The organism is Olegusella sp. (genome assembly GCF_057238325.1).
The window spans coordinates 1-57,671 of sequence record NZ_DBHHGF010000011.1 but is presented as its reverse complement, the minus strand read 5'-3'; the positions used below and the strand labels follow the sequence as shown (position 1 = coordinate 57,671).

The window sequence follows — 57,671 nt, the reverse complement described above, 5'->3', positions numbered from 1 at the left end:
ACACCTAAAACAGGCGCTGCAATAGCAAGAGCATCCGAAAGTCGAGTGCGCGCTAAAGCAGGGTCAATTTCCTTGGGTGCAGCGTACTCAGACAATACCGCCCAAGGGCCCCCTCCCGTTCCACCATATTTGGCTTCATCAATGAGCACAGAAGGTTCAAAACGCTCAATAGCGACAGCATAATCCGGTAGGTCAGCATCATATACACGGTAGGCGCCTACATCCTCGCGACGTGCCCAACGGCGACGCAGTCGCCAAGCTTTTTCCAAGCGGCGGGCAAATTGCTCACTTGAGGGTAGTTCCACCATCACAGTCGAACCATTCTTGAGCGCAAGCGGCATACCTTGACGCGTGTCTTCTCCTAGCTCGTAGGCTACAAGCACTCCTTCATCTGCGCCAAGATAGATGCGTTCCTCCAGCGTGGGCTCTAAACCCAAAGTCACACCAAGGCTTTTGTCACGCCCAAGCACGGCAAGAGCTGAACCCGACGACAAAGCTGCTGCAACAGAACGTGCCTGTGTCAGCTCGCGCGATGTTTCAGCAAAGTCTGTAGCTCCACTTAGATCACAGCAAAGCAAAACATCAGCAGTTCCAAGCTGCGCAGCATCAAGCCCGTTCATACCAACGTCAATAAAGTTTGCTGTCGTACTGGCTTCGGCGGCCGCCTCCGCGCGTTCATCAGCTTCGTCAAGCAAAGCAAACCACGCTGCTTCATCATGTCTAAGCCATGACTCAAAGCCCCAACGATGCCGTAACAAATTGGGTGCTCTGTCATCGCGCTCTGCTTGTGCCTCCGCAAGCAGAGTCACTGCCCCCGCCCCTAGTGCCAACAAAGTTGGTGTTTGGTGCCTACGCAGGCGATACCAACCGCCTGCTGCCAAAAGTACTGCCGCATAGTCGGGACGCAAAGATTCACGCAGACTGGATTCGCGCCGCCCATCGCGGTGGAAAAGTGGCTCTCCCGCCAGCTCAATACCTATTACTGCTCGCTCACGCGAAAGACGAACCATCACTGTCAAATCTGCTTGACTGGGATCTGTGGCCAATCGCACGCCACGCATCTCTGCCATACGGTCGGCAATAGCATCCTTGGTACGCAGGGCAGTAAAACGAGTATTACGTAGCTCAGAATTAGTGCCATGCGCATCAACCGAAATGGTTGCTGTACGTGGTAGCTCTTCTTCCCAAGCAATCTGTGATACACCCTCGTAAAGCTCATCAGCATTACGAGCACCTACACGCGCCAAAATCGCAACCACGCGGGAGGCAAGGCGCGACCATAGGCAGACACGATAAGCATCTGCCAGTTTGCCTTCAAAGCCAACCTGTCCATGCAGGGGGCGCACACGAGGTGTACCCAAAGCCCGCAGTTCATCAGCGAGAAGGCTTTCAAATCCTGCAGGACAGCTGGCAAAAAACTCCATTATTTCCTCCGGCGTGATTGCGTAGGTCAACACGCGTCTTTAATGCTTACGGTAAAAGGCTGCAAGATCGGCATCCATTGCCTCAAGCGTAGGAACATCCACATAGGCCATATGACCACAGCCATAGCGATGGAATTCTACGCGTTGCTTGATTTCATCAGAGAGGAACTGTGCAGAGAGATCATGGACAACATTCCAATAGGTTGTCGCTGCATCGTATCGACCACCAAGCACGCACATCTTGATAGTGGGATCGCGGCGCAAAGCACAGGCGATATCGATGGCAACGTTGGGAGCACCGACTTTTTCACCCGTACCAGGAGCCTCGTGCTCCCAATCCCATTTCATGCCAACACGCTCATAGTTGTTGTCAAGATAACGAGCGGGACTACGATAGCCCAAGCTATCACGTAGGAAGGTACGGAAGGCATTGTTCCAGACAGCATTAACCGCATCGTCAGCAGCATCCTCACCTGCAATCCAATCAGGAGTTTGCTGATAGCTTGGCGCATCAGATACAAAACGCATATCGAGACGGCCACAAACTTTGCCCTCGTCCGCCAAGATGTGCCTACGGAAATCCTCCAGCGATACACGTAGATGGCAGGAGACGATGTAGTCAGCAGACAGACCAATGAGCTCGGACATCTGCTCGGCCACCTTGCGTTCACGCTCCTTGCCTAGGCGGTCGCCAACAAGCAAAGCGGGGGCATAAACCTCGTCAGAAAAGCTCATTGCCTTGTCAAACCAGCTGTCTACATCAATATCTTTGCCTACACGGCCAAAGAACTGTGCTGTTGCAGCAAATGTTGGCAGCATGCCCAAGTAATACAGATCCTCGCCAGGTAGGGTCTGTACCCAATCCCAAATTGCAGACAGCATGGTCACACCAGTCAACTTGACGCCACGCTCGCCCAAAAGACGCATCAATACCGCATTGCGGACAGTGCCGTAGGACTCACCCAACAAATACAATGGACTTGCCCAGCGACCCTCACGCTCTAGCCAATCAGTAATAGCACGGCAAAAAGCATCAGCATCCCCATCAACACCAAAGAGCGACTTGGGTTCTGCATCTGCAGCAACTGGTGAAAAACCCGTACCCGGTGCGTCAAAAAAGACAAGGTCAGAATATTTCAACAGGGTATGAGGATTGTCAGTCACAGGAGCAGATGAATATAGGTGGTCAGTACCTGAGGTCTCTACGCGCAACGGACCAAAGCCACCAAAGTTGATAGGCACAGATGCACAACCAGGACCGCCGTTAAAAAGGAAGGTCACCGGACGCGTGGGATCAGATTTACCCTCAGCATCAACTGCAACATACGCAAGATGAAACATCTGAGCCGTCAGGCGACCCGTATCATCACGCACGTCGGCGTGGCCTGCCGTGGCGATGTAATCGATAGTTTCCCCCTCACCCTTCCAGCTAAGGTGCTGGGATACAGCCTCAGGTACAGGCACAGTTCCCGAACCCTGAGCCACCCAAAAGTCACTCTTTTTTGCGGGGGTTGCGGCAGGCGTAGCCACCAGCTTTCCCTCAGTTTCTTCTGCCATATTGGCCTCCTTAAAATCGCGCTGAAGCGCATCTCTTGTCGACAAACACTATAGAGCAGACAAGCAAAACTCGACCTGCCATCCGCACTTCTTCTCTGCATCTACGGGTCTCAACTTGCCCCGCCCCTACAAAAAGATAAAATTATAGATTCAGTGTGCGCTAACACTCGCTTCACACATAGTTTAAATACAGCATGTTGCTTGATGTCTGCGCAGGTAGATACGTTGTTTGGAGCGTCATGAGCATAGCTAATATGCCTGTTGAGGGACCTTCAAAGACCCCTTTGGGATCCGTCAAAGACTTTTCTCGCAAAAAAAGTCACACACATAAGGCGGCACGTGGAAATGCGGGCATTCCGTTTTCTATGGGTATGGTGTTAGTAACCTTAGGCGTTGTCTACGGCGACATCGGCACGAGTCCCATGTACACCATGAAGGCAATCATGGAGGGTAACGGCGGACTCAAAACCATGAGTAGTGATGTGGTTTTGGGTGCTTTGTCTCTACTGATTTGGACCATCACCTTAATTACAACGGTGAAATACGTCCTTATTGCCATGAAAGCAGACAACCACAACGAGGGCGGTATTTTTGCTCTCTACAGTCTCGTGAGGCGCTGTAGCAAGTGGCTGCTCTTCCCTGCTATGGTAGGTGGAGCAGCACTGTTGGCAGATGGCATCCTCACTCCTGCCGTCACCGTAACCACAGCTATTGAGGGTCTGCGCACCATTGAGGCAGTCTACAACATCATTGGTGATAATCAACATATTGTTATTGGTATCACCATTACCATTCTCTGCGCACTTTTTATGATTCAACGCGCAGGTACCTCTACCATCGGCAAAGCCTTTGGTCCAGTCATGACTCTATGGTTTGGCTTTTTGGCAGCCATCGGTTTGATGAATATCATTACTACAGGAAATTGGGATGTGTTGCGTGCACTCAATCCTATGCGAGGTGTCATCTTCCTTTTCTCAGATATCAATGCAGCAGGTCTCATGGTGCTGGGCAATGTCTTCCTCTGCACCACTGGTGCCGAGGCACTGTATTCCGATATGGGCCACGTTGGTAAGTCAAACATCTATGCAAGCTGGCCCTTTGTAAAGCTCTGCTTGATTCTCAACTATCTAGGTCAGGGCGCCTTTATTTTGGCAAACAGAGGTAACACTGGTTTGTATGGCATTGAGCAGCTCAATCCCTTCTTCGAGATGGTACCCGAAAACCTCCGCGTATTTGCCGTCATTCTTTCAACCTTGGCTGCTATCATCGCTTCTCAAGCACTCATTACTGGCTCTTTCTCCATCGTTAGTGAGGCTATTCACCTCAACCTCATGCCCCACCTCAAGATCACCTATCCTTCCAATACCAAAGGCCAGCTCTACATTCCTTTGGTCAACACCATCATCTGGATTGGCTGCATCTTTGTTGTTTTGCTCTTTAGGACATCCAGTCATATGGAAGCCGCATACGGTCTAGCAATTACAGCAACTATGCTTATGACCACCGTTTTGCTTTTTGTCTACCTCCATACCATTCGCCACAAGCCACTTATTGCCTATGTGTTTCTTGCTTTCTTTATTGCACTTGAGGCTATGTTCTTTGTCTCTAGCCTGACAAAATTCCTGCATGGCGGCTACTTCACGGTACTAATGGCAGCGGCGATTTTCTTTGTCATGTATGTATGGCGCCGCGGCACCGCTATCGAACGCACGCAGACGGTCTATTTGCCAGTCAACAAGTACATCGACCAGCTCCGTGACCTTAGTCACGACGAAAGCTATTCTCTTACAGCAGACAATCTGGTGTTCCTTACTAACGATTCCAGCCCCGATAAGCTCGATCGAGACATTCTCTATTCAATTTTGGACAAGCAGCCCAAGCGCGCCCGCGCGTACTACTTCCTTAACGTGAAGGTTACTGACGAGCCCCGCACGCTTTCGTACTCAGTTAACAATTTTGGCACCGATTTTGTCTTTAAGGTACAGCTACGTCTGGGCTTCCGTGTTAATCAGCGCGTTAACCAGTACCTTTATCAGATTGTCTCTGAGCTCGTGGAGTCTGGTCAGTTGGCTCCGCAACCACACCGCTACTCTATCTACCGCAATGCCAGCAGTATTGGTGACTTTCGTTTTTGCATGCTGCGCAAGGAGATTTCACCTGAATCCGAGATCTCAGGTGGCAACGCTGGCATCTTGACGGTAAAGTACGCTATCCGCCGTTTCTGCGGCTCCCCCGCCCGTTGGTATGGTCTGGAAAACTCTTCCAATATCATCGAATACGTGCCGCTGTTTGCCAAGGCAAAGCACACACACAAGCTTACCCGCGAGCCTTACAAGCGCACCACCAAGCGTGGCAATACCGCATCTTCTATGCCAGTTGTTGCTATCCCTGAAGTCAAAGTTGAGGAAGAAGAAAGCGATGTCTTTAGCGACGAGCTGCGCAAAGCTCGCGAGGAAGCAACGCAAGCCGCAGCTACCACCCTTATCGGTGGTGATACCGCAAGCTTCCAACCACTTGTAATTGACGAAGACACCGAAGATGATGCTCTGCTTGCCGATGGCGAACTAGGCCGCGAAGAAGACATCGACTAAACGCACATATACATGCGTACGCTGCGTACGTGCCGTTTTGCCGCCTGCATATGTAAGGTAAGCCACCCTTTCATATGCAGACGGCATTCTTTCTGCGCAGGAGGTTTGCTTCTTCTCGGCAAACATCAGTCCATCATACGGACAACGCAATCCTTATTACCTGCAGGCGGTTCAAAACCGTCTCCATCCTCCCGCAAACGGTTCATACCGCCCCCACCCACAAACGGTTCAAAAGCGTCGCTCTGCTTCCCCAAAGCGCTGCTCAATTTTTTGCTGAGGGTGCTTTATGAACCCGTTGTCTTCCATTTAATACAAACGGTTCAAAACCGTACCAAACGGCTCGAGAAACCCCAGATAAAAATTTCCGCAAGGGCGCATATTGAACCCGATGCGGATAAAAGGGTGCATTGTGAACCGTCTGCAGGGAAAGCGTGGTTGGAAAGGCACTTCTTGAACCCGTTGTATAGCATTCCTCACAGGCGGTTCAAAAGCGTACCAAGTGCGCGAGAAAAGGCCAGGTAAAAATTGGCGCGAGGGTGCTTATTGAACCCGATGCGGAGAAACTGCAACTAGGGTTACAGCGAAATCTGCAACGAAACTACAAGACCTGCTGGAAGGTTAGCGCTCAGCAAGGGGCACATAGACTTGGTTGGTCATATAGGAGTTATAAGCAGGACGAATAATACGAGCAGCACCATACATTTCTTCCATGCGATGTGACGCCCATCCAGCCAGGCGCGCAAGCGCAAAAATAGGCGTATAGAGCTCTTCAGGTACACCAAGCATCGAATAGACGAAGCCCGAATACAGGTCAATGTTGGCACAGATCGCCTTGTCTGTACCACGAACTTCTTTCATGAGTTCAGGCCCAATGCGTTCGATGGATTCGATGAGACCCAGTCGTCCATCATCACCCTTTTTGTGAGCAAGTTTTTCAGCATATGCACGCACAACCTCAGCGCGAGGATCGGTCTTGGAATAAACCGCATGCCCCAAGCCATAAATCAAGCCGCTACCATCAAAGGCCTCACCTTTGAGAATGCGTGTAAGATAGCTTGCCAGCTCGTCCTCGTCATCCCAATGATTCACGTTTTGGGCAATGTCATCAATCATGCGCGACACCTGCGCATTTGCACCGCCATGTTTGGGACCTTTAAGCGAACCGAGTGCGCCAGCATAGGCAGAGTAGGCATCTGTTGCCGAAGATGACAATACACGGCAAGTAAAGGTTGAGTTGTTACCGCCACCATGTTCGGCGTGTAGCATAAGCATAACGTCGAGCATACGTGCTTCATCAACACTAAAGCCCTCATCGCCACGAAGAATATCAAGGACCGTTTCAGCCATGGAGTAATCTTCACGTGCAGGCGGCACCAATAGCTGGCGATTTTCCTCGGATGCACGATATGCCTCGGAGGCAACCGCCGCCACACGCGGCCAGCGACCAAGCAATGACACTGCCACGTCAATCTCGTGTTCGGGCGAGGTATCATCAGGTATTGGGTCAAAGGCATACAGCATGAGCGTTGCACGCTGCAGCACGTTCATAATGGAATGGCTGTAAGTCGCTCGTGGAAAGCTACGTAAAAAACCATCTGGCAGCTGGCGTCTCATACCGATGCGAGCCTTGAAATCAGCTAACTCATCGGCGGAGGGCAGAGCGCCAGAAAGCAACAGGTATGCAATCTCTTCATAGCCAAAACGATCTTCATCAGTTGCGCCATGTACTAAATCAGCGATATCGTAGCCGCGCAGGGTCAGACGTCCTTCATCAGGCACCACCCAGCCATCAACTTTGTTGTATCCATGTACATTAGAAATTGTGGTCAAGCCCACCAAAACGCCTGAACCATCAGAATTGCGCAAGCCACGTTTGACATCGTAGCGCTGATAAAGCTTTGCAGGCACCTTATCGACTTTATCCATGCCATGATAAAGCTGATCGGCAACACCTGTGGTACCCATCACTTCAGATGGCATAGGGTACGGGTCGCGCATATGCTCAAACGCTGAGGTGCCCGCCTCAGTCAGACGACGCCGTACCGACTCACCCAAAGGTGTATCAAGACCACCACCTGCCTCAATGCGCTTTACACGCTTTAAGCGACGAGTAATTTCACGCATATCTTGGTCAGCACGCTCATCAGCAGGCATGCTGTGAGCGCTCTGCTTGTCATGAATTTTATTGATAGCTGTGTTGTTCTTTTTTTCTGCTTCATTTGCGGCCATACTGGTCCCCTCGCCTACAGCCGATACATATAACGAAAGACATCCTCACGCTGCAGCATGATCTGCACACCGAGCTGCTCTTGGAGCTCGGCTAGGCGAGATTGGAGATCGGCAAAGTCACTCTCCCCTGCACTTAAATCCACCAACATGGTCATTGTAAAAATGCCCTGAAGAATGGTCTGGGAAATATCCAAGATATTGGCATCTGCTTGCGCCAAAACTGCAGAAACTGCCGCAACAATGCCAGGACGGTCTGAACCCAAAACGCTCACCACCGCACGGTTTATCTGCTCACCCATCTGTGAAGCCATAGCCCATCCTCCTCAAGTGTGCTGCGATATCGCACGCTCTGTGTATATCACGTTCAAGCTATCCTATTTTAGCGGCTCCCACGTTCTGCTCATATATGGCTACCTATACTGTTTTTGAAGCGAAACTCTTTTTGCTTTTAACTGGCACAAGCTGCACGTTTATAACATGCATTACAAGTGAAGGGGAGTCTATATGAACGATTTTGAGTGGATGTCACCTACAAAGTTTATCTTTGGACACAATGCTGAGAAAAAAGTGGGTGCATGGGCAGCTGACGAAGGGTACCAAAAAGCTCTTGTACTATATGGCAAAGGTCATGTTGTACGTTCTGGTTTGCTAGATACCGTATTAACCTCACTTGACGAAGCAAGTATTGCTCATGTCGAGCTGGGCGGTGTGCGTCCCAACCCTGAAGTTAATCTCGTGCGCCAAGCGGTTGAGCTTGCACGTAGTGAGCAGGTCGACTTTGTGCTCGCCGTGGGTGGAGGCTCCGTGATTGACACTGCCAAAGCTTGCGCCATAACTGCCCCCAATGATTGGGACGTATGGGAGTATTTTGCTCATGGCAATCCCTTACCCAAAGTTAAGGCATTAGCTGTGGCAAATGTACTAACCATTCCCGCTGCGGGCTCTGAGGCCTCAAACTCCTGCGTCATTTCTAATGATGAGCTGGACATCAAAAAAGGAATCAACAGCGATATTATCCGCTGCAAAGCAGCCTTTATGAACCCTGAGCTCACGCTGAGCCTGCCTGCTTATCAAACTTTTGCAGGTGTCACTGATATGATGATTCATATCATTGAGCGTGCATTTTCTGCCTCTGGTGACGTACCTGTAACTGATGGTATCGCTTTTTCTCTGCTGCGTACCATCCGTTCGGCAGCTCTTGTGGTGCTACGCGATCCTAACAACTACGACGCGCGCGCTAGCCTGATGTGGGCATCAACATTGGCTCATAATGGCCTGTGCGGTAATGGCCGCGCTGAAGATTGGTCATCTCATGGCATGGAGCACGTCTTGTCCGCTGTAAAGACCGAAGTTACCCATGGTGCCGGCCTTGCCGTTATTGTTCCTGCTTGGCTACGTCATTGTTACAAGCAAAACCCTACACGCATAGCACGTTTAGGTGCAGAGGTCTTTGGTGTTGCTCAGACTGGCTCCCTCGAAACCGATGCTCTAGCCGCAATTGATGCTCTACAGGATTTTTTCTGCACGATTGGCATGCCTCGCTATCTTGATGAGTTTGGTTTTGTTCCTGCAGATGTAGATCAGCTGGTAGAAGGTCTACGCGCTACTAAAGGCGATCATTTAGGTTCGTTCAAACGAATGAATATGGATGATGTACGCGCTATTTATAGTGCTGCTTTTGCAACTCAAGGCTAGCGGGCCTGTCGCTGTCAACCACACATTCAGCTAAGCAAATAGCCGCGAGCCCTCAGCAGAGTCGCGGCTATTTTTTATAACAAGCTGTCTGGCGCAAAGACATTAGCGTAGCTCACCAACTCTTTTTGACTCGCGTCATCTACGAAGTAACGCAGAGTCTTCAGCTGCTAGTTGTCTTCTGGATTTTCTCCTTCAGAAGCCACAAAGAGCATGGTGACATCCTCTGGCGTCTTGTCCAAAGCAACCGAAAGCTCGGTAAGCGAACGCTTGCGCGCTTTTTTGAGAATGCGCTCATAGGCTACGGGCGGTTTTTTGCCAGCTGCTTTGAGATCCTCAATACGCTGACGGAAAGTTTTGACAATACGCACGGAATCGCGGCAATCCCCATAGCGAATCTCATCGGTAAAGTACTGTTCTTCAAGGGCATTACTGCGCTCTTTATGGGACTCAGGCGCCATCGTAGGATAATCATCGATAATCTCGACAGCCTCATCATGGCTCAAGATAGGCCGCAAAGTATCTTCGCGCGCAATTGGAAAACTAATACGCATAGGATTTCGCTGACCAACAGGAGTCAGCATATAAGAGCTCATTGGCTCATCGACAATCCCTTTGATCTGGCAGACACCTTGACCAGGATGAACGATGAACTCTCCAACCTCAAACATGTATAAACCCCCACCTCAACTGCCAATACTGTTATCAATACTAGCACGCCAAGGCAGAAAAATAATATTTTTTGAGTTTTGCTCTTACAAAAAGCATCAATTTACGCTATTTTATTACGTTTACTCTTTTTCATAGATTTGAGTTACCCAAGAAACAAGCTTGTCTTCAGCATTACCCTCACGTTCAGCCAGCTCAAATCCTGCCCCCCATACAGGCGTAAAAGCTACATCTTTAATGCCCTTATAAGCCTTAAGCGCCAGCGCCAAGTTGACTTCATCAGCAAAGGAAGTCGTATTCGAGAAGAGACCCGCGTTGATACGCCAATAAGGCGCCACCTTGGCACTGCCATTACTCTTGGAATTATCCGCGATGAAGTGCAAAGGACTCATCATCTGGACGCGACTTGCAACATCTAACTCAAAGCTGTCGGTTTTGCTGAGATCTTCTTTCCAATCAAAAGCATAATTAGCATCCCAGTCTTTGAGCTTGCTATAGCTATCCTGATGGGCAGCAATTTGCTCAGCCATAATCTGGTCAAAGTGCAGCGAAGTTTCTTCACCTACACCAAAGAGCTGATTGATAGTCGAAGAACGGTCGCAGGCATCAAAGGCACCCACATTATGCTGTGCTGGCCGACAAGCCTCCACAAAGTCCCAGAGATTGGTTACATTCGCCCGTTGTGCCATACCGCTATAAACCAGCCAACGTGTCTTACCAGTAAGGGATCCAACGTAACTCTCGATAGAATCATAGACCGTCGACTGTACAGTTCTTACACCGCTTGGAGTGTTGGTATTTTTATCGGTAGAATTCGCATCACTCGCTGCATCACTTGCTGCTGTAACACTTGCATAGTTACTCTTTGCCAAGGTCGGATCACCAGGAAAAAGCGGAGTATTTTGATCTGTCGGTGTATAGGTATAGGGAAAAGCCGTGGCCGAGAAGAACTTACTTGCTGCAGCTTCTACCAAACCCAACAGGTAGTCGTAATAATTACCCGAGATGAGCGAACCGTCTTCGGCGGCATCCAAACTGAGTGGCTTACCTTCTTCATCAAGCAAACCTAGCTTATTGACATATTTACCATAAGCAGTGGCAAGATCTGCCGAAAGCGCTCCGCCAAAGCTTCCCTCTGCACGAGCACCCTCATCTGAGAACTGACCCATCATCCACTCGTAAGATGCATCGGCAGAATCAAGCGCTGTGACAGGACACCATGCACCAACACCTTGGATGGCGTCAGAAACAGTCTTGCCCTCTTCCCCATCATGCATTGCGGCACCAATTTGCTTGAGGTAAGGCTCAAACTCAGGAGAATCACCCGAGCTACCAAGGCAAGCAGCAATGCCACCGCCACCGCCAAAACCAAAAGCAAAAATTCGATTTGTGTTACCTGGCAAAAGGTCTTTGTTGTAGCGCAAATAACGTATTGCTGCTTTGAGATCGACCACTGGCCATGGGGCACCACCTGCAATAAGCTCAGAAGTATTGCTTTCTGCCGTTGCTGAACGACCACGGAAACCAGCATAAACGTAAATAAGACCTGCCGAGAGATAGCGTGTAAGACCTGTATAAGAAAAGCCCGTCGGACATGCTTGAGCCTCAAAACGTGCAGAGTTGAGCGGCATCATAATGGGTGCAGTAGCTGCGGTAAAAGAAGCAATCTTTGCATCAGGCACGAGTGTGCACTCGTAGCTCCCATTAAGGCGCTTCTTACCTTCAAAGTATGGACCAGGTACAAAAATCGCAAGAGACTCATAGGCTTCGGTTGCAGGATGCAAACAATAAGGCACACCAAGCTGGTAATAGCAATCAAAAGTTGTGTCGTAGTTCCACGCACCCATATCAAGCTTGAGGGCTGCAAACTCTTTGAGATCGATTTCGGTTTCAGCAGAACCTTGAGGAGTCTTTGAGCTATTTTGCTGGCCCTCATCCTTATTGATAAACCAAGAAAAATTAGGCTGGGCGCAGGCACCGAGACCTGCCATAGTTGCAGCCGACGCCACTCCGAGGAATGTCCTTCTGCTTACACCCATTATTGCCTCCCAAAAGCGAAACTTACCGAATTGCGTATTTGACACCTTGTAGTTTGCACAATTTTGCGTCCTAATTCGTCTATTGTAGACGGAGAATGAGTTTTCACGAGAGACCTACATGGCGTGTAAGGAGCTGCCCATGCTGAAGTGGTTCAAACGCGCGAATGAAAAGCAACAAAAAGAAGTCGAAGAGGCCGTGGAGGCTGCCAATTTGGGTGCGGCAAACTCAGACATAAGCGAACAAGCAGATCTTGAAGACGCTGACACAGCAAAGCTACGACGCGTACATTTTGTTTTTCGTGGACAAGTGCAAGGGGTTGGCTTTCGCTGGAACGCACGTAACTGTGCTAACGATTTGGGGCTGCTCGGTTGGGTACGCAACGAATGGGATGGCTCGGTCACGATGGAACTACAGGGCGACTCCGAGCGCATCGCGCGCTTCTTTACGCTCTTTAACCAGCAGTATCGCCATTTTCAAATCGATTATGTTATAGACGAAAAGGAAGATATCCCTCTTCGTAATGATGAAAGCGAATTTAAAGTAATTTTTAGCTAGAGATGGCTAGATAGCGAGGCGCGATGCCTACAGCCCTAATCATCAATCTCAAGCTTTTCGATAACTGGCTGGTCATCCTTGGCAATAGAACCGTTACTATCTGTAGGTTTTGCTTGTTTGCAAATCTCGTCGACAACATCCATGCCGTCAGTAACATGGCCAAAGGCAGCATACTGCCCATCAAGAGATTCCTGATAACTCTGCATGATAAAGAATTGCGATGAGGCAGAATTGTAGTCTTGGGCGCGCGCCATCGCGATAGTACCTCGAGTTAACAGGAGCTTGTTGTCAACCCCATTAGCACTAAACTCTCCTTTGATTGTACGGTCGGAACCGCCGGTCCCGTTAGCCTTGGGGTCGCCGCCCTGCATCATAAAATCCTCGATAATGCGATGGAACGTAAGACCGTTGTAGAAGCCATCCTTTGCCAAGCGACAGAAATTACTAACGGTGATAGGTGCAGAATCTGCATCTAAAACAAGCTTGATTGTTCCGTAATCCTTGATGATAAGCGTGGCATGATGGGTCCCATGACCAAATTCATCATCAGGAGCAACCGCCGTAATAGTGCTTGCATTTTTGTCTTGAGCAGTACCTGCGAGAGGATCTGTTTTTGTTTGGGTTGAGGCAGTAGAGCCTACCTCAGTGCGGGATCCAGAGCCACTGGACGTGACGGCTGAGTCTTGAGAGGAGCAGGCGGTTAGTGCCGCTATGGAAACGAAACTGCCAGCGGTCAGACTTGCCAAAAATGTCCTTCTTGAAAGAGTGAACTTCTCTAGGGAACTTCTTGGGTTGGTTTTGTTATTCAGCATACAAAAAGCTCCTCTTATTTGAGTTAAGGCAAAGCAAAACTAGTTAAGCTACAGCCTAATCCTACTCTTCTAGAAACCACTCTAAATGGCCGCAATTCTGGCACACAAGCACAGTTGCCGATACATTTGCCCAATCAAGACCAAAAAATGTAGCCGCTGCAGTATTAAGCTGTGCTGTGCGTTTATCGAATTTGTCACGACCGCAGTGCGAACAGACTACGTGCTTGCCCGCCACCTCATAATAAGGGGTATTACCAATTCCGCGCTCACCGCTAAACGCCTCATAAACTCCCATCACAACCCCCTATGGCTAAGACTGTTACAACTGCTATTGCTGGTGATGCCAAAATTCAACAAGTACGCTCAGATCTGCTTGACTGCATTATAAGGGCATCGGGAACATAGATAAGGGCATCGAGGGTATAGAGTTCCTATACTGTCGAGTGGTAATAGGATTTGATGCTATTGGAGCTGATGTCGCATGGGATCGACACTCACTCGTTTGTGGGAGCATATAGAGGCTGCTGACAAAAAGCGTATTGAGACACAGCTGCGCGTACCAGATGTCGAAACAAGCACAGCTATTGCCTATCTCAACGATGGTAATCCCTTGCATGTATTAAGTATTTCTCGCCCTAAGGGCACAACAGGACAGATAGCACTACCTGTAATTGTTGACATTCATGGTGGCGGTCATATGTATGGCGACCTGCTGGTTAATCGCAATTACTGCGAGTACCTAGCATCACAAGGCTTTGCAGTAGTCAATATTTGCTATCGCCTGCTGCCTGAAGTTGATTTAGCGGGCATGATCCAAGATTTGTGGGCAGCTTTTGAATGGCTGGCACAACATGCCTCAGAGGAGTTATTGGATTTGCAGCATTGTTTTATTACAGGAGATTCTGCTGGGGCTCATTTGAGCATGTTGGCATTATGTATTGGAAACAAAGCAGAACTGCAGCAGATATACGGCACGACTGCACTGCCGCTAAGCTTTAAGGCGCTCGCGGTAAGTTGTCCTGTGACAAATCTGATGCCCTATTATGCACCAGGTGTATTTGGCACCCATGCTGATGCAGAAATGCGACAAATGTTTTTAGGCAAGCAGGGCGAGAGAGCTCCTTGGGCCCATTACATGAGCATAAACGAGGTATTGCCGGGCGTTACGTTACCACCCGTACTGGTAATAGGTTCAGCAGGCGACAATCTGAAATTTCAAACACAAGCCTTGCTTGAACTGCTGAAAAAGAATGACAGCCAGTATGAGACACTTATCTGGGATAAAAAATCTGACAAAGTATTAGGGCACGTCTTTAACATCGGCTTTTGGGATCAAAAAGAAAGCCTTGAGACCAATGACGCTATGCTTGAATTCTTTCTTACTTATGACGCGGAGTATCGTCCGTGTGTGATCAACCCTGCCGACCCTGATGCGCCGTCATGCCACGCTATAGGCGTACAATGAGCTTTACTACTCCTGATAGATGGAGAGCGTGATGAGAGTAGTAAAAATGTACTTCCGCAAAGTAACAAATAGTGTCATATATGCCGTTTATGGTGAATTTGAGTCATTACAGCATTTTACTAATGGGCAAGATGACGTGATGGTTCATATTAGCAGTATGAAGAGGTTTGGCGTCGGTACGTCCGGTCAAGCCCATGAAAGCCGCCATAGTGCGGCTTTCTATGTTTAAAAGGATAAAACACAATGGATAAGCCTTTTAAATCTATAGAAGAGCAACTAACAATTCTCTCAAAGCGCGGTATCGCTATTGATAATTCCGCTGAAGCTGTGCTTAAGCGCGAAGGTTATTACTCAGTGGTAAACGGCTATAAAGATTTATTTATTGACAAAGCTGCTTCTGCAAATGCAAAGGATGATAGATACGTTGTTGGCACTACTTTTAATAATATCTATAGACTCTTTTTGTTTGACCGAGACCTTCGCTTAACGATGTTTCGCTACTTCTCCGAAGCGGAAGCAACCTTAAAAACTACGTGCTCTTATAAATTCTCTGAGAAACATCAAGATGAGCATGAGGCATATTTAAACCCTCACAACTACAGAGCAGATAGGTAATATGTTAAAAGAGTTGAAGGACTTATTGATGACTTCAAAAAAATATTGCACAAGTACCCATATGAAAACTACTCTTTCAAGCGTGACTATATCCAGCATTATGTGCGCGACCATGATGAAGTCCCATTTTGGGTTTTAACTAACTTTCTCATGCTGGGTCAGATATTCAAATTCTATGATTTCCAGCCTGAATCAATGAGAAATGCTATCGCGGCAAACTTTTCTAGCCTTTATAACGAGTCACACATAGACACTAAGAAAATAAGCCCTAGACGATTACGCCTCGCATATGATCACATCAAGGATTTCAGAAATATCTGCGCACACGATGAGCGACTATATTGCGCAAGAGTATCGCCATCAAAAAGTGTCAAATTTGCCGATATGCTTAACGACCTTGAGCTAGTTTTAAGTCGTGATGAATTTGCAAAAGCTCAAAATGACATTCTCAACCTAATCTCTGAGCTTATGAAAGACATTGGACAAAGTAGAACTACAAATGTTTTGAAATCAATGGGAATTCAAAACATTAGTTCAACGCTGATGCCCTCGTAAACGCTCGATACCGCTCTACCTCGCACAAATTAGGCTCTCCCGCCTATCCACCAAGATTTCGGGAGAGCCTACAAGCCACCTAACAACTCAGAAAAGAAGGCTTATGACGTCATCTTACACCTTATTAAAAACATATCGCACAGCTACGCTTTTAGCTTGCTCCAAAATGTTTTGTCACTTTTCTGTCACTCCGTGTCACTTCGGCACGAAAAAAAGGCCAGAGCCGAAGCTCTGACCTTGTGTTTCTGGTGGCGGGGAAGGGAATCGAACCCCTGACACGGGGATTTTCAGTCCCCTGCTCTACCAACTGAGCTACCCAGCCAAAACGCCTGCGTTTGCAAGCTTGTATATCTTAACAAAGGACATGTCTCTGTCAACTCTTTATTCTGATGAAACCCCAATTTTTTGAAAATAATCAGCACACTTTTGGTTTCTTGGAATGCATTTTTTGGGCAAGTAGATAATTTCCACAGAGCGAAATCATCTCTCCAAAAGGAATAAGTGCGCTGCCTTCCAAAGCTTTTCCCTGGTAAAGTATGGGATTTGTAGCTCCTAAATCTCTTACTACCATGCCATTTTCATCAGGAAGCAACTCAGTATGCGATCGCGATACTGCCCGGGAATGCAAAACCACATCATTATGTGGCGATCTTCCAATCCGCAGACCCTGCTTGGGTAAGGGAATATGAGCTTCTAGCTCGGGAGTTTTTATCCAAAGACAAACCTCGCTGGTATTTGCCTCACTTGTAACAAGAGGCTGACAAGTCTCTTCTTTCAGACGCTCCTCTAAAGGCAGCTGGTTGGTCATATCAGGTCCTTCTTGTTCAGCAAACTTATACATGCATTCAAAACAGGTATCCATATCCGCAAACAGGATTTGTCCACAACAAGGACAAGTTTTAGTGCTGCCAGCCATTGTGGAATTGCTATCGCCTTGTATGGATTTAAGTGGGATGGGTGGGATTTTTTCTAGCTCACCTCTCCCAAAAACTCGTAGGTCAGCCATATACGGTCTCCCCCTCTCGCTTTTCTTCTTGCATTAACCAAACTCTCTGACCTTGCCGGAGCCATGTCCGCCTACTTGCAGGACGCTCCATCACAGCCCAGCTGCCAAATTTGCTGCGAATATCCCCTGGCTTTACGTTTTGACAAACACGCAATACATGGCCATCACGATCTATGAAGGCAAGGTCGAGCGGATACTTCATGCCAAAGGTGTGAACCGAGCTACAACGCATGAGTGCGACGGCAGGACTATGCTTGCCTGAACGTAATAAGCCCAAAGCTTTATCACGGAAAGTCTCAAGCATTCTGACTGGTAAGCCCTCAATTTCTATCGCATCTGAATGAGGAGAGCTCAACACCTTTAGCTGAGCCATCATTTACATCACCACTCCTCCCCGATATCTATCAACCACCAATGTGCGGGTATGCTCCAAGCTGATAGGCGCACTGTAAGCAACGCCCGCAATTACAAACGAACATGGCCAAGGCTTGTACCTAAGCGTGCAAACAAAACGAGTAAGTAAAGGAGAAATCGGAAAACCAATCCCAGCACCATTTTTTGAGTCACCTCCATACACAGGCTCTGCATGTACTTCAATCGAGCAACTGCGCATATCAAGAGCAGCTTTGATAGTCTGCTCAACTTCATTTACTGCCGCAGCCTTTGTCTCGCCTTTTGGAGAAACTCCTTGGGAAACCACGGCATCTGCTGCTATACGGTCAAATGCAGAGCAAGCACTCACAAATCGCATCAGATTAAATACTGTCAGCGCAACAACAATTACTACAGGCACTAGGACAGCAAGTTCTACCGTCATTTGTCCAGAACAGCTACGAAACTTCTGACATTTGCCAGAAATACGCCACAGCGACAACAAGCTCCTAAAACTAGAGCGACACAAAACCATAGTTAGCCACCTCCAAGATACTTGGAGACATCTATAGTTAAGGGAATCTTGACACCTGTACCAGGTATTTCAATCTCAGCAACAGTAAAGATAGGCCCACCCAGCTGACTCGCCACCTCTCTTGCAAGCACTTGCGCAGCAGCATCTCCACTATTAGGAAGTTTCTGCACAATTTCACGCACTATACCGAACTGCTCTCGTCCATCTCCTGCTTTGTCAAGTACTTCTTGACTATGTACCAGTACAGGTTTTCGAGCTCTCATATCGGCAGGCTCAAAACCAGCAGATTTCACCGTACTTGAAATCATCTTTTTTATAGACTGAGCCACTTTTTCACCCATGAGCCAGCCTGCATCATTCAAAAATCCATCTACATGAGATTGCGCAGCCTCAAAAGCAGAGCCGTAATCTACCAGCAATTTTCCCCAAAGTGCCAAAGCCGACTGAGCAATACCCGCAACTCCAAAACCAGCCTGAGACTCAATACCTGAAAGCAACTGGGATAAAACAGTACTTCCTCCACTGCTATCCTCTGGTGCCAAAGTTGCCGCCGAAATCGCAGCACCTGCAGGCAATTTTGCTCCAGGAGAGAACGCACCTGTTAGCTCCGCCGGCGTCACGCTACCCGCATCGCGCATGACCACCGCAACACAACCCCAAGCGCCTGCTGGCACAAAATCGGGTCTTTCAACTGCAAGAATATCCATAGCCTTCTGAAAAAGGTCATCACTTTCTTCTGATATTCCTTCAAGTTCTTTTTCTGCAGCTATCTCGTCATTCTTTGCTCCAAGATAATCACGCGATGCCTCCACGACAATACGCCAATAATGCTCATATCCGTTGTTAATATTTGTTGATGCGCTGGCAGCGCTTGCCTGTGCCTGCACATTCATGCCACATTTAGGGCAGCAGCGTACAGCGCCTGAATCGATATCAGCCAAAGAAGCGGTGCCAGAATATGAGCCTGTTGCTCCAAGACAAGCGAGGGAACTATGCAGCGTGCGTCCTTCTTCCTCATCTGTGCAAGGCCAAATTGAATCGGTATACAGGCTAGTCGCCCGCACCATTGCCGCTGTATGTGGAAGCTCGGGAAGCTGCATTTCAACGTAGTCGGACTTCTCTATACATTTTGCTTTTTCCATCTCGCGGGCAGCAAACCTATAAAACTGCTTTCGCGCAGCACTGCGAGTCAGTTCCTCTGCCGATGACCCATGAGGATGTTCTGAAGCAGCGCGCGTGCGATAGTAATTGAGGGAACGAATCCTCGCGTAATCAAAGCGCCACTCTTTAAAACTTGCGTAGTTTGGATTATGTGCACCAGACAACCCCGCAAGCGTCTGAGCACGGCTTCTCATGCAATGTGGGTTATCTACACAGTCCGCTCGCCAAGCTTTTTCCTTTGCAGCATCGGCTCGCTCCATTGCATCTTTTTTACGCTCAGAAGCATCTTGGAGTTTCTTGGCATTATGCTCCAATTCTTCTCCGGAAAGACCATCATCAAGAAAGGAATAATCCGTCTCTGAAGTTAGGGGAAATGGAATTGCGGTACCCACATACCTTAGCTGCTGCGTACTGTTTGCCGAGGTACATGATGCTGCATTTGCCATCACAAGAGCTGGCAGGGCCTTTTCAAGTTTCTGTAAACCCGTAGCAGCGCTTTTTGCAAAATTCCGTCTTAAGTCAAGGATCGAACGACCGACATTGATAGTCTCAATAGCAGCTGCATGCGTAATGGGAAGAGCGGACAGTATTAGTCCCGTCCCAATAGTTGCCAAACCTGCAAGTCCCATGGAAAGTACGATGGCATCACTAACCTGAGCTACTGTCGTAAAGCCTGACACTGCATTTGCACCAGCAAGTGCAGTAGCATCTGCTACTTCTTGAACTTCTGATGCGCGTGAAGTTGACCAAGCGGCTGAAGCAGCACCGAACACTAACACCAAACTTACAAGCAGGGTGACCGCCATCGCCACAGTAGTGTAACCGCCTTCATCATGGATAAAGATTGACAGCGGTGAATAGCCCGTGGAAGGCGGAACACACTGCGAAGCGTTTTGCTTGATATTCTTATTACTGTTGATATCAACTGAATGCATATCTATAGCCACTGGTACTTTATCGGCTTTACTTCCAAACACTAACCCAATCCGCATACGCACCTCCCAACCATTCTGGTCGCATCCGTTCGGTCATATCCACATGCAGTACCAAGCCCGTGCCATCGCGCTCATAAAACACCGAGGCAAGACCTCCAAATAAAGGAAGTGGACGAGCGTGACCCGTTATAGAAACGCGAACAAATCCTCCTTTCCCATCGCTTGTTTTAATGTGCCAATCGCCCTGTCCGCCCACATGAAAGGGAGACACTTCTGGCACTGCAGCCAATCTTCTTAGGCCAAAGTCCTTGCAGGCAGAAAGGTCCGAGTCATTCCGGGCGGTCAAGACAGCACGAGCTGTTTCTGCAGCAGCACCTCGCATCAGCATCTGCGTATAGAGCAGGCAAGCAGGTTGTACGAGTAGGGCAATCAATACCAATACACTCGGTATCAGCACAGCTGCCTCTATGGTTGATTGACCCAGACTCGCCCTGTAGCTGCAGTTATGCAAGCTACTAGAAAAGGACGAGGTCATTGACCTCATTAAGGGTATTCCCTGCGCCAAAGAGATGCGATGCCGCCGTTGTCGCCAGCTTGAGCAAATGCCCATCCCTACCCGCATGCCACACTGCGGCAAGGCCCACCACCAAGGACAAAAAAGCAAACAGTACCAAGGCATACTCAAGGGTCGATTGGCCTTGGCATATACGAGCTGCTTTGTGTTGTTCGAGATTCCCACTACTCCTCCCTCCCTGACACATCTATCATCTCCTCCTTCCAAGCATCAGGATCCATCCGTGTTATCTTCAACTTGCTATGCTTTCCCTCGGCGGAAACTATGCAAACATCCACCCAACGATCCCCTTGCACCACACAACCCCAAACGCGACCAAACAAATCAAGATAGTCAGCCGTCACAAGTACACAGTCATTTCTTTTTTTGTAAGCCTGCATCAACAACTGAGCCTCCTGAGCCATAGGAAGCCCAGAGGTTTGCTGCATACAAGCAGAGCCTTGCTTTCGTGGAGTAGCTGCAAGTGATACAAGCAGTTGATCGAGTCCTTCTTCCAAACCTGCTATATCAGTATGGGGAGTCGCTTCCACCTGCTGAGAGGAATCATCAGACTTGGCATCTAGGCGTTTGTTTACATCCATAGTGTGCCGAGCATCTTGAGCTGACGGTTCACCGCCCTGCTTGTCCACTATTTTTGGAGCAGGAAATGCAAGCAAATCCACTACAAGAAAAAATGCCATCGCCGCAAGTACAAGAACTACACGCCACGCTCTGCTTGTTTGCATTTTTCTACAAACCATTAATACCATCGGCAATAGCTGACCATAGCTCCTGTACCTTGCCACGGAAGGCAATAATGGCAAGAATTGCAATAACTACCAACACGCCAACCAAAATCGCGTACTCAGTAGTACCCTGGCCTTTCTCATTTGCCAAAGTTTTTGTAATCCAGCAATGTAAAGCGTTCGTCTTTGCATAAATCCTGCCATCCATAAACTGTCCTTTCGTCCGTATTCTCACATCCTTTATGGATGCAAATGAACTATCCCAGAGTTACAGCTGATCCCAGCAAAGGTCCCAAAATTGCCAATAGCATGGCAGGTACAATGAGTGTTCCTAAAGGAATAAGCATCTTTACCGGCACTTTTTCAATTTGCTCTTCTACTTGAGAACGTTGCTCATCGCGAATTGCTTGTGATTGCTGCTCAAGCACCGCTGCAAGTGGAGAACCAAAAGCAAGTGCTTGAGAAACTGCATCTGAAAAGCGCTTCAATGCACCAAGCTCCAACTCGGCCGCTAATTCACTCAATGCTTCATCACGAGTCGAAATACCCATACGCCAAGAATCCATTGCATGGCGAAAGGCACTTGAAAGCTCCGTGGTGCTCCGATTGCAATACAGCTCAAGAGAAGCATCAAACGAGAGGCCTGCAGAAAGTCCCAAAGTCAAAATATCCAGCATTTCAGGAAGACTCCGCAAGCCTTCTGAACGCCGCGTAGCCAAGTGCGATTGGCGACGCACTTCCGCAACGAGTGGCAAATGTTTTTCTAGGCGTTGGCCCAACTGAATGAAAAAACTGTGAGACGACAGTTCCTCTACATCCTCGTGGGGCGAGCCTAATACCCAAACTCCAGCCAAATTGCTTATGCCCGTTGCACCAATAAGCGCAAGTGTTGCTACATCCATATCAAATCACCCCTTTCATCAAGCGCCGTACAATAAAGAGCGCCAATCCGTCCATAAGCAATGCAACAATCACGCTTCCTGCTCCTGCTGGCGTGCCAAGTCCCGCTTGAAAATCTGGAGAGAGCAAAGAAAGCAAAGCAACCATGACGAGTGGAAGGAGACAAACAATCCTCACCGAAAGCCGAACCTGTGCTGTTTTAACTGCCAAAAGGCGTTCAAGCTCACCTTGCTTTTCTGCAAGTTCTGCAGATGTTTGCAAAAGGCTGCGCAAAGGACTGCCTGTGCGTTGAGATACGAGTAAAGCAGTAATTACTAGGCCCATACGAGGAACTACTAGTTCGTCTTCTAGCAGACAGAGCGCTTCTTGTACTGAATCACCGCAGCGTAGACGCATGGCAACGCGCGAAAAGGCTTCAGCTGTAGGCCCCTGCCCATGAGAACCCACGTAATCGATTGCTTGCGCAAGCGTCTCACCAGATGATAAAGCCAATGCGAGGGCTCGCAATGCATCAGGCATTTCTTTAGCGAGTTGTATCTCACGCTTGCGCCTGCAGGCCGCATCCCAAATTGGTAGCGCCACCATCAGGGCAAATACAGGAACACACATACCTACAGGTGAGCAAGAAAATAACAGACATATGAGAGCTGCAATACTATCTGCCAACAGTAATGCAGCACAGGCTTGCTCTCTGCTGAGCAAAGGTTTCAGTTGCGAGAGCTGATGTGCAAGCACATCAGAAGCCGCTTGCCATGCCTGCAACTTAAGGAGCATGCGTATAGGTCCAACTCGAGAACAAATGTCACAGACATGAACAAAGTGGCGCCAGACAACTCGCAAACGAATGCTTACGGGAGCAAGGAGGGACGCATTGCCACGATCTATGAGTACAAAGCTGGCAATCCACGTAAGAATGCCACAGCTTGCACAAAGAGCTATGCCAGCATATGCCGCCATCGTGCCACCTCCTCTTCATTAATCACACCCTCCTCAATACCCCGTGCGATAAAGTCTGGTTCTCGCTTGAGAGTCCAAGTATCAGATGCCACATCATAGGAAACGCACTCATCTAACTGAACGCCTCCTGTAGAGCTGCGACCAACTTCAGACATTGCAGTAATGCGGCGCTGGCCTGAGGGAAGGCGTCTGCCCATCACAATGAAATCGAGGGCACTCGTGATTTGCTCTTCAATGATGTCAGCAGGCAAATCCATGCCAAACCGTGCCATCAATACCAAGCGCAGTACTGCTTCCTCAGCTGTACCTGCATGCAGCGTGGTTAGTGAACCATCATGGCCAGTATTCATGGCCTGCAACATATCAATTGCTTCACCACCGCGGACCTCACCAACAACAATCCGATCTGGTCTCATACGCAAGGAGTTCTTTACTAAATCTCGAATGGTAATAGCGCCAGAACCTTCAATAGATGCATCACGCGCTTCCAGGCGCACAACATCTGGATGAGCCTCAAATCTCAACTCGGCAGAGTCCTCGATAGTCACAATTCGCTCGCCGATACCAATCTCACAAGAAAGTGCATTGAGCAGTGTGGTCTTGCCCGAACCTGTACCCCCTGCCACAGCAATATCTTGTCGCAGACGAACCGCCCAGCTCAGCAACTTGGCATACCATTTGGGCAATGAGCCAAGACGCACCAGCTCTGCCAAAGAAGTAATGCGATTAGAAAACTTTCTAATGGTCATAGAGGGGCCATCAATTGCAATAGGAGCAGCTACTGCATTAACACGATCACCATTGGCAAGTCGGGCATTAACTATGGGACTCGCACGATCTAGGCGACGACCTAAAGGCGCCAATATGCGATCAATCACCACCATGACCTGCTCTGCCGAATCAAAAGCAAGCTCAGATGGATAGATTTGCCCTTCTTTTTCAAAGAAAAGCGCTTGGGGACCATTAACCATTACTTCAGTTACGCGCTCATCATCAAGCAGACTCTGCAGGGGACCCAATCCGCAAATCTCATCAAGAACCTGCGTGATGAGCAGCTCGTGTTCCTCGGCAGAAAGCCCCAGATAAAGCTGGCCATGTAGGAGACTCTGACAACATACGCGCAACTCAGATCGAGCTAAGGTCATGTCAGCACCGCCCACCAACTGGGACATAGTCTCAAGCCCCAAACGATCGACCACATCCCGCTTGAGCTGCCAACGCAGCTTGCCTAGACGTTCTCGTCGCGCTTTATCCTCTACCGTCTCGCCTTGCTGACAACAGGTAAGTTTTTCTTGTTCCAAAACTCTCTCGAGAACGCTCATGAGCCCACCTTCTTTCGAAAGAGCCTAAAGGGTCGACGAGAAGTTTGTGGATCAATAACGGACTCCTGAGCTGCGGGAATATCGGGAAGCCTGCCTGCCTCGCTTAGTATTTGGGCAAGCAAGTAGGCAGCCGAACGCACAAAATCAGAGTCAAGTTTCGCAAGCTCCTGGGCTTTTCCTGCAGCAAGTAGCTCTGCCACCTCAGGACCGCCCTCAAGCACCCGTACGGCCCGTGCGGTTTCTAGTCCCACCTCAGCGCGACCTGCCATAAGGTCGAACTTCGTTCTACGATCACCCCGATTGGCCACACGCACAATACGTGTGCGAGCAACGCCCAGTCGCACCGCCAACGCCGAGGTTCGTGCCAGCGAACCAAAACCGCCTGCATATTCATCGTGTACCAGCAGCAAGCGATCACAGAGTTGGAACGCTTGAGCCACTGCATCGGTACAGGTAGATGATGTATCCACAAGTACCACATCATAGGCAGAGGCTGCAGTCAGCAATAATTTTTCAACCAAAGGAGAGATGCTCTCAGCCGACTCAGGACGCGCACATGGCCCCCAAAGGCGGATATTTTCTGCTGCTTGAATACTCGCCTTCTCAAGCAAATCTTTATTACTCTTAGCACCAATTCCAACTTCAGATTCACCGCGAACATGACGAGCCGCACCAAACATACCGAGCTTCAAGGTCTCCATAGCTGCCAGGCGCGGCAAACCAAAAAGCGAGAAAAGATTGCCACAGGCAAGGTCAAGATCAAAAAGTGCAACTTTCATACCCCAAGAAGCAGCAATAAGCGCAGTCATTGCTGCAAGTGCAGTCTTTCCCACACCCCCGCGTCCAGACCCAAATACAAAAATTGGCGCTGCTTCACCTGGATTTTCTATACGTTCAGTCTCCGCAAGCCCCGTCTGCGGTGCAACAACGGAGGACTGGTCTTCCTCATGTGAGTTTGTATGTTTAGCGGTTGTAGTCACACCGCAAGACGGCAGTTGAGTGGGAAAATCGCTGGATTCCCGTAGTTTTTCTTCCTCAGATTGCTCTGTACACTCTTCTTCAGACCACCTAGTATGTTCTTTCTCGAATTGCTCTGCGTGTTCTTCCCTGGGCTGCTCCACATGTTTTGTCGCAGGTTGCCCAGCATATTTTTCTTCAGATCGCTCTGTACACATGAGTTTCTCTAGATCAATAACTCTGTCTACCTTTGCTTGCTCTGCATGCGAAAGCAAGGACTGAGATGGATTCTTCGCCACTAAAACTACGCAACGAGCATAGCCATCATGTGCCAATGCAGCCGCCAGATTAAGATCCGAAATTCCCTCATCGCAGGCGCCCACAATTGCCGAGTACTTGTGTATTTTTTCCTCACAAAGCAAAGACCTCAGTCGCCAAGCGCTGGGAACAAAGATAAGTTTTGCGTTGGTATCAATAGACTGAGCTGCAAGTTTGAGTTCATCGCGAGCTTTGAGAGCACAGTAAGCAAACCAGATGTTTTCACTCATGGGTATCATCCTTTTGATTGGGAGAAACGGCGCTTTCGTTGACTGGAGTTGCTGTTAGTGACGCAGCATCCTCAGCGGCCTGAGCTTTTTCCTCAGGTTCTTCTTGCTCGCTAAGTTCAGGAGCCGTTGGCGCACTCGCCTTACCAGCAACGTCAGCAGCAGGAATAACCAAACGTAAATCCCCTGCTGCACTTGCTGCAAGGACTGCTGATACCCCATCGGGTGGTACCGCCAGTGTCACTTGTGCTCCACTCAAACTGACATTTGCACTCGGCTGCGAAAGCACCTGCATGCCTTTTGCAATGAGCGACGTTCCATCTTTTGACACTTGATATGCCTCAAGACTTGCGCCTTGGCTAAGATTACGAGGGATACCAAGTTTGTCTGTAATGGGAAGAGTCAACGCTACGTGACCCGCAGGTACATCTGCCATCGCTTCATTTGCGCGGAAATTCAACTTGGTAAGAGGTACGCCCTTAGCTGCAGGGACACTGATCTCCTTACCCAATGTCTCATCCAAGCTTACCAACGCACCATCGGGCGCCAAATCTGCCAACCAATCGCGCGTCGTAACGTTTGCCTGTGTAACGATATCGCCCGGCTCGAGATCTTCGCTCGTAACCACAAGCGTGACAACCTCCCCTCCATAGCGAGCAATGGCCTCCGAGCGCACACGTTCTGCTTCGCCACGCACATGGTCAGCATAAAGAGCACAAAGCATCATGCTCAAAACAGAGCAGGCTAAAGCGAAAATAAGGCGAAAACGCTTTGACATTCTCATCCTTCCCAGTCAGCGCAAGGGCGTTATCAGCGCAAGAGCGTCGGTTTCTTATGCGCTTCTATTTTTGACTGAGAAAGTGCCTGCTTGAACTGGGTATTTCTATTTGGGTTGTCCAAAACTGCATGGCAGCTGGCACTAAACTGACAAAGTTTTCTTCATCGCCAGCTCGCATGCCTTAAAACTTATTTATGAAAACAGCGGTCAAATCACCATGAGCCTGCCTCAACTTATAACAAAATTTTTGCAAAAGATGTATTGGTTTCCTTATGCTGCGGCTTTGCGAAAAAGCAAAACATCGCGATACCATTCGCCCTTCACGAACCCTCCAAAAGGCAGCCATGGGCAAGTTTATGGCAAGCTGTAATCCCAAAGTACGCAAACCACACAGAGAAATTTCGCCAAGCTTTAGGCAGTCTAACTGCAGTTATCGTCCAAGCTAAATCCAAGATGCGTTTGTTACGGTATCGCTTTATCCCCAAGCAAGGAGGCCGACAAATGCACCATATACTGACTCATCAAAGCGCCCGGGACTATTACCGTCTTGCAGCTGCGGCCCTACTTCCCTTGCCATACAATTCAACGGCATCATATTGCAAAGATTTAGCAGCTCTGCTCTCCCGTACTCACTTCAAGACCGCCGTTCTGCTTCGCCATGCTCTGCTTCCCATATCAAAAGAAGCGGCCCAGAATGCAAAGTCCACACCCTGTGAAGAACTGATTTACAAAGCCATACAAGATGAACTCGACTATGAGCTAGAAAAGCCATTGCAATTTTTAGTGCGCCCTAAAAAACGCTGCCATAAGTCTCATGCCTATTTTTATCGAAGCTGCAATTGGGAGCTTCCCCAGGGCAGCCTCTACAAACTTAGCGCCAACGAATCTATCGTCTCTCCTGAATTACTGTTTCTCCAAATGGCAGCTCAGCTGGTTGAACTCCACCTTGTTGTGGCGTTTGGCTGTGAACTTGCCGGTCGCTATGCTTTGCTTCCAAAAGGATTGGTTTCAATAGCAAAGCAAACACAAAATACCAGTTCAACTACTATGAAATCAACGAAACCTTCGCACTTTGACGGTTATGTTGAATGCGCTGGACGCACTACCGCCAGCAAACTTAGTGAATACATTCATCAAGTAGAATCTGCAAACTCGCACATCACCATTCCAGGGCTAAGTATCGCCAAACGGGCACTGCGCTATATAAAAGACGGCAGCAGATCTCCGATGGAAACGTACTGTTCGATTCAGCTTCGTCTGCCCAGAGCATCCGGTGGTTTTGGCGCAAGCAATGCAAAATTCAACGTTCGAATAAATATCGACTTGAGTTGGCAATACATATTGAAAAAGCCATATCTCGTGGTAGATGCTCTATTTCGTGCGCGCAATGCTCGCACTCAAAGAAAGTGTCGGGATAGCGTCATTGAGTTCAATGGGCGCCGCTGGCATGGAGCGCGCCCACAGATGAACGAAGACAATCTTCGTAGACACGCTCTCGAGAACGCTGGATACGACGTGAGATTCATTACAGGTCGAGATTTTTACGATTTTCGTGCATGGAACATGATTGGGGAATCCATTTGTCATGCAACTGGCATCTTTCTTCGTCCTGCTTCGCAAAAGATGATGAATAAGCGCCGACAAGTTCATCGGGATTTTTGTAACGATGAGTGCCTGAGATAAGGGTCAAATTATCTCAGACCCGCATTACTAAAAATAATTAGCCCCGAGGAGGTATTTTTGTTCGCATCCCCACCAAAAACGCTTCCTCGGGGCTAAAAATTTGAACTATCTGGGGACGGAGGACTCTGTGGGGTGGCAGACCGTGCGGGATGGATGGCTGTGCCGCGGGAAGGACTCTGTGGGATGGCAGGCCGTGTGGGATGGCAGACCGTGTGGGACGGAGGGCCGTGCAAAGAGAAAACTATAGGGTGACGTCGGGGTCGAGGCTAGATAAGCTGGTGCGCATTTCAGCAGCAAGAGAAAGATAGGCCGACAGAGCCTCTTCACTAAATTCCCCATCGGACAAAGCATCTTGTACGGCACAGCCAGGCTCATGGGTATGCGTACAATCCCTAAACCGACAACCCATAGCTGCCCGCGCGATTGCAGGAAAGACCAGCGCAAGACCACGCTCATGCCCCACCAAAGGCAAAGACCTCAAACCTGGTTCGTCTACGATAATGCCTCCACTAGGAAGCAAAACCATACGGCGCGCAACCGTCGTATGGCGTCCCGCATCATCCCGCGACCGCACAGCGCCCGTCTCGAGAGACTCACGTCCCAGCAAAGTATTAAGCAACGACGATTTGCCCGCACCAGACTCACCCAGCACAATAGCAACCGTACCAGCAGGTACCAATGCCCTCACAGCATCAACACCCCAGCCAGCCTTTGAAGACGTCAAAGCCAAAGGAACATCAACGCCCAACACCGCTTTTACCGTCGCCTCAGCCGCAGCTAATTCATCTGTCCCCACGCGATCGACTTTGGTGAGAATCACGGCGACCCTAGCACCACAGTCACGCGCCACAACAGCAGGACGAGCAACACGATCGGCAGTAACCGCTCGCTCTCCCATCGCAAGAGCAATCAACACAACATCAACGTTGGCCGCAAGGGTTTGTTTTTCTCCGCGAGATTTACCACGCCAACGGGCAATATCACTTTCGCGAGGCAATACTGCCTCAATCACACCCATTTCGTGCTGCTCAGGCACACGCAAAACCACCCAATCGCCCACAGCAACGCGCGTTGAAGCCGAGAGTTCTGCTCCTATATGTCCCGCCAATTTCACAGCAGCGAGCTTGTGGCTCCCCGCCTTGGAAAGTCCCACTGAAAACTCGGCGCGTATCAAACCGCCTTTCCACGCAATTGCGGGAAAACCGCGATCCAAACGTACTACACAGCCCAAATACAACTCGCACTCAGCAACTTCATCCGCCTCGCTCATAGCAACTACAGCGGCTGCAAAAGCCTCTTGCTGCGCCATGCTCAGATGCAATGCCTCAAAATCTGGCACATCAGCGAGAGAGGAAAGCGCTGGCAGGGCCTCTACAACCCCACCAGCGCTCATTTCTTTTGTGCGACGCCGCGAAACGCCTACACGAGACTGAGACTTTTTTGAAAGTCGACGAGTCACCTTACTCCTCGCTCTTACCAAGCTTACGCATGACAAGCTTGTAAATCTCCACGATAGGAATGATAAGCAGAGCCAAGCCCAAAGACATTAGATAGTGTGTCATATCAAGCTCAGCAAAGCCAAAGATCGTGGCAAGCGGAGTCTCAATTACCACCCAAGTCAGCAACAGCGCAACAGCAAAGGCACCCCATGCCCAAGCATTTTGCGTAGGCAAACCAAAGATAGAATTGCGACGACTGCGCATGTTGAAGGAGTGGAACATCTCGACCATCGACAGAGTCAAAAACGCCATGGTCATACCCATAACACCATTTTTGTCACTAGCAACTGCGTCAGCCAGAGGCACACCAGCAGCCTGAATACCAATGAAGTAAGCCGCCAAAGTTAAGCAGGAAATTGCCACACCTTGGAAAAGGGTATCGACGCCCATTCCGTTAGCAAAGATACCATCTTGGCTCTTGCGGGGACGACGACGCATAATATCCGGCTCAGCCGCCTCCATGCACATGGCAAGTGCAGGTAAGGAGTCAGTAATGAGATTGATCCACAGCAGATGCGTCGGCTCAAGGATAGTAAAGCCAATCAGCGACGCAATAAAGACAACTACAACTTCAGCGAGATTAGAGGAAAGCAAAAACTGAATCGCCTTGCGGATGTTGTCATAGATACGGCGGCCTTCTTCGATAGCGCCAATGATAGTGGCGAAGTTGTCGTCAGCCAGCACCATATCGGCTACGCCCTTGGTAACGTCAGTACCCGTGATACCCATACCAACGCCGATATCAGAACGCTTGATAGAGGGGGCATCGTTAACGCCGTCGCCAGTCATAGCAACAACCATGCCCTTCTTCTTCCAGGTATCAACAATACGAGTCTTGTGCTCGGGCTGAACACGCGCGTAGACGCCAATATCCTCAATGCGCTTGTCAAATTCCTCGTCGGACAGGCGATCGAGCTCTGCGCCTGTAATAGCCTCATCGCGCCCCATTACGATGCCAAGCTCTTTGGCAATAGCAACAGCGGTATCGATGTGGTCACCGGTAATCATCACCACTCGCATACCAGCACCATGGGCTTCTTCAATTGCAGCTTTAACCTCAGGACGAACTGGGTCAATCATGCCGCAAAGACCAATAAAGGTCATATCGTGCTCAAGGTCAGCCGCAGCATAACTCGCAGGCTCAGTCTTGCCATAGTTAACGCGCGCTGCTGCCATAACACGCAAAGCGTCGTCAGCCATGAGCTTGTTCTGCTCCATGATGGTGGCACGCCACTCATCGGTCATCGGCACGACACCGTCTTTGGTCTGCATCTTTGTGCAGCGAGCAAGCACAACGTCGGGACCACCCTTGGTGTGCTGGATATAATCACCATCAGGTGAAAGATTGACCACAGACATCATCTTGCGACCAGAGTCAAAGGGTGCCTCGCCCGCACGAGGGTTCGCATAGTCAAGGTCGTCGGACAAAAATCCCAATTTGGCAGCATCTGCAACAAGAGCTGCTTCGGTTGGCTCACCAATAGCCTTCTCTGCAGCAACATCCCACTTTGCATCCGAGCAGAGCGCCATGCAGCGCACAAGGCGGTCAAGGTTTTCAGAGTAATGACGCACGACCGTCATCTTGTTTTGGGTCAGGGTACCTGTCTTATCGGAGCAAATCACCTGCGTGCAGCCCAAAGTTTCAACAGCGTTCATCTTGCGAACGATGGCATTGCGACGGCTCATCTTGGTAACACCAATGGAAAGAGCAATAGTCACAACCGCAACGAGACCCTCAGGAATAGCGGCAACTGCCAATGAAACAGCAACCATAAAGGTATTCAAAACCTCAGGTACATTTGAGAAGAATGCAAGGCCACCGTGCTGGATAACACCCACCAAAAAGACCACAGCACAAATGCCCACAACAAGCTTGGTAAGAATACCCGAAAGCTCGTTAAGCTTGACTTGCAGGGGCGTGAGTTCATCTTTTGCCTGTGCAATAGCATCGGCAATTTTACCCATCTCGGTCTGCATGCCAGTCGCTACCACTACAGCACGACCGCGACCATATACCACCGTCGAGCCCATGTAGCACATGTTTTTACGATCGCCCAGAGGCACATCGTCATTGCCTGCAGGAAGCCCAAGCACTTCGGCAATCTTGTTGGCAGGTACCGACTCGCCCGTCAGCGCCGACTCTTCGATCTTGAGAGAAGCGCTCTCCAAAATACGACAGTCAGCAGGCACTGCATCGCCCGCCTCAAGCACAACAATATCGCCTGGAACTAGATCGGCTGATGCTACAACAATCTGTCTGCCATCACGGATGACTTTGGACTGAGCAGCGCTCATCTCCTGCAGTGCTGCAAGGGCATTTTCGGCCTGATACTCCTGTACCACACCCAACACAGAGTTGAGAACGACTACAAACATGATGATAAAGACATCAGCAAAGTCCGCTTCGCCCTGAGCCATGCCCGTAGCTGCAGAAATAATAGCAGCAATGATAAGCATAATGACCATGGGGTCGGCCATCATCGAGAAGAAACGCTTCCACAGCGGGTCCTTCTCTGCTTCCTTAAGCTTGTTTTGGCCAATTTTTTCAAGACGAGCTGCAGCTTCAGTTGCGGCAAGGCCCACCTCTTCGGACGAAGCCTGCTTTTGCAGCACCTCGCGCGAACTCTCTAGGTACTCTTTCACGTGTCCCTCCTGGCTATCTTGGCTGCTCAAAGCAGCCCCTCTCCTCGCTTGGCGCTAGGTGCCCGATAATAATTCCCCAGGAGGAGCAAGGGCTCACCTGCAATTACGCCGAAGCGCTTATAACAACCTCAGTATTTTATCCTACTCATCCCAAAATTCATCGAGCAAAATCTTGAAGCAAATCTTTTTGACAGCTGCAGGTATGGCGCCTGGTACGGTCAATGTTGGCATATGAGGCTCGCCTGCAACAAAGAGAGCAAAGCGCCCATGAGCAAGCGTGCCATCAATCACATCAGCTCCCTCTGCAGCATCTGCCAGCTGAAAATCGTCCTGCTCGTTAAACTCAGCTATTCGTATCACTGGACCAGGCGTGACCTTAAAGCACTCCTCGCCCTCCAAATCGACCTGCAAATCCATATAGCGGCGGTGCCATTCATAGTGTGCATCTTGGGCATAACGCGTCGTTGCGCTCATCACGTTGGCAAATACACGCTTCCCATCAATTTCATTAGTTCCTAGAGGCAGCTCGTGCATATCATGTGAGTCAAGCCAGTCAATCAGCACATCCAAACCCTTGTACAAACCGCGATAACGATTGAGTTTGCTCAGTCCGTCGTAAATCATGGCTCTCCTCATCTCCACACGCCGCCTACTGAAGCAGAACTAATTTGTCGTGCAATTCCTAGGATAGACCTCCCTTGGGCTGCTCATACGCTAGAATTAGAGTAAGTCCGAGCAGGTTGTGCAAAAGTCCAGGACCGACCTGGATATGCGCGCACGTCTTTTAAGAAAGGACGCTACACCATGAGGATTCTTTTTTACGGTACCGCTAGCTACGACCAAGAGTCATTCGAGAAGGAAATCGCTGATTTCCCCGATGTCAAGATTGACTACACCGAGACCAACTTGACACCTATGACCGCAGCTCTTGCCCGCGGTTATGATGCTGTCTGCGCTTTCGTCAACGCTGACATCTCGGCTATGACCCTTGAGATTCTCAAGGGCTTTGGCATCGGTTTGGTACTCATGCGGTGTGCAGGTTTTGACGCCGTCAACGTTCCTATGGCAACCGAGCTCGGTATCAAGGTTACCCGCGTTCCTGCTTACTCCCCCGAGGCCATTGCCGAGCACGCTATGGCACTAGGCCAGGCAGCCAACCGTCGTATCCACAAGGGTTATATCCGCGTCCGCGAAAACGACTTTGCCCTTGATGGTCTGGTTGGCGAGACTTTGCATGGCAAGACCGCGGGCATTGTTGGCACTGGTCGCATCGGTGCTGCTCTTTGCCGCATCTGCAAGGGCTATGGCATGACCGTCTTGGGTTCTGACCTCTATCCCAACCAAGCGCTCGTTGACGAAGAGCATGTTGTTGATGAGTATGTCGACTACGACGAGCTGTATCGTCGCTCTGATTTCATCAGTCTCCATGCCTTCCTTAACAAGGATAGCTACCATCTCATCGACGATGAGGCCATAGACAAGATGAAGCCTGGCGTCATCTTTGTTAATACTGGTCGTGGCGCATTGGTAGACACCCAGGCGCTCATCCGCGGCATCATCTCTGGCAAGATTGGCGCTGCTGGCCTGGACGTTTACGAAGAAGAAAATGCCAACGTCTATCAAAATCGTTCTGGCGAGGTTGTCGACTCCGTTACTGCACGTCTGTGCTCTTTCCCCAACGTTGTTATGACCTCTCATCAGGCATTCTTCACTCGCGAGGCGCTCTCTCAGATTGCCCGTGTCACCTTGGAGAACGCTCAGCACTACGCTCACGAAGAAGAGTTCATCCCCCGCAGCGTTGTTTGCTAAATAATTGATATGTGTAAGCCCTGTGCGGGCGCGTGAAGCCTTTGTGCCTTTGCGCGCCCGCGCTCTTAGGCGGGTATCATATGCCGTCGTCTTTGTGAAGGAAGATAAACCATGCTATAGCATTAGTTCAGCATGGCAGTAGGTTTTATGATAGGAGTTCGATGAATAAGCGCACCAAAATCGTTTGCACCATGGGTCCTGCTACCGAAAGCGACGATGTTCTTCGCCAGCTCATTGTGGGCGGCATGAACGTTGCTCGCTTTAACTTCAGCCATGGTAGCCATGAATATCACCGCAAGAATATTGAGCGTGTTCGCAATATTTCCCGTGAGCTGGGTCTACCTGTTGCCATCATGCTTGACACCAAGGGTCCCGAGGTTCGCACAGGCGAGCTCGAGGGTCATCAGAAAGTCACGCTCCAAACAGGCGGCAAAGTTATCGTAACTACCGATACCAGCGTCCCTGGCAATGCCGAACGCTTCTCCCTTGACTACAAAGAACTTCCCAACGAGGTCACCAAGGGTTCCATCATTTTGGTAGATGATGGTCTGATTGGCCTTGAGGTTGACCACGCTGAGGGCAACGAGATTTTCTGCGATATCGTTAATGGTGGTGAACTAGGCGAAAAGAAGGGTGTCAACGTCCCTAATGTCGAGATTGGTTTGCCTTCGGTTACCGAGCAGGATCGTGCCGACATCATGTTTGGTTGCGAGTTGGGTATTGACGCAATCGCTGCTTCCTTTATCCGTAACGCCGAAGCAGTACGCGAGATTCGCAAGATTTGTGCCGATGCTGGTAACTTTGGCGTTCTCATTCTTCCCAAGATTGAGAGTTCACTGGGCGTCAAGAACTTTGACGAAATTTTGGCAGTATCCGACGGCATTATGGTTGCCCGTGGCGACTTAGGTGTTGAGGTACCTTCCGAACAGGTACCCCACATCCAAAAGCAGATCATCCACAAGTGCAATGCTGCTTACAAGCCTGTTATCACGGCCACTCAGATGCTTGACTCAATGATTCGCAATCCTCGTCCGACTCGCGCCGAGGTTACCGACGTTGCAAATGCTATTTACGACGGCACCGACTGCGTTATGCTATCTGGCGAGACCGCAGCAGGTAAATACCCCGTCGAGGCAGTCAAGACCATGGCAAACATCTGTGTGGAGACCGAGCGTTACTTGCCCGAGCGTCCTGACTTTACGGAGCGTGGAGGTGTCCGTAATGTCAACTCTGCCATCGGTCACTCCTGCGTTCAGATTGCCGACCAGGTAGATGCCAAGTGTATCATCTGCCCAACTCACTCTGGTCGTACTGCTCGCCTAATTTCTACGTTCCGTCCCCATCTGCCCATTTATGCCATGTCCCCCATTGCCCAGACAGCACGTCGTTGCTGCTTTATGTGGGGTGTTGAGTCCTTCCGCACAACCGAACAGGGGTCTTTATCTGCAACCCTATACAACGCGTTGCAAGTTGCAAAGGCTCATGGGGCGGTTGATTCCAACGATATTGTTGTTATCACTGCAGGCGATGCCCAGACTTCACCTCGCCAAGGCGACTACACCACCTCAACCAACATGGCTATGGTAGCTCAGGTTCAGTAAGCAAAAATTCCCGCGGAAAGGACGCGGGAAGAGGAAGATAGTTCAAGTTTCGACCAATTTCCGTAGATATTTCCGTAGATGGTTCATTCTTCGACTTTTTGAAAAATCTGACCTGCAGTTTTGTAGTCGTTAACCCCGAAGTTTGAACCATCTACGAATCAAGCAGAACTAGCGCTCGCAAAGCCAATAGTGACACGAGAAGGCCTCAACCTCGCTACCACCACCAAAATCGTGTTCCTCACCTGTAATGAGATCGGTCGCAAGACCGCAACCCGCATCAAAATGCAAAGTTACTGGCGCATCAGAAGCGTTAATCGCCACAATGACCCTCTCGCCTTCCGCTGCGCGCTGAAAAACCAATTGCTGAGGCTGGCAAAGCAGTTCATGATAGTCACCCATGGTCAAAGCTACACTACCTTCGGACTTGGTACGAGCCGCAATAAGAGAAGCAATCCAGTCAGTAAGCTCATTCCACTCAGGATGCGCATAAGCAGGACGCAACTCATGGTCTCCAGGCAGCTGATCTGCTTCATAACCCCACTCACTTGCATAATAGAGGTCGGGCACACCACACATGCCGTACAACAGCCCGTAAATAGGACGCAGTTGGCGTTTGTCGGTAAGTTTGGTAGCAATACGAGGTACGTCGTGGTTATCCACAAAGGTCAGCAGATGCTTGCCTGTATACAAATCCCAAGGCTTGTCACCACTCTGACGCTCAAGAGCATAGGCAATCTCGTGCATATTGGCAGAATTAAAGCTCGACCACAGACCCTTATATGCCTCATAGTTATAGACAGAGTCACACGCACGATCGTTCATCCAGCAATTGTAGTCGCCAAACATGACCTCACCAATCAGCGGGAACTTCTTGCCACGCTTTTCGCTAAGTTCATCAGCAACTTGACGCAAATATCCCAAGAAACCCGCATCTAGACAAAACGCAACATCTAGACGCACGCCATCTACATCAAACTCGCTTTCCCAACCACGCACCACATTGGCAATATATTCATTGAGCTCAAAATTGACATGATTGAGTTTTACTAGGTAATTGACGCCGTTCCAGTCCTCGTAAGAAAAGCCATCGTCATAAACGTTGTTGCCCATCCAATTGATGCAAAACCAACCAGCATAAGGACTGTCCTGCTTGTTTTTAAGCACATCTTGGAAAGCCCAAAAACCGCGACCAACATGATTGAACACACCATCAAAAATAACCGAAATCCCCGCCTCATGAAAAGCAGCAACAAGCTTTTTGAGGTCCTCATTAGTGCCTAAACGTGCATCAACTTTGGTGTAATCGCGCGTATCATAACCGTGCATATCACTCTCAAAGAGCGGATTAAGCATTACAGAATCACAGCCCAAACGCTGAATGTGCTCGATCCAACCATCATCAATAATATTGAGCAGTCGGTGACCATCGGTAGCATGTGTACCCACCTCCACCTGGCCTTCGGAGCTGCCGTCATTGCGCCAAGGTGCGCCACAAAGACCTAGTGGGTAAATCTGGTACATCGCAGATGTCTCATACCAACTCATTGTTTTCTCCACTTCTTATCACAAGTAATACTTGCGAAATTTACTCACCTACCACACCACGCGCACGTCGTGTTTCGTTGGAAATTACACAACGGTTAGCGGGCAGCCATACGCTTCCCCATTCAAAGGGCGTTCCATCTTCTAAAAAGACCAACTGATCGAGGTCGAGCACCGGTGCATGCTCATCGCAATCCAGCCAAGCACCACGAGTCTTGCCGGCCGTACGGGCACTGTAGACCATCTCGGACCTACCAACACTTTTGCCGCTTAGACGTTCTACCACAGCAAATAGCGGTTCCTTATCCAAATCCACCTTGTCGAGGCCAGGGCAGGCAGAAAGCGACAGGTGACTCTCGATCAACATCACCGCGCGTTTGCGCACATAACGCACGCGCACTAGATAGAGATATTCCTCACCTACTTCCAACTGCAAATGTTCCGCACATGCAATGTTAGGTTTCTCAACGCGCCGCAACACAACCTTTGTCTCGTAATCAATACCTTGAGCACTCATTGACTCACCAAAAGAAAGTAAGCGATTGGAAGAAGGACGCGCCATAATAGGCTGGGTCACAAAAGTGCCCCGACCCTGCTGTTGCACCAGTAGCCCCTCATCTACCAGCTGCCGAATACCTTTTTGGACAGTCCCGCGAGAAAGTTGCAGCATGTTCATAAGCTCATGCTCAGAAGGAATAGGCTTATTAACGCCCCACTCCTTGGAATAAATTCGTTCGCGCACGTAGTCGGAAACCTGCACATACAAGAGCTTGCCGTCCGACCGGTCAAACTTCGGCATGCCGTTCTCGCCTCGCTCTAATCTAGGTATTGCAACGCTTTACATCATATCGTGAGCAACACCACCTTGCTTCCACACCTTGCTATGTTTTTATTAACTTTTGCTGTAAGACCTTACGTAGCTGAAAATTACCCATGCAACGCTCCTATAATTGACACACGTGTCGTGTGCACACACGTATTCATAAGGTCAACGAAAGGACCTCCATGGGTGGCTTTTTTGGAGCGGTTTCGCACAAAGACGTTGCGCTCGACGTTTATTTTGGTGTCGATTACCACTCCCACCTTGGTACCAGGCGCGCCGGCATGGTACTGCACGACCCTAGCACGGGTTTTCAACGCAAGATGCACTCTATCGAAAACAGCCCCTTCCGCACAAAGTTTGAGCGCGACCTACAAACCCTCCATGGTCCCTCAGGGATTGGCTGTATCTCAGACAACGATCCTCAACCGCTTATTGTTCGCTCAAGACTAGGGACTTATGCCCTTACCACTGTAGGCTGCATCAACAATACAGCTGAGCTGGTAGATGCCTACATTGCACAAGGTGCTCAGCTCGCTGTTCAAAGCCCTGGTCGCGTCAATAGCACCGAACTTATTGCGGCTCTCATCAATCAAAAAGAGGATTTTGTCGAAGGTATCAAGTACGCCCAGAGCAAGATTGACGGCTCACTTACCCTGCTTATCATGACCGAGGATGGCGCTATTATCGCCGCACGCGATAAGATGGGGCGCCTACCTGTGCTCATTGGCACCAACGAAGATGGTTATGCGGTGTCCTTTGAGTCCTTTGCTTATGAAAAATTGGGTTATACCAACGAACATGAGCTGGGATCAGGTGAGATTGTCCGCGTGACTGCCGAAGGCTGGGAGACTCTCGCAGAGCCTGGCGATGAGATGCGCATTTGTGCCTTCCTCTGGGTTTACTATGGCTATCCCAACTCCAATTACGAAGGTGTCAATGTCGAGACCATGCGTTATCGCAATGGTCATATCATGGCCAAACGCGAGAAGGAAAACGATGGCATCCCCGATGTTGACTTTGTCGCAGGTGTACCCGACTCAGGCCTACCTCACGGCATTGGCTATGCAAATGAGAGCGGCAAGCCACTCGCCCGTCCCTTTGTCAAATACACGCCCACCTGGCCTCGCTCTTTTATGCCAGCAAACCAAAACGTACGCAACTGCGTGGCAAAAATGAAGCAAATTCCCGTCCGCGAGCTCATTGAGGACAAGAAGCTGTTGCTGGTTGACGACTCTATCGTGCGCGGCACCCAATTGCGCGAGACAGTTGATTTTCTCTATAGCACTGGCGCTGCCGAAGTACATATGCGTTCTGCTTGCCCGCCCATTATGTATGGCTGCAAGTATCTGTCCTTCTCTCGCTCCAACACCGACCAAGAGCTTATTGCGCGTCGCACCATTCGCGAGCTCGAAGGTGAGGAGGGCGATCAGCACATCGATGAGTATGCGGACCCCACCACAAAGCGCGGTAAATGTCTACTTCGCACCATCTGTGAGGAGCTGGGCTTTGATTCGCTTGGTTTTCAGACCCTTGATGGCATGCTCGAAGCTATCGGCATCGATCGCAAGCTCGTCTGCACCTACTGCTGGGATGGCCGCGAATAACACCACAGTTGCGCGGATTTGCAATCGGCACCCTCTGCTGACCTGCAAGTCCGCGCGTTACTTTGCACTAGGTGTCAAACGCCACACATCGCTTCAGCCAACCTCGCAGAAGCCACACTTCATTTCATGCCAAGTGCCAAACGCCACACTTCATTTCATGCTAGGTACCAAACGCCACACTCCATTTCATACCGAGTGTCAAACGCCACGTTCCGTTTCATGCTAGGTGCCAAAAGCCACGTTCTACTTCACTTTTTTAGCCAAAAGCCACACTCTGTTTCACGCCCAAAAAATCTACCTGCGCAAACGTGAAGCCTACTGAAGAGATCTGTGACTTTTGACATTTTTTCTGAAACAGAACGTGGCGTTTGACAAGCAAAGCCGTGTTGCTTGAAAGAATGTGTGGCGTTTGGCAAGCGGAAGGATGCTGATTGAAGCAGAACGTGGCTTTTGACAAGCGAAGCCCGCTGGTTGAACCAGAGTGTGGCTTCTGGCACGTAGAGCTGCGCTCTGATTGAAACAGAACGTGGCCTTTGGCAAGCAGGACCGTGTTGACTGAAACGATGTGTGGCGTTTGGCAAGCAGGACTGCGACACGGCAGACCTAGCAGCTATGAAAGGCCTCCGGCATAGGTAAGCAGACCCGCGGAAATGGTAGCGTTGACCTCATCAAATGCGCACGCGAAAAAATCAGCGTCAAGCAGGGAGTAGCGTGGGATATCGTCGATATGATTGACCTGCGTTGTCGCCACCATCTCACGAGCCACCTCAACCGCCGCACGCACATCAATTTCAGCCACCTCGTATTGGGGAAACGCTCTGCATTGCTCAATAAGCTCAGCCGTCACACGAGGCATCATCGAGATAGATAGGGTCCTACCAAAGCGTTCAAAGTCACTCTGCTTTCGGATACGCAGCGGATCACCATATTCAAGGCCCTGCTTGACAATGAGCTCGTTTACATGGTGGTTATACAGATGGTCTGCCACCAGATGCGCCCAAACACCAAGCACTACATCGGATACGCGACCCTTTCCGTCGCGATTTGGCTCGGCGTAACTCTGCCAAAACTCCTGATAATCGGGTTCGGGCATATGATACGGATCGGCAAAATGAGTCGTACGATAATCAATAATTTTGCTAACACGGGGCACCATGTAGCCCACATAAACATCAGGGAGGAAATTGCCAAAAAGAAAGCAATTCACATCGCAAATTCCCAGCTCAGAGGGTGTATATTCCTCAAGTAGCTGTTCGACTTGCGCGGTATGGATGTTCCAGCTTGGCATCTTCCTCCCCTCTTGGACTTTACACGCTAGATAGCCTTTAAGTACTAGGCGGCTATTACTTAAGAGCGAACTTCACCACCAGTGGATTTTGTTACCTTAGTCACAAGCTTATTATGTGCTTTTTCTACCTCATCGGAGGTCAACGTATGGTCATCAGCACGATAGGTCAGCGAGAACGCCATCGACTTTTTGCCTACGCCAACACGCGCGTCATCACGGTAGACATCAAAGAGCTGAACTTCACGCAGAAGCTTACCGCCAGCTGAATGCAGACGCTGCATAACCTGTTCACAGGTCACAGACTCGTCAACTACCAAGGCGAGGTCCACTGCAACACCAGGCAATGTGGGCACATCTTGGTAAGGAAGCTCACGCTTGGCAAGGCGCAAGAGCGCCGCCAGCGAAAGTTCAAAAGCGACCACCGGCTCGTCAATACCAAAGCGACGCAAAGCCAGCGGGTGGATATTTCCTACCCAGCCCAACAACTCACCGCCAGCAAGAATCTCAGCTGCACGACCAGGCTGCAACCAACTGTACTTCTCGGGCTCTGCCACCTTATAACGAACCTTGGTCAGACGGAGCGCCGAGGTCAGCTGTTCAATAACTCCCTTAGCATCAAAGAAGTCAAGCTGAGCGTATTTAGTGTTCCACTCATCAAGATTCCAACGACCGCAAAGTACACCTGCCACCATAGAAGGCTCATCGGGCGAGCTCTTCTTGGGATGACCATAAAAAACGCGACCAATTTCATACAGATGAACGTTGGGCGTACCATGATCGAGGTTATAAGCCACCGAACGAAGCAACCCTGGAATAATGCTGCGGCGCATCTCGGCCTGATCGGCCACCAGCGGATTCATGATGCGCACGGGAATGCCGCGACCTTCCTCAGACATACCCAGCTTTGCCAAATCATCCGTTTCGGCAAAGCAGTACGTACTTGTCTCGGATAGACCACAGCTACGCAAAGTAGCACCAATGCGACGAATACGCTGTTGATCAACGGTCAGACCACCGGCATGATTGCGCGCTGCAGGCAAAGTTGGCTCAATGTCGCCCTCACCCCACAGGCGGCAAACCTCTTCGATAAGATCGACTTCGCGGGTCAAGTCGGGACGATTGGTGGGAGTGGTTACCTTGAAAGACTCAGGGTCGCTGGTATCCACCTTGCAGCCAAGCCTCGTCAGACGAGCAACAATAAATTTGTCATCTACGGGAGCACCGCAAAGCAGACGCACGCGAGCAGGACGCAGCTCGACCACAGGCGCTACTGCGGGCACAGGATACGCATCGACTATGCCAGAGCAAACCTCAGCACCACAGCACTGCTCAAACAACGCTGCTGCGATATCAGACACCTCAGCACAGCGAGCAGCATCCACCTGACGCTCATAGCGGATAGAAGCTTCGCTCATCAAATCAAGCCTGCGACTAGTGCGTGATATATGACCGCGGTCAAAGCAGGCAGACTCCAGCAGAACATCGGTTGTGTTCTCATCAATCTCGGAGTCCTCACCGCCCATTACACCAGCAAGACAAATAGGCGTCGCACCATCATCGGTAATAAGAGGCATATCGCTATCGAGCACACGATCTTGACCATCGAGAGTCACCAGATGCTCACCCGTGGCAGCAGCACGTACAACAATGTGACGTTTACCATCACGTTCGGACAGTTTGTTCAAGTCAAAGGCATGCAACGGCTGACCCGTCAAAAACATCACGTAGTTGGTTACATCTACTACATTGTTGATAGGACGAGCGCCTGCAGCAGTTACGCGGCGAGCAAGCCACTCAGGACTAGGGCCAATTTTGACATTACGAAGCACACGTGCGGTATAGCGCGAGCAGAGCGCGGGGTCATCAATCTGCACATCTACTAAATCAGATGTCTGCTCCTCCATCTCATGAGCAATGCGGGGCAACTCGATATGCGTATCCTCATCAAGTATTGCCGAAGTTTCTTGCGCCACACCTGTCATCGACAAGCAGTCCGGACGATTGGGTGTCATCTCACAGTCGATAACGGTATCAGACAGGCCATACCAATCAGCAAAATCGAGACCCACAGGCGTGTCCTCGGGCAAAATCCAAATACCCGAGTGATCCGAACCAAATCCCAACTCACGCTGGGAACAATTCATACCATTAGAGTCCACGCCACGAAGCTTGCTCTTCTTAATTTTGAAGCCACCAGGCAGCTCGGCACCAACCATAGCGACAACAATATGGTCGCCCTCTTCAAAATTCTGAGCACCGCAGACAATCTGCAACGGCTCGGGATTACCCTCTTTATCGACGTTCTTCTTGCCAACAGACACTTGACAGAGCCACATGTGGTCCGAGTCGGGATGAGGCTGCTTGGAAATCACTTGACCCGTCACCACGTCATGCAGGTCGGCACCCATCTTTTCGACAGCTTCAACTTCAGTACCGGTACGAACAAACTCAGCTACCAAATCTTTGGGGTCGACAGGCACATCAACCATCGACTTGAGCCACTCATATGAAACGCGCATTAGTATTGTCCCTTCTTGGTCGCGCGGGATATTAGAACTGCTTGAGGAAGCGCTCGTCGCCAGTCATCAGCATGCGTAGGTCAGGCAGGTCATAGCGAAGTGCTGCAACGCGCTCAACGCCAATACCAAAGGCAAATCCGGTGTATTTTTCGGGATCAATGTCTACATAACGCAAAACGTTGGGATCGACCATGCCGCAGCCCAAAATCTCAAGCCATCCAGTATTTTTGCAAAAACGGCAGCCCTTACCATGGCATACGCCACAAGAGACATCAACCTCACAGCTCGGCTCGGTAAAGGGGAAGAAGTGCGGACGGTAGCGGGTTGCACGATCTTTACCAAAGATCTCGCGACAGAAGTAATCAAGCGTTCCTTTAAGGTCACCAAACGTGATACCTTCGTCAACCACCAAACCTTCTACCTGCGTAAACTGAGGTAAGTGATTGGCATCTGCCGTATCGGGACGAAATACGGTACCTGGACAAATCATATAGATAGGCGGTTTGCGCTGCTCCATTACGTGTACCTGTACGCCCGAGGTCTGAGTACGCAGCAGCAAATCCGAGCTTGAAAGACCCAAGTCGCCCTTACCCTCAGGAGCATTATCAACCACATAAAAGGTATCGTTTGCCGAACGACTGGGGTGATCAACGGGAGCATTAAGTGCGGTAAAGTTGTGATAAACGTCCTCGATATAAGGGCCATCCTCAACGGTATAGCCCAATCCGCAAAAAACGTCTTCAATTTCCTCACGAATTTGTGAAATGAGATGCTGGGTACCAATACGAGAAGAGCGACCAGGTAGAGTCACATCCACTGCCTCAGCAGAGATCTGCTTGTCAAGAGCAGCCTGCTCAAGTTCATCTCTACGTGCAGCAATCATAGCCTCGACATGAGAGCGAACAGTGTTTGCCAGTTTGCCCATTGCCGGACGCTCCTCAGGAGCGACTTTTCCCATCATACGCATGATGGCCGTGAGGCTACCCTTTTTGCCGGTTGCCGCAACGCGGACCTGCTCGAGTTCCTCGACCGTCTGAGCCTTATCAAGACCCTCCCTCACCTGTGCCTCAATGGCAGCAAGTTCGTCGGTCATTGCCATGTGCTCTCCTCCTTCACGCAATAAAAAACCGTCCCTGACGCGCAATAGCGCAATCCAAGGACGGATGTCTCCGCGGTACCACCTCAGTTGAGCGGTGGATGTCTGCCCACCGTCTCCTCTTTTGTTCTGTGTCGTAGAACTTACGGCTCACTTAATGATATGCGCAATTAAACGCATACGTTCGGGTTGCAGCTGTTAGAGTGAACTCTGTTTGTCAACCTCATAGGCACCTCTCAACCGACGTGTGCCCTCTCTGTCTGAAGCCATGCGACAAGCAAACCTCTCCGTCATCGCCTGCGGGCAAGTCTAGCACACCTTGCTGCCAAAACCTCCCTAGTCTTGTGCTTCCCACCGTCCCGCCACGATAGCCTCTATAGTGGCAGCCACAGCATCATCTTCGCAGCGTCCAATATGGTAGTGTGCTGCTGCCACAGCCTCAGGAGCTGCCCCTTGCACTGCTGCGGAATGCGGCACATGCTCAAGCATAGTTACATCGTTACCACCATCACCAAAGACTGCCACTTCATCAAGGCTGCAGCCAATAGCCTGGCAAAGTAAATCAATACCCGTAGCCTTTGACCAGCCACGCCGTGTAACGTTAATCCACGCAGGCTGTGGTACATCAAAACTCAAATCATCGAACTGCTCATTGAGCAGGGCTGAAAATGTGCGCGTATTATCAAGATCGCCCACTTGAAAAGCATTGCATTTGACCGTACGTGTACTTGGCAGTTCATGCAGTATGCGGCAGCTTTCAACATATTTAGGAAAGCAGCGCCCCATGTCCTCTATACTCCCCGCCACCAACTGCGGTACCCCACCGTCAAAACACACCAAACCAGCATGCGGGAGTTGCTCCAAAAACTCAGCCATACGACCAATCTGGTTATTGTTGATAACCTCTTCGTGCAGCAACTCGCCATCCAAAAAAACTTGCATGCCATTGGTGGCCAGCATCGTATCGCCAAGGCGTTGCTTGTTACGCAGCATGGGAATTGCCCATTCGCGTGCGCGACCCGTAGCCACACCCACACGAATCCCTGCATCGAACGCCGCCTCAAGAGCAGCAGCTGTACGCTCACTGACCTGATGCTGACCTGCAGGCAAAATTGTTCCGTCAATGTCAGTCAAAATGAGTTTAAACTCACTCACGCGTGCACTCCTTTTGCTGGCTCATTTTGCAACTTATGCCAGCTGCCGTTGTTGCAGAAACTCCGCCACAAATCCTACAGCATAGCCTAGCAACGTCGGCAGCACCCAAGCCATACCCATAGCTGCCAAAGGAAGCAGATCAAAGGGCAGCCACGCCTGAGGCACAAAGCCATCGCGGAAGGCAATAATAACGCTCACAACCGTGCATACCGTCACAGCTGCTTTCCAAGCCATGGAATGCTTGGCTGATGTGGGCAAAAGCCCCATCAATACCAGCACAATTGCCACAGGATAAAGTGCCGAAAGCACGGGCACCGAGTAACCCAAAATTGTTGCCAAGCCAAAGTTTGCAAAGATGGCTGACACCACCGCTATAAGCAGCGCCCACTGCTTATAGCTCATCTTCCCGTAGGTCTGGAAAAAATATTCGCCAATCGAGCAGATAAGGCCGATACACACATTCAAACAAGCAAGACCAAAAATCGCAGCAACGATAGCTGTACCCACAACACCAAAATGCAGGTTTGCGGCGGCACTAATCACATCTGCACCGTTAGAGGTACCACCCAACACAGGACCCACAATCATGCCGACTATGCCAAAGCCTAGGTAGATAACACCCATCAGCACACCCGCAACCACACCAGAACGCATGACCTGCTTGGCAACGAACTTTGGTTCGCTCAGGCCCAATTCACGAATGTTCATCGAGATAACAAGACCAAAGGCAAGGCCTGCCAGCATATCCATAGTCTGGTAGCCCGTCGTAAATCCAGCAAGTACGGGAGCCACATCATAAGGGGCAGTCGCAGTCGTCGAGGTCGATGCGGGTGGGTCAATCAGAGTAACGCCCACCACAACCACAATCAACACAATGAGCGCAGGACCGGAAATTTTGCCCATGAGTTCGGTCAGGCGATTGGGGTGCATAGCCAGAAGGTATGCCACCAAGAAAAACACCAGCGTAAACCCTAGCTGTGCCAAAAACAAAGCCGTGGAATCCAACTTTGGCATCAGCGGATCAAACATTGCAAACGAAGTCGATGCGGTACGTGGAATTGCCAGACAAGGTCCAATGGCAAGGTAAATCAACGCCATAAAAATCTCGGCAAACTTGGGATGAATACGCCCACCCAAATCACGCGCGGTTCCTGCCATAGCAACAGCGGCAATCGTCAAAACGGGTAGACCTACTGCAGAAACAAGGAAGCCTAATAGGGCAAGCGGAGTATCAGTGCCCGCCTGTACACCCAGACGAGGAGCAAGAATTAGATTACCCGCTCCAAAGAACATGGAAAAAAGCGTAACGCCGACGATGAGGCCGTCACGCAAACCGAGTCTGTCACTTCCTTGTTTTGCTTCCATATCTATCCCCCAAACATAAAAATAGCGTTGGAACACCCTACCATCACCTGTGCAAAATTGGAATCCCAAAGCCAACTATTCTTCTGCTTGTTAACTTTTGGCAATTCTTGATACAAAAAACCTCCCATTTCTCATGTCCAAGCAATGGGAGGCAGTCCCTACCTATCAGGGGCTTAAGCTATGTAAGCTTATTTATATTAGTCATGCAAACGCTTATTGACAGCAGCAGCGATGGTCTCTGCATCCGTCGCGTTTTCCATCTCGGTGCGGAAGTTGGCGTGAGTTAGCACACGAGCAATCTTGGAAAGCAGCTCCAGATGGACGCTTGCACCTTCCTCAGCGGGAACAAGCAAAGCAATAGCATAGACAACAGGGGCCTCGTCCATGGTCTTCCAGGCAATATCACCCGAAAGCTTAAGAACAATAACGGCCGTCTCCTTGATCTCGGGAGCCATTGCGTGCGGAATAGCATAACCATCGGTCATGCCGGTAGAACCCATATCTTCGCGGGAACGTAGAGCCTTAAAGATTGCATCAGCGTCAGTACCAATTCCCAGCTCAACGGCCTTGTCTGCAATCACATGCAGGGCTTCGTCAACATCCCTTGCAGGGCAGTCAAGAAAAACGTGAGAGGCTTGGACGAGGTCAACCATGGATTTCTCCTTACTCGCGACCATACAGGACGAAGTGTCACCTGGCACTTCGCTCATATCTGCCTTAGGATACCACGTACGAGCGAAAACCTAGCGCAAATGAGGGCATTACTACGTACTTATCGCAAGTTTTCACCTGCTAGGCACGTGCTTGCAAGGCACAATAAGCAGCGCCGTACATTCCAGCCTCATTGCCCAATGTCGCAGCGCTAATGCGCATCGCCGCACAAGCAGGGAAGCAACTCTCACGGAACGCAGAGGTAATTTTGGGTCCAATAACGTTCCAAGCGCCCGCCACGCCACCACCTACCAGCACTAACTCAGGATCCACAATGGTGGCAATCTGAGACAGGGCACGACCTAGGTAGGCACACATCGTATCAATTGCTTGCGCAGCGCAAACATCTCCTGCTTCAAGAGCATTAAAAATCGAGATAGTATCGGTAGCATGCTCAATGGCAACAGGTGTTTGAACTGCAGCTTTGCATGCCTTGAGATAAAGCTTAACAAGGCCTTTCGCCGAGGCATACTGCTCAAGACAACCTTTGTTACCACAGCCGCAGCTCTCAGTCTCGTTGGGCTCCATATTGATGTGACCAATTTCGCCACCCGCACCAAAGGCACCAGCAACCAGTTTGCCATCAATGATGACACCACCGCCCACGCCCGTGCCCAAGGTAACCATGACACAACTCTTGACACCTTTAGCACCGCCCTGCCAAACCTCACCGAGGGCTGCTGCATTAGCATCGTTAACAAAAGCAAGCACTGCTGCCGCGAAATGAGCTTTGAGCGCTGCCTTAAAGCCTTCAACATCAAGAGTGATATTGGGAAGCACACCCACATGTCCTTGAGCATCAACAGGGCCAGGCACATCCAAGCCTACGGCCACAATATCAGCAGGCGTCAGCTGGGAGGCTGCCAGCAACTTGTCGAGACCTGCAGTCACAATATGGAAGGCCTCTTCGTTCACCAATTCAGTTGTCTTGATTTTGGCGATATCAAGAAGCTGTCCTTCTTCATCAAAAAGGCCTGCCTTGATAGAGGTGCCGCCTACATCGATACCAAGTACATAAGCCATAGCTTGCTCCTTTCGTCTGCCAACGGATGACTTTAAGTATCCCTCAAAGCAAGGCTTTGCTGCATGTCATTTTTTGGTTGAGGCACATGAAAACATCCGTAAAGACAAGCTGCAGAGAGCTTGTAGCCATTAGGCGAAGGGAACATGCAGGCGGTCTATACACAGGCAACCATGCGCTACACTGTCCCTCGTATATCGTTTCTGGGTCCTGAGGAGCGATACTTCCATACGGCCCCACACACACCACGGCGCAGCAGGGGGAACTATGAGTAACAAGCTTCCATCCTTTATGAAACAATCTCAAGACGAGCAAAAAAACGCTCAGCACACAGATGAAGAAAAGCTCCAGCAAACTACAGAGGCGCTGTCTGATTCTCAGCAAAGTCTTGATTTAGACGAGCCAGATAACCTGACTCCTGCTACGGATGCAAAACCGCATCGTGAAGTACCTGCAGCAAGCATCCCCACGCTTCCTGGGATACCTGGCATCCCTCCCCTCGCAGCAGATGCCGCAGTACCCAATCCCCGCGCTGACCTTGAGGCTCTTGACAAGCTCGAGCGCCATCTCTACGCACACCGCTATGCTGAGTCGGGCATTAGCTGCTATGGCATGTCAATTGATCCTGAGGATGCAACTGCAGACCGTGGCGAGGCGCTCGCAATTCTTCAGGAAGAAGATCAGGAGTTGCTCTGCTCGCCTGCAACAGGCGCTCTGCTGGACCGTCTCTCAACTGCAACAGCACTCGAACTCGAAAACGATACTCAACGCGCGCAGGTACGTATTCTCAAGCGAGACCGTGCACAATTAGTTGATGTGCCTGCCGATGAACAGGCAGCCTTCACACGCCTGGTTACCGAGTCTGACGATGTATGGCACAAGGCCAAGGCAGCCAATGACTGGGACTCTTTTGCCCCTTATCTTGACCGTGTCATCGAGTCAATGCGCAGGCTTGCAAACTACAAAAAACCTGGTGTCAATGCTTACGATGTATGGCTTGACGAATTTGAGCAGGGCAGCAGTACTGCTTTTTATGACCGCTTCTTTGAGCAGGTCAAAGAGGTTGTCGTCCCACTGCTAGCAGATGTATCGGCAGCTCGCCGCAAGCCTAGTCATCGTCCTGTAGAAGGACACTTTGACGAGCGCCGTCAGTGGGAAGTCGCCGCTGACCTTGCACGTATTGAGGGACTTTCTTCTCAATCGCTTTTCTTGACCAAGACCGAGCATCCCTTCTCTGATGCATTGACCACCAACTACGCAATCATCGCTGCGCACGTTTACGAAGATGATGTCTTGTCCAACGTGTTTACCATGCTGCACGAGGGAGGCCATGCCCTCTACGAGCAGGGTGTCAATCCAGAGTACAACTACACCTCACTCAAGGGTGGTACCTCCAGCGGCATGCACGAAGCTCAGTCGCGTTTCTTCGAAAATTACGTCGGACGCTCTGAGGCTTTTTCGGGACCGCTGCTTGAGATTTTGCGCCGCCACTTCCCTGGTCACTTCAATCGTGTAAGTGCACGCCAGCTCTATTTGGCAGAAAATGTCGCCACACCTCAGCCCATCCGCGTTGAAGCAGATGAGCTTACCTATCCTCTGCACATATTGGTGCGCTACGAGCTCGAACAGCTGCTTATGTTAGGTGAGGCAAAGGCTGCCGATATTCCTGACCTTTGGGCTCAAAAATACCGTGAGTATCTAGGCGTTCGCGTACCCGACGCAACTCATGGTGCGCTACAAGATACCCACTGGGCTGATGGCCTGATTGGATATTTCCCCACCTATGCTTTGGGCGGTGCCTATGGTGCTCAATTCCGTGCTGCCATGATTTCTGAAGGTATGGACTGGGAAGGTACTCTCGCCTCGGGCAATTTGGCCCCTGTCCGCGACTGGCTACGCAGTCGCGTATGGCACTATGGCAGATCTCGCGATCCCAAAGACATCATTTTGACTGCAACAGGTGAGCCCTTTGTCACACGCCACTACACCGACTATCTCACGCAAAAATTCTCTTCGATTTATGGTCTCTAGGTGAGTATATGCGGGCATTGCTACAACGGGTAAGTCAGGCAGAGTGCAGGGTGGATGGCACTTCTACTGGCAGCTGCGGCTTGGGCTATCTCATTTTATTGGGAGTGGGACCTGCCGATGATGAGGCTGCGGCAAAACTACTCTGGGAAAAGATTCGCAAGCTACGCGTCTTTGACGATACTGCAGGTAAGATGAACTTGTCACTTGAAGATGTCGGCGGCGACGTATTGGTGGTAAGTCAGTTCACCCTTTATGCCAATTGTCGCCGTGGCAATCGCCCTTCTTTTGCCGAAGCAGCGCCTCCTGCCATGGCAGATGAGCTCTACCAATATTTTTGTCAACTCGCAGAAACTGATTTGGGCCCAGAACGCGTGGGTAGAGGTATTTTTGCTGCAGATATGAAAGTAACACTCACAAATGACGGACCTGTCACTATTTGGCTAGAAACTGAGGAGCTCACGAAACCTCGGAGACAGCTATCATAAAGCGCACCTTAAGACCTTGGAGAGGAAGGTTTTTCTATATGAAAAAGTTTGCAAAGGAATTCAAGGAGTTCATCTCCCGCGGCAATGTGATGGATCTTGCCGTCGGCGTTATTATCGGCGGTGCATTTACTGCCATTGTCACCTCGCTGACTGACAACATCATCAATCCTCTAATCTCTATGATTGGTGGCAATCCCGACGTTAAAGGCCTGACCTTTACATTTAACGGTGCAACTATCGATTTTGGTGCGTTCATCTCCGCTATCATCAACTTCTTGATTATTGCTTTTGTGGTCTTCTGCCTCGTCAAGAGCCTCAACAAGATGCAGGCTCTGGCAGATAAGCACACGGGCAAAACCAAGGAAGAAGCTGCTCCTGCACCTACATGCCCTTATTGTTTAGAGGAGATCAAAGAAGGCGCAACTAGGTGCCCACACTGCGGCGCTGACCTGCACTAATCCTCACAACGAAAGGCGCTTGAGTGTCTTTCTTTAAGTTCATACAAGCACGTTTTTCGAGCCTGCGCTTACATTTGCTCACTCTTTTGGGAAAGGAAATGTTGGGTGGCAGGCTCGAATTTTCTGGCATGACCCTAGGCGGCACAACTCAAGTGCGCACCATAGATTTTCCCAGCGGCAGACAGATGCGACTACTGTTGGTTGAAGATACGCAGCAGTCCGCGCTGTGGTTGGATGATCCCTATGGAGATCCCCCGTTTCCCTATCTACAACGTTTTGACCTCGCTTTTTATGAAAATAATGCACCAGAAAAGAACAATACACCAAAACAGAACGATGCATCGGAGCGCCTACTTCTTATCGGAGGGGGCGGCTTTGCTTGGCCACGCCATATGCTTGCAAACTATCCCAGCGCAAGCCTTGATGTGGTAGAGCTAGATGAGCAGATAGTTACCCTTGCACGCAAATGGTTTTATGTGGATGAGCTCGAGAGACAGTTTGGTCCCTCAGGTGAAAACCGTTTCCATATCTATACCGTCGATGGGCGCTCCTACCTCGAAAGCATGCCACCCAACAAGCGCTATGACGTAATACTTAACGACTGCTTTATTGCCCATAAGCCGGCTGAGTCGCTTATGGATGTATCTGCTGCTGAGCTTATACATGCGCACCTAAACGCTAACGGCATGTATATCAGCAATATCGTCTCCGCCCTTATGGGACCTCAGGCAACCATTCTCAACACTGTGATACATGTGCTCTGTGCTCACTTTGCCTATGTTGATGTTATTCCCTGCTCACTCGAAGAGCCTACAGAGCCTGGCAATATTGTGGTCATCGCTAGCAATCAACAAAGAAATTTCCCCGGCACGTGGATGAGCTGTGCCGGGGAAACTGCAAATTAAAATTGAAAAAGCTCGTTCGGTCTACAGCAACTTGCCCACATATTCAACCAAATTGCCAAGCTCAACTTGGGCCTGCTCATGGGTGGTCATATCGCGCACACTTGCTTTACCCTCTGCTAACTCGTCGGGACCCAACACCACACAAACCTTGGCATGAAAACGATCTGCTTGTTTGAACTGACTCTTGAGCGAGCGTCCCTGGTAATCCGCCTCACAACGCAGTCCCGCCCCTCTTAACGCAAGCGTTACCTTAAAGGTCTCATTGCGCAACTCAGGCTGGGTGTTTGCCACATACACACAGCTAGGCTCAGCACCTGCTAAGTCTGCACCCGCATCCTCAAGCGCCAGCATAATGCGTTCAAAGCCGACAGCCCAACCAATGCCAGGGCAAGGCTTGCCACCCTCGAGCTCAGCTAGACCATCATAGCGACCGCCGCCACCAATAGCACCAATCGCGGCATCGCCCACATACTCAACCTCAAAGACCGTACGCGTGTAATAATCTAGGCCACGCACGAGTGTTGGGTCTTCAACATAAACAACACCAGCCTCATCTAGGTACTTCTTAACTTGAGTGTAGTGTTCAGCACAGTCATCGCACAGGTGATCTGTTACTAACGGCGCGTCTTTCATAAGCTCACGACAGTGGTCATTTTTGCAGTCAAAACTACGTAGCGGATTAATCTCAGCACGCTCCAGACAATCCTCGCACATCTCATCTTTGTGATCCAAGATGAAGTCACGTACCATATTGCGATAGGCAGGGCGGCATGCTGCATCGCCCATGGAGTTAATGGTCAGCTTGAGGCGCGAAGCATCCAAACCCAGACGCTTATAAAATTCCATCAGCATGATGATGACTTCGGCATCCGCTGCGGGGTCGGATGCGCCCATCCATTCAACGCCTACCTGATGGAACTGACGTAGACGGCCTTTTTGAGGGCGCTCACCGCGAAACATCGGCTCGGCATACCACACCTTTGCTGGCGCTCCACCTTGAGGCACAAAATTATGCTCAACAGCAGCGCGCACTACACCGGCTGTACCCTCGGGACGCATGGCCATACGTTGTTTTGCCTTGAGCCTGCTCTCATCACCTTGTGCCAACAGTCCTTCAAGCAGTGCTCCTGAAAACACGCGGAACATCTCTTTGCGCACGACATCGGTTGACTCACCAATACCATGGGTAAATGTTGCCACTTGCTCGAGCGCGGGTGTCTCGATTGCATCAAAGCCATATGCACCAAAAAGCTCGCGTGCACAATCTTGCATGTACTGCCAGCTGCGCATATAGCCACCAAAAAGGTCTTCTGTACCTTGGATACGTTGCGCCATGTTGCCCTCCACAATTTGACATACACGAGCAAGTATACCCAAGATGGGATGTGCGGGAGTTGCTCAACTAAAGTTGTTGCCTCTCCGTGCTTATCCGCGTCCTGTTTGTCCACGCATACCGCGTGCCCGTCACAGAAAACGAATTCTGCTGTTATACACCAATCAAAAGCGAAAGTTAGCCGCTAGGCGCTCTTCAAAACGACAGAGCGAACAATAACGCACACGTGATCACAGCTATTGAGGACATACTCCATGCGATCAAAGAGGCGCAGCCAAGAAGTAGCAACTTTACCGCCCTCTTCCTCATGAAAGAGACGACGGATAGCGTTGTGATACACGCGGTCGCCTTCATCTTCGATGTGGCTGACGGCAATTGCCTTTTCCATCACCACATCGTCGTTTTTGTAGTTGGGCAGATGATCAAACATTTCTTTCATCTCACGCACAGCAGCGAGGGTCAGCTCACCCATCTGGGGACCTTCAATGCGCATCTCAGTGGCACCAAAGAGATCAAGGCGCAGCACAACACCATTCATCTCATCCATAACGTCATCCAAAGACATCGCAAGCTCAGAGATATCCTCACGATCAATTGGCGTGATGAACGAAGAGTAGAGGTTGTGCATAATCTTTTTGACTTTGTCATCGCATTTGTTCTCAAGCACCTTTAGCTTGGGAATCGTGGCAAAGCTATCGGGGTAGTTCTCTAAAATCTCGACGTAAATCTCGGCGGCTTCGACCAGCGTGGCAGCGAAGTCCTTCAACATCGTGTAAAAGACATCTTCCTTTTTGAGCTTGGGCATAACCTACTCCTTATTTGCAATGAACGAAGCGAGCGTTTAAATTCCGCGAGATTAAAACCAAATCAAAAAAAGACGAGCGAGCAAATAGCCGATAAGACCGCAACCTGGAAAAGTAAAGATCCAAGTGTAAATCATTTCCTTAGCAACACCCCAGTTGACAGAACGCACAGACTTGGCAGCACCTGCACCAAGAATAGCAGCTGTTTTGGCATGCGTCGTGGAAACAGGCAGACCAGTCAAGGTTGCAATAAGCAATGCAATTGAGGCTGAAAGCGATGCAGAAAAGCCTTGGTACTTTTCCATTTGCACCATCTCGGTGCCGACCTTCTTGATGATGCGCTTGCCACCAATACCTGTACCGATAGCCATAAATGCGGCGCAAAGCACCTGGATCCAAAGAGGGAATCCAGCCATATCAGCCGCGCCCTTACCCATGGAAAGTGCCACAGCGAGCATAGCGGTAGACATGAACTTTTGGCCATCCTGAGCACCGTGCATCAAAGCTACAAAGGCAGCGCCCGCCACCTGCAGCCGAGCAAAAGTCTTGTCCGCAGTCCGCCTATCTGCATCTTTGCAAACAGCACGAATAATCTTGGCAATAACCCATCCGGCACCGTAGCCCAAAAACGATGAGAGAACGAGGCCCCAAATGACCTTCATCCATTCGGCTCCATTGACGCCGCTAAGGCCTCCAGAAACAGCGATAGCACCGCCGGTAAGACCCGCAATCAGAGCATGACTTTCACTGGTAGGAATACCAAATATCCATGCTCCCACACCCCAAGCGACAATACCCACGGTAGCCGCAGCAAGTGCAATTAAGGCAGCATGCGTATCCCCACCAAAATCAACCATTCCACTGACTGTATCGGCAACAGCTGTGGAAATGAAGCACATTGCAACGAGGCCAATGAAATTGCAAACAACACTCATGAGGATTGCGGCATTGATTCCGATTGAGCGCGTACCCACTGCCTCTGCAATAGCATTCGCAGCATCAGTCGCACCATTTACAAAAATCGTACCCATTACGAGGACAATTACGATTGCCAAGAATGGGTTCGTGCCGAGCATCCCTAGGAATTGCCCAAAGTCGACGTTCATACTTTCCCCTCGACGGGTCTGATGTCAGAGTCATTCTACCTATAAATAAAAATAGTGCAGCATTTATTTTATGCTGCACTAGTACTTTTTTAACTATTGGTTCCAGAAGGCCTCTGAGCTGGGATTTAGCAAATTTTATAAATCCAGCCCTCAGGTGCCTCAATGTCGCCCTGCTGAATATCTACCAAAGTTTGACGCAACTTTGCCATCACAGGCCCCACTGTCTCAAATCCATTTTTGAAAATGATCTTCTTGTCTGCCGAATCAACCTCGCCCACCGGTGAAATTACCGCTGCAGTACCGCACATACCACACTCAACAAACTGGTCGATTTCATCAAAACGCACAGGACGCTGTTCAACCTTCATGCCCAGCATGTTTTCGGCAACATAGACCAGCGAACGACGGGTAATTGATGGCAAAATCGAGTCAGTAAAGCTCTGGGGCACTACCAACGTACCATCATCAGCGACAAAGATAATATTGGCACCACCCGATTCCTCCACATAACTGCGAGTCTCGGGATCAAGGAACATATTGTCTGCATAGCCCTTGCTATGTGCCTCGACACTGGGATAGAGACTCATTGCATAATTCAGGCCAGCCTTGATATTGCCCGTACCATGAGGCGCCGCACGGTCATACGAAGAAACCTGCAATTTAACAGGCTTAACGCCACCCTTGTAATAAGGACCCACGGGCGTCACAAGGATGCGGAACTGATACTGATCGGCAGGCTTAACACCGATAACATCCCCTGTTGCAAACATAAAAGGACGCACATACAGCGTGGCGCCCGACCCATAGGGCGGCACCCAAGCTGCATTTGCCTTTACCACCTGTTTGACCGCCTCGACAAAACGTTCAACAGGAAACTCTGGCATGCAAATCCTACGTGCAGAGTCAGCCATGCGCGAAGCATTGAGATCAGGGCGAAAACACACGATATCGCCATTGCTCTGGGTATATGCCTTGAGACCCTCAAAAACTTCCTGACAGTAGTGAAGAAGACCTGCACATTCCGATAGCTGCACCGTATGGTCGGGAGTAAGACCACCCTCATCCCATGCGCCATCAGCATAATTGCTGACATAGCTATAGTCAGTGTGTTGGTAAGCAAAACCCAAGCTACCCCAGTCGATGTTCTTCTTCTCTACCATAAAAACTCCTATCTTCTAGTTGTTGCCTTTTCAGGCCGAATATCGAATGCTTGTCGAGGC

The 57,671-nt window shown here is 49.9% G+C and carries 49 protein-coding genes, 1 tRNA gene and 1 pseudogene (1 of these 51 running past the window's edge); 13 read left to right on the top strand and 38 right to left on the bottom strand.

What is annotated here, in order from left to right; translation table 11 throughout:
- Together ACO5JD_RS08055 and ACO5JD_RS08050 are read right to left on the bottom strand one after the other, a co-directional pair.
- Nucleotides 1-1,424: the 5' portion of a THUMP domain-containing protein gene (locus tag ACO5JD_RS08055; protein ID WP_484988998.1), read on the bottom strand. It extends 772 nt beyond the left edge of the window; 1,424 of the gene's 2,196 nt are visible here — the first part of the coding sequence; it begins with the start codon at nt 1,422-1,424; its stop codon lies off the left edge, out of view.
- A 39-nt stretch (nt 1,425-1,463) separates the two neighbouring features.
- Complete coding sequence (locus tag ACO5JD_RS08050) at nt 1,464-2,981, bottom strand: S10 family peptidase (protein WP_484988996.1); 1,518 nt, start codon at nt 2,979-2,981, stop codon at nt 1,464-1,466.
- A gap of 365 nt (nt 2,982-3,346) precedes the next feature.
- On the opposite strand from ACO5JD_RS08050, the gene ACO5JD_RS08045 reads away from it, so the two are divergent.
- Nucleotides 3,347-5,572 carry a KUP/HAK/KT family potassium transporter gene (locus ACO5JD_RS08045; RefSeq protein ID WP_484989008.1) on the top strand — a complete coding sequence of 742 codons (2,226 nt, stop codon included), beginning with the start codon at nt 3,347-3,349 and terminating at the stop codon, nt 5,570-5,572.
- A 618-nt stretch (nt 5,573-6,190) separates the two neighbouring features.
- Here the strand turns inward: ACO5JD_RS08045 and ACO5JD_RS08040 are convergent.
- Both ACO5JD_RS08040 and ACO5JD_RS08035 read right to left on the bottom strand, forming a co-directional pair.
- Complete coding sequence (locus ACO5JD_RS08040) at nt 6,191-7,801, bottom strand: citrate synthase (RefSeq protein WP_484988994.1); 1,611 nt, start codon at nt 7,799-7,801, stop codon at nt 6,191-6,193.
- Nucleotides 7,802-7,815: 14 nt separating this feature from the next.
- Nucleotides 7,816-8,112, bottom strand: coding sequence for an ACT domain-containing protein (locus ACO5JD_RS08035; RefSeq protein ID WP_484988992.1), 297 nt, complete (start codon nt 8,110-8,112; stop codon nt 7,816-7,818).
- 193 nt (nt 8,113-8,305) lie between these two features.
- Here ACO5JD_RS08035 and ACO5JD_RS08030 point away from each other — a divergent pair, with 193 nt between their 5' ends.
- Nucleotides 8,306-9,496, top strand: coding sequence for an iron-containing alcohol dehydrogenase (locus ACO5JD_RS08030; RefSeq protein ID WP_484988990.1), 1,191 nt, complete (start codon nt 8,306-8,308; stop codon nt 9,494-9,496).
- A gap of 167 nt (nt 9,497-9,663) precedes the next feature.
- Here ACO5JD_RS08030 and ACO5JD_RS08025 read toward each other — a convergent pair whose 3' ends face one another.
- Complete coding sequence (locus ACO5JD_RS08025; protein WP_484988988.1) at nt 9,664-10,164, bottom strand: CarD family transcriptional regulator; 501 nt, start codon at nt 10,162-10,164, stop codon at nt 9,664-9,666.
- A gap of 120 nt (nt 10,165-10,284) precedes the next feature.
- Nucleotides 10,285-12,201: a subtype A tannase gene (locus ACO5JD_RS08020; protein ID WP_484988986.1), complete on the bottom strand. Its 1,917-nt coding sequence runs from the start codon at nt 12,199-12,201 to the stop codon at nt 10,285-10,287.
- Between the two features lie 139 nt (nt 12,202-12,340).
- Between ACO5JD_RS08020 and ACO5JD_RS08015 the strand changes: the two genes are divergently transcribed.
- A complete protein-coding gene (locus tag ACO5JD_RS08015) occupies nt 12,341-12,757 on the top strand; it encodes an acylphosphatase (RefSeq protein ID WP_484988984.1) in 417 nt (138 codons plus the stop codon).
- 35 nt (nt 12,758-12,792) lie between these two features.
- Here the strand turns inward: ACO5JD_RS08015 and ACO5JD_RS08010 are convergent, their stop codons facing one another.
- The gene (locus tag ACO5JD_RS08010) at nt 12,793-13,569 is read right to left on the bottom strand and encodes a peptidylprolyl isomerase (RefSeq protein WP_484988982.1); all 777 of its coding nucleotides are present in this window, start codon (nt 13,567-13,569) and stop codon (nt 12,793-12,795) included.
- A gap of 61 nt (nt 13,570-13,630) precedes the next feature.
- On the bottom strand, nt 13,631-13,864 hold the full coding sequence (locus ACO5JD_RS08005; protein ID WP_021625893.1) for a hypothetical protein: 234 nt from the start codon (nt 13,862-13,864) through the stop codon (nt 13,631-13,633).
- A gap of 186 nt (nt 13,865-14,050) precedes the next feature.
- On the opposite strand from ACO5JD_RS08005, the gene ACO5JD_RS08000 reads away from it, so the two are divergent.
- Entirely contained in the window at nt 14,051-15,034 is a 984-nt protein-coding gene (locus ACO5JD_RS08000; protein ID WP_484988980.1) for an alpha/beta hydrolase, read from the top strand.
- 243 nt (nt 15,035-15,277) lie between these two features.
- Nucleotides 15,278-16,204, top strand: a pseudogene (locus ACO5JD_RS07995) (Abi family protein).
- Between the two features lie 246 nt (nt 16,205-16,450).
- Here ACO5JD_RS07995 and ACO5JD_RS07990 read toward each other — a convergent pair.
- The 14 genes from ACO5JD_RS07990 to ACO5JD_RS07925 form a co-directional block, all read right to left on the bottom strand.
- A tRNA-Phe gene (locus tag ACO5JD_RS07990) sits at nt 16,451-16,526 on the bottom strand.
- Between the two features lie 93 nt (nt 16,527-16,619).
- Entirely contained in the window at nt 16,620-17,210 is a 591-nt protein-coding gene (locus ACO5JD_RS07985; protein ID WP_484988978.1) for an FHA domain-containing protein, read from the bottom strand.
- Nucleotides 17,203-17,583, bottom strand: a complete 381-nt coding sequence (locus ACO5JD_RS07980; RefSeq protein WP_484988976.1) for a DUF192 domain-containing protein — start codon at nt 17,581-17,583, stop codon at nt 17,203-17,205. Before ACO5JD_RS07980 ends, ACO5JD_RS07985 begins: the two co-directional genes overlap by 8 nt.
- 3 nt (nt 17,584-17,586) lie before the next feature.
- Entirely contained in the window at nt 17,587-18,117 is a 531-nt protein-coding gene (locus ACO5JD_RS07975) for a hypothetical protein (RefSeq protein ID WP_232204039.1), read from the bottom strand.
- Between the two features lie 2 nt (nt 18,118-18,119).
- Nucleotides 18,120-20,270 (bottom strand): hypothetical protein, encoded by a 2,151-nt coding sequence (locus ACO5JD_RS07970; RefSeq protein ID WP_484988974.1) that lies wholly within the window; start codon nt 20,268-20,270, stop codon nt 18,120-18,122.
- The gene (locus tag ACO5JD_RS07965; protein ID WP_021625902.1) at nt 20,242-20,748 is read right to left on the bottom strand and encodes a TadE family protein; all 507 of its coding nucleotides are present in this window, start codon (nt 20,746-20,748) and stop codon (nt 20,242-20,244) included. Before ACO5JD_RS07965 ends, ACO5JD_RS07970 begins: the two co-directional genes overlap by 29 nt.
- Nucleotides 20,729-20,974 (bottom strand): hypothetical protein, encoded by a 246-nt coding sequence (locus tag ACO5JD_RS07960; RefSeq protein WP_021625903.1) that lies wholly within the window; start codon nt 20,972-20,974, stop codon nt 20,729-20,731. Before ACO5JD_RS07960 ends, ACO5JD_RS07965 begins: the two co-directional genes overlap by 20 nt.
- A complete protein-coding gene (locus ACO5JD_RS07955; RefSeq protein WP_156894160.1) occupies nt 20,952-21,512 on the bottom strand; it encodes a hypothetical protein in 561 nt (186 codons plus the stop codon). Before ACO5JD_RS07955 ends, ACO5JD_RS07960 begins: the two co-directional genes overlap by 23 nt.
- Before the next feature lie 4 nt (nt 21,513-21,516).
- Nucleotides 21,517-21,720 (bottom strand): Flp family type IVb pilin, encoded by a 204-nt coding sequence (locus tag ACO5JD_RS07950; RefSeq protein ID WP_484988972.1) that lies wholly within the window; start codon nt 21,718-21,720, stop codon nt 21,517-21,519.
- A gap of 49 nt (nt 21,721-21,769) precedes the next feature.
- Nucleotides 21,770-22,414, bottom strand: a complete 645-nt coding sequence (locus ACO5JD_RS07945; protein ID WP_484988970.1) for a type II secretion system F family protein — start codon at nt 22,412-22,414, stop codon at nt 21,770-21,772.
- 1 nt (nt 22,415) lies between these two features.
- Nucleotides 22,416-23,369 carry a type II secretion system F family protein gene (locus tag ACO5JD_RS07940; protein WP_484988968.1) on the bottom strand — a complete coding sequence of 318 codons (954 nt, stop codon included), beginning with the start codon at nt 23,367-23,369 and terminating at the stop codon, nt 22,416-22,418.
- Complete coding sequence (locus ACO5JD_RS07935; RefSeq protein ID WP_484988966.1) at nt 23,348-24,691, bottom strand: TadA family conjugal transfer-associated ATPase; 1,344 nt, start codon at nt 24,689-24,691, stop codon at nt 23,348-23,350. The genes ACO5JD_RS07940 and ACO5JD_RS07935 overlap by 22 nt, the downstream gene beginning before the upstream one ends.
- Nucleotides 24,688-26,196: a MinD/ParA family ATP-binding protein gene (locus ACO5JD_RS07930; protein WP_484988964.1), complete on the bottom strand. Its 1,509-nt coding sequence runs from the start codon at nt 26,194-26,196 to the stop codon at nt 24,688-24,690. Before ACO5JD_RS07930 ends, ACO5JD_RS07935 begins: the two co-directional genes overlap by 4 nt.
- Complete coding sequence (locus ACO5JD_RS07925) at nt 26,189-26,971, bottom strand: SAF domain-containing protein (protein ID WP_484988962.1); 783 nt, start codon at nt 26,969-26,971, stop codon at nt 26,189-26,191. The genes ACO5JD_RS07930 and ACO5JD_RS07925 overlap by 8 nt, the downstream gene beginning before the upstream one ends.
- 261 nt (nt 26,972-27,232) lie before the next feature.
- Here ACO5JD_RS07925 and ACO5JD_RS07920 point away from each other — a divergent pair, with 261 nt between their 5' ends.
- Nucleotides 27,233-28,654 carry a hypothetical protein gene (locus tag ACO5JD_RS07920; protein ID WP_484988960.1) on the top strand — a complete coding sequence of 474 codons (1,422 nt, stop codon included), beginning with the start codon at nt 27,233-27,235 and terminating at the stop codon, nt 28,652-28,654.
- A 241-nt stretch (nt 28,655-28,895) separates the two neighbouring features.
- Here the strand turns inward: ACO5JD_RS07920 and rsgA are convergent, their stop codons facing one another.
- The 3 genes from rsgA to ACO5JD_RS07905 all read right to left on the bottom strand — a co-directional run bounded on the left by rsgA (nt 28,896) and on the right by ACO5JD_RS07905 (nt 33,420).
- Complete coding sequence (rsgA, locus tag ACO5JD_RS07915) at nt 28,896-30,113, bottom strand: ribosome small subunit-dependent GTPase A (RefSeq protein ID WP_484988958.1); 1,218 nt, start codon at nt 30,111-30,113, stop codon at nt 28,896-28,898.
- A gap of 1 nt (nt 30,114) precedes the next feature.
- Nucleotides 30,115-32,796, bottom strand: a complete 2,682-nt coding sequence (locus ACO5JD_RS07910) for a cation-translocating P-type ATPase (protein ID WP_484988956.1) — start codon at nt 32,794-32,796, stop codon at nt 30,115-30,117.
- A gap of 141 nt (nt 32,797-32,937) precedes the next feature.
- Nucleotides 32,938-33,420, bottom strand: a complete 483-nt coding sequence (locus tag ACO5JD_RS07905) for a NanQ anomerase/TabA/YiaL family protein (protein ID WP_484988954.1) — start codon at nt 33,418-33,420, stop codon at nt 32,938-32,940.
- A gap of 180 nt (nt 33,421-33,600) precedes the next feature.
- On the opposite strand from ACO5JD_RS07905, the gene ACO5JD_RS07900 reads away from it, so the two are divergent.
- Complete coding sequence (locus tag ACO5JD_RS07900; RefSeq protein WP_021625916.1) at nt 33,601-34,605, top strand: 2-hydroxyacid dehydrogenase; 1,005 nt, start codon at nt 33,601-33,603, stop codon at nt 34,603-34,605.
- A 161-nt stretch (nt 34,606-34,766) separates the two neighbouring features.
- Nucleotides 34,767-36,206 carry a pyruvate kinase gene (pyk, locus tag ACO5JD_RS07895; protein ID WP_021625918.1) on the top strand — a complete coding sequence of 480 codons (1,440 nt, stop codon included), beginning with the start codon at nt 34,767-34,769 and terminating at the stop codon, nt 36,204-36,206.
- Between the two features lie 168 nt (nt 36,207-36,374).
- Here pyk and ACO5JD_RS07890 read toward each other — a convergent pair whose 3' ends face one another.
- Together ACO5JD_RS07890 and ACO5JD_RS07885 are read right to left on the bottom strand one after the other, a co-directional pair.
- The gene (locus tag ACO5JD_RS07890) at nt 36,375-37,751 is read right to left on the bottom strand and encodes an alpha-amylase family glycosyl hydrolase (protein ID WP_484988952.1); all 1,377 of its coding nucleotides are present in this window, start codon (nt 37,749-37,751) and stop codon (nt 36,375-36,377) included.
- Nucleotides 37,752-37,791: 40 nt separating this feature from the next.
- Nucleotides 37,792-38,547, bottom strand: a complete 756-nt coding sequence (locus tag ACO5JD_RS07885; protein WP_021625920.1) for a GntR family transcriptional regulator — start codon at nt 38,545-38,547, stop codon at nt 37,792-37,794.
- A gap of 206 nt (nt 38,548-38,753) precedes the next feature.
- Between ACO5JD_RS07885 and ACO5JD_RS07880 the strand changes: the two genes are divergently transcribed.
- The gene (locus ACO5JD_RS07880) at nt 38,754-40,175 is read left to right on the top strand and encodes an amidophosphoribosyltransferase (RefSeq protein WP_484988951.1); all 1,422 of its coding nucleotides are present in this window, start codon (nt 38,754-38,756) and stop codon (nt 40,173-40,175) included.
- 610 nt (nt 40,176-40,785) lie between these two features.
- Here ACO5JD_RS07880 and ACO5JD_RS07875 read toward each other — a convergent pair.
- From ACO5JD_RS07875 to ACO5JD_RS07845, 7 genes are all read right to left on the bottom strand, one after another.
- Nucleotides 40,786-41,463: a hypothetical protein gene (locus ACO5JD_RS07875; protein WP_484988949.1), complete on the bottom strand. Its 678-nt coding sequence runs from the start codon at nt 41,461-41,463 to the stop codon at nt 40,786-40,788.
- Between the two features lie 59 nt (nt 41,464-41,522).
- Nucleotides 41,523-43,982, bottom strand: coding sequence for a phenylalanine--tRNA ligase subunit beta (gene pheT, locus ACO5JD_RS07870; RefSeq protein WP_484988947.1), 2,460 nt, complete (start codon nt 43,980-43,982; stop codon nt 41,523-41,525).
- A gap of 31 nt (nt 43,983-44,013) precedes the next feature.
- Nucleotides 44,014-45,081 carry a phenylalanine--tRNA ligase subunit alpha gene (gene pheS, locus ACO5JD_RS07865; RefSeq protein ID WP_021626409.1) on the bottom strand — a complete coding sequence of 356 codons (1,068 nt, stop codon included), beginning with the start codon at nt 45,079-45,081 and terminating at the stop codon, nt 44,014-44,016.
- A gap of 333 nt (nt 45,082-45,414) precedes the next feature.
- Nucleotides 45,415-46,233: an HAD family hydrolase gene (locus ACO5JD_RS07860; RefSeq protein ID WP_021626410.1), complete on the bottom strand. Its 819-nt coding sequence runs from the start codon at nt 46,231-46,233 to the stop codon at nt 45,415-45,417.
- Nucleotides 46,234-46,266: 33 nt separating this feature from the next.
- Nucleotides 46,267-47,598, bottom strand: a complete 1,332-nt coding sequence (gene brnQ, locus ACO5JD_RS07855) for a branched-chain amino acid transport system II carrier protein (protein ID WP_021626411.1) — start codon at nt 47,596-47,598, stop codon at nt 46,267-46,269.
- A gap of 197 nt (nt 47,599-47,795) precedes the next feature.
- The gene (locus ACO5JD_RS07850; protein ID WP_035438718.1) at nt 47,796-48,251 is read right to left on the bottom strand and encodes a PTS sugar transporter subunit IIA; all 456 of its coding nucleotides are present in this window, start codon (nt 48,249-48,251) and stop codon (nt 47,796-47,798) included.
- A gap of 139 nt (nt 48,252-48,390) precedes the next feature.
- Nucleotides 48,391-49,332, bottom strand: a complete 942-nt coding sequence (locus ACO5JD_RS07845; RefSeq protein WP_021626413.1) for an ROK family protein — start codon at nt 49,330-49,332, stop codon at nt 48,391-48,393.
- A 265-nt stretch (nt 49,333-49,597) separates the two neighbouring features.
- Here ACO5JD_RS07845 and ACO5JD_RS07840 point away from each other — a divergent pair, with 265 nt between their 5' ends.
- Genes ACO5JD_RS07840 through ACO5JD_RS07825 form a run of 4 tightly spaced genes read left to right on the top strand, consistent with a single transcriptional unit; the run spans nt 49,598 to nt 53,209 of the window.
- Nucleotides 49,598-51,361, top strand: a complete 1,764-nt coding sequence (locus tag ACO5JD_RS07840; RefSeq protein WP_484988945.1) for a carboxypeptidase M32 — start codon at nt 49,598-49,600, stop codon at nt 51,359-51,361.
- Nucleotides 51,362-51,369: 8 nt separating this feature from the next.
- Complete coding sequence (gene dtd / locus ACO5JD_RS07835; protein ID WP_484988943.1) at nt 51,370-51,846, top strand: D-aminoacyl-tRNA deacylase; 477 nt, start codon at nt 51,370-51,372, stop codon at nt 51,844-51,846.
- Nucleotides 51,847-51,884: 38 nt separating this feature from the next.
- Nucleotides 51,885-52,304 (top strand): large conductance mechanosensitive channel protein MscL, encoded by a 420-nt coding sequence (gene mscL, locus ACO5JD_RS07830; protein WP_484988941.1) that lies wholly within the window; start codon nt 51,885-51,887, stop codon nt 52,302-52,304.
- A gap of 23 nt (nt 52,305-52,327) precedes the next feature.
- A complete protein-coding gene (locus ACO5JD_RS07825) occupies nt 52,328-53,209 on the top strand; it encodes a spermidine synthase (RefSeq protein ID WP_484988939.1) in 882 nt (293 codons plus the stop codon).
- Nucleotides 53,210-53,230: 21 nt separating this feature from the next.
- Here the strand turns inward: ACO5JD_RS07825 and hisS are convergent, their stop codons facing one another.
- From hisS to ACO5JD_RS07805, 4 genes are all read right to left on the bottom strand, one after another.
- Nucleotides 53,231-54,544: a histidine--tRNA ligase gene (hisS, locus tag ACO5JD_RS07820; protein WP_484988937.1), complete on the bottom strand. Its 1,314-nt coding sequence runs from the start codon at nt 54,542-54,544 to the stop codon at nt 53,231-53,233.
- A gap of 182 nt (nt 54,545-54,726) precedes the next feature.
- On the bottom strand, nt 54,727-55,347 hold the full coding sequence (locus tag ACO5JD_RS07815; protein WP_484988935.1) for a DUF47 domain-containing protein: 621 nt from the start codon (nt 55,345-55,347) through the stop codon (nt 54,727-54,729).
- Between the two features lie 51 nt (nt 55,348-55,398).
- The gene (locus ACO5JD_RS07810) at nt 55,399-56,451 is read right to left on the bottom strand and encodes an anion permease (protein WP_484988933.1); all 1,053 of its coding nucleotides are present in this window, start codon (nt 56,449-56,451) and stop codon (nt 55,399-55,401) included.
- Between the two features lie 125 nt (nt 56,452-56,576).
- Entirely contained in the window at nt 56,577-57,611 is a 1,035-nt protein-coding gene (locus ACO5JD_RS07805) for a branched-chain amino acid aminotransferase (RefSeq protein ID WP_484988931.1), read from the bottom strand.
- Nucleotides 57,612-57,671: the final 60 nt, after the last annotated feature.

Bases quoted from the DNA above. Each gene is read 5' to 3' on its own strand.
- ACO5JD_RS07880 (WP_484988951.1), top strand. From the start codon at position 38,754: ATGGGTGGCTTTTTTGGAGCGGTTTCGCACAAAGACGTTGCGCTCGAC.
- ACO5JD_RS07810 (WP_484988933.1), bottom strand. From the start codon at position 56,451: ATGAACGTCGACTTTGGGCAATTCCTAGGGATGCTCGGCACGAACCCA.
- ACO5JD_RS07945 (WP_484988970.1), bottom strand. From the start codon at position 22,414: ATGGATGTAGCAACACTTGCGCTTATTGGTGCAACGGGCATAAGCAAT.
- ACO5JD_RS07965 (WP_021625902.1), bottom strand. From the start codon at position 20,748: ATGACCTCGTCCTTTTCTAGTAGCTTGCATAACTGCAGCTACAGGGCG.
- ACO5JD_RS08005 (WP_021625893.1), bottom strand. From the start codon at position 13,864: ATGGGAGTTTATGAGGCGTTTAGCGGTGAGCGCGGAATTGGTAATACC.
- ACO5JD_RS08015 (WP_484988984.1), top strand. From the start codon at position 12,341: ATGCTGAAGTGGTTCAAACGCGCGAATGAAAAGCAACAAAAAGAAGTC.
- ACO5JD_RS07975 (WP_232204039.1), bottom strand. From the start codon at position 18,117: ATGGTTTTGTGTCGCTCTAGTTTTAGGAGCTTGTTGTCGCTGTGGCGT.
- ACO5JD_RS08010 (WP_484988982.1), bottom strand. From the start codon at position 13,569: ATGCTGAATAACAAAACCAACCCAAGAAGTTCCCTAGAGAAGTTCACT.
- ACO5JD_RS07950 (WP_484988972.1), bottom strand. From the start codon at position 21,720: ATGGATGGCAGGATTTATGCAAAGACGAACGCTTTACATTGCTGGATT.
- ACO5JD_RS07930 (WP_484988964.1), bottom strand. From the start codon at position 26,196: ATGAGTGAAAACATCTGGTTTGCTTACTGTGCTCTCAAAGCTCGCGAT.
- ACO5JD_RS07905 (WP_484988954.1), bottom strand. From the start codon at position 33,420: ATGATTTACGACGGACTGAGCAAACTCAATCGTTATCGCGGTTTGTAC.
- ACO5JD_RS07815 (WP_484988935.1), bottom strand. From the start codon at position 55,347: ATGCCCAAGCTCAAAAAGGAAGATGTCTTTTACACGATGTTGAAGGAC.
- dtd (WP_484988943.1), top strand. From the start codon at position 51,370: ATGCGGGCATTGCTACAACGGGTAAGTCAGGCAGAGTGCAGGGTGGAT.
- ACO5JD_RS07970 (WP_484988974.1), bottom strand. From the start codon at position 20,270: ATGCGGATTGGGTTAGTGTTTGGAAGTAAAGCCGATAAAGTACCAGTG.
- pheS (WP_021626409.1), bottom strand. From the start codon at position 45,081: ATGGCAATGACCGACGAACTTGCTGCCATTGAGGCACAGGTGAGGGAG.
- ACO5JD_RS07935 (WP_484988966.1), bottom strand. From the start codon at position 24,691: ATGAGCGTTCTCGAGAGAGTTTTGGAACAAGAAAAACTTACCTGTTGT.
- ACO5JD_RS07925 (WP_484988962.1), bottom strand. From the start codon at position 26,971: ATGTCAAAGCGTTTTCGCCTTATTTTCGCTTTAGCCTGCTCTGTTTTG.
- brnQ (WP_021626411.1), bottom strand. From the start codon at position 47,598: ATGGAAGCAAAACAAGGAAGTGACAGACTCGGTTTGCGTGACGGCCTC.
- ACO5JD_RS08000 (WP_484988980.1), top strand. From the start codon at position 14,051: ATGGGATCGACACTCACTCGTTTGTGGGAGCATATAGAGGCTGCTGAC.
- ACO5JD_RS08045 (WP_484989008.1), top strand. From the start codon at position 3,347: ATGGGTATGGTGTTAGTAACCTTAGGCGTTGTCTACGGCGACATCGGC.
- ACO5JD_RS07900 (WP_021625916.1), top strand. From the start codon at position 33,601: ATGAGGATTCTTTTTTACGGTACCGCTAGCTACGACCAAGAGTCATTC.
- ACO5JD_RS07885 (WP_021625920.1), bottom strand. From the start codon at position 38,547: ATGCCGAAGTTTGACCGGTCGGACGGCAAGCTCTTGTATGTGCAGGTT.
- ACO5JD_RS07890 (WP_484988952.1), bottom strand. From the start codon at position 37,751: ATGAGTTGGTATGAGACATCTGCGATGTACCAGATTTACCCACTAGGT.
- ACO5JD_RS08030 (WP_484988990.1), top strand. From the start codon at position 8,306: ATGAACGATTTTGAGTGGATGTCACCTACAAAGTTTATCTTTGGACAC.
- ACO5JD_RS07940 (WP_484988968.1), bottom strand. From the start codon at position 23,369: ATGGCGGCATATGCTGGCATAGCTCTTTGTGCAAGCTGTGGCATTCTT.
- ACO5JD_RS07850 (WP_035438718.1), bottom strand. From the start codon at position 48,251: ATGGTTGACCTCGTCCAAGCCTCTCACGTTTTTCTTGACTGCCCTGCA.
- pheT (WP_484988947.1), bottom strand. From the start codon at position 43,982: ATGCGCGTTTCATATGAGTGGCTCAAGTCGATGGTTGATGTGCCTGTC.
- ACO5JD_RS07960 (WP_021625903.1), bottom strand. From the start codon at position 20,974: ATGTGTCAGGGAGGGAGGAGTAGTGGGAATCTCGAACAACACAAAGCA.
- ACO5JD_RS08035 (WP_484988992.1), bottom strand. From the start codon at position 8,112: ATGGCTTCACAGATGGGTGAGCAGATAAACCGTGCGGTGGTGAGCGTT.
- ACO5JD_RS07955 (WP_156894160.1), bottom strand. From the start codon at position 21,512: ATGCAAACAAGCAGAGCGTGGCGTGTAGTTCTTGTACTTGCGGCGATG.
- ACO5JD_RS07985 (WP_484988978.1), bottom strand. From the start codon at position 17,210: ATGGCTGACCTACGAGTTTTTGGGAGAGGTGAGCTAGAAAAAATCCCA.
- ACO5JD_RS07840 (WP_484988945.1), top strand. From the start codon at position 49,598: ATGAGTAACAAGCTTCCATCCTTTATGAAACAATCTCAAGACGAGCAA.
- ACO5JD_RS08050 (WP_484988996.1), bottom strand. From the start codon at position 2,981: ATGGCAGAAGAAACTGAGGGAAAGCTGGTGGCTACGCCTGCCGCAACC.
- ACO5JD_RS07980 (WP_484988976.1), bottom strand. From the start codon at position 17,583: ATGGCTCAGCTAAAGGTGTTGAGCTCTCCTCATTCAGATGCGATAGAA.
- ACO5JD_RS07805 (WP_484988931.1), bottom strand. From the start codon at position 57,611: ATGGTAGAGAAGAAGAACATCGACTGGGGTAGCTTGGGTTTTGCTTAC.
- hisS (WP_484988937.1), bottom strand. From the start codon at position 54,544: ATGGCGCAACGTATCCAAGGTACAGAAGACCTTTTTGGTGGCTATATG.
- mscL (WP_484988941.1), top strand. From the start codon at position 51,885: ATGAAAAAGTTTGCAAAGGAATTCAAGGAGTTCATCTCCCGCGGCAAT.
- ACO5JD_RS08040 (WP_484988994.1), bottom strand. From the start codon at position 7,801: ATGGCCGCAAATGAAGCAGAAAAAAAGAACAACACAGCTATCAATAAA.
- ACO5JD_RS07845 (WP_021626413.1), bottom strand. From the start codon at position 49,332: ATGGCTTATGTACTTGGTATCGATGTAGGCGGCACCTCTATCAAGGCA.
- ACO5JD_RS08020 (WP_484988986.1), bottom strand. From the start codon at position 12,201: ATGGGTGTAAGCAGAAGGACATTCCTCGGAGTGGCGTCGGCTGCAACT.
- pyk (WP_021625918.1), top strand. From the start codon at position 34,767: ATGAATAAGCGCACCAAAATCGTTTGCACCATGGGTCCTGCTACCGAA.
- ACO5JD_RS07875 (WP_484988949.1), bottom strand. From the start codon at position 41,463: ATGCCAAGCTGGAACATCCATACCGCGCAAGTCGAACAGCTACTTGAG.
- ACO5JD_RS08025 (WP_484988988.1), bottom strand. From the start codon at position 10,164: ATGTTTGAGGTTGGAGAGTTCATCGTTCATCCTGGTCAAGGTGTCTGC.